Below are 54,698 nucleotides of genomic sequence, written 5' to 3'. Positions count from 1 at the left end.
GCCACCACCCCGAGCGGAGGCGCTGCGCGCCGCAGTCGCTCCCCTCAACGGACACGCTTCGCGTGACTTGATTAGCCTGGGCGCCGTGACCATTCGGGCGGTGATGTTCGATTTCTCCGGCACGTTGTTCCGGCTGGAGCAGCACGAGAGCTGGCTGGCTCACCTGACGGACGCCGGCGGCGAGCCGCTGGACGTCGAGGCCCAGGCCGAGCTGATGCGCCGGATGACGGCGCCGACCGGCAAGGTCGTGGAGCTGTCCGACGAGTACCAGTACGCCTGGGAGAACCGCGACCTGGACCCGGCACTGCACCGGAAGATCTACCTCGAGGTGCTGCGCCGCTCCGGCGTCCCGAAGCTCGAACAGGCCGAAGCCCTTTACGGCCGGCTCATCGATCCCGACGAGTGGACGCCCTACCCGGACACCGAAGCCGTGCTCAAAAGCTGCGCCGGCAAGGGCCTGAAAGTCGGTGTGCTGAGCAATATCGCCTTCGATATCCGGCCGGCGTTCGCCGATCGCGGGCTCGACCAGTATGTGGACGCGTTCCTGCTGTCGTTCGAGGAAGGCGTGATCAAGCCGGACCCGGCCGTTTTCCGGCTCCTGCTCGACCGGCTCGGACATGCTCCGGAAGAGACCCTGATGGTCGGCGACAGCGCGGAAGCCGACGGCGGGGCGGCGGCACTGGGCTGCCCGTTCGCCCTGGTCGACCCGCTGCCCACGACCGACCGGCCGGACGCGCTGCTCGTCGCGCTGCGCACGCACGGGGTGCTCTAACCGCTCGCCCTGGCAGGCCCCGTACCATTTCGGAGTGGCCCTACACCTATTCGACACCGCGACCAGGAGCGTGCGGGAATTCCATCCCGCTCGTAGTGGGACGGCGTCCATCTACGTGTGTGGGGCGACCGTGCAGGGCATTCCGCATATCGGACACGTCCGCGGCGCATTGAACTATGACGTTCTCCGCCGTTGGCTCGTCCACAATGGACTCGATGTGCTGTTCGTGCGGAACGTCACCGACATCGACGACAAGATCCTCACGAAGGCCGCCGATGCCGGGCGACCGTGGTGGGAATGGGCGTTCACGCATGAGCGTGCGTTCGAGGACGCCTACGAAACCCTCGGCTGCCTCCCGCCGTCGATCGCGCCGCGAGCCACCGGGCACATGCCGCAGATGGTCGAGCTCATGCAGCGGCTCATCGACAGCGGCCACGCCTACACGGCCGGCGGTGACGTCTATTTCGCGGTGAGCACCTTTCCCGAGTACGGCGCGCTGTCGCGGCAGAAGCTCGACGAGGTTCAGCAGGGCGAGTCGCTCGGCGAGGGCAAGCGCGATCCGCGTGACTTCACGTTGTGGAAGCGCGCCAAGCCCGGCGAGCCGTCGTGGCCGACGCCGTGGGGTCCGGGCCGTCCCGGCTGGCATCTCGAGTGCTCGGCCATGGCGACGAACTACCTCGGCGCGGAGTTCGACATCCACGGCGGCGGCGTGGATCTGGTGTTCCCGCATCACGAGAACGAGCGGGCCCAGTCGAACGCGGCCGGTGACCCGTTCGCGCGGTTCTGGTTGCACAACGCGTGGGTGACGCTGTCGGGCGAGAAGATGTCGAAATCGCTGGGCAACACGGTGTCCATCGAGGCGATGCTCAAGAACTACCGCGCCGTGGAGCTGCGGTACTACCTGGTCCAGCCGCATTACCGCTCGACCATCGAATACTCCGACGGCGCGCTGTCCGAAGCCGCGGCCGGGTACCGGCGGATCGAACAGTTCCTACGCCGGGCCGGGTCCGTCGCGCCGGGTGAGATCGCGCCCGGGTTCGCCGCGGCGATGGACGACGATCTCGCGACCCCGGCGGCGATCGCGGTGGTGCACAACGCCGTCCGCGAAGGCAACACGGCGCTGGACGCGCATCAGGACGAGGCGGCTCGCACGATCGCCGGTTCGGTTCGCGCCATGATGGGCGTGCTGGGCCTCGACCCGCTGGACCCGCGATGGGCCGAGGTGGCGGGCGCGGAAACGCCGGGGCGGCAGGCGCTTTCGGATCTCGTCGACGATTTGCTTGGTGAGCGCCAGCGGGCCCGCACGGAGCGCGACTTCGCGCGTGCGGACGCGGTGCGGGATCGGTTGCTCAAGGCCGGAATCACGGTCGAAGACACCCCGGATGGTCCACTGTGGACCGTTAAGGACGCTTAGGAAAAATGCCAGGGAACTCGAAGCGCCGGGGTGCGATGCGCAATCCCGGTACCAAGAAGGGTGCCGTCAAGGGCACGGGCGGGCAGCGCCGCAAGTCACTGGAGGGCAAGGGCCCGACGCCGCGCGCGGAGATGCGGCCGGGTCATCCGGCGCAACGGCGCGCGACGGCGGCGGCGAAGGCCGAGCGGGCGCGGGAAAAGAGGGCCGAGGGCCCGGAGATCATCGCCGGGCGCAACCCCGTGGTCGAGGCGCTGCGCGCGGGCGTGCCGGGCACAACCCTGTACGTGGCGTTGAACATCGACGCCGACGACCGGGTCAACGAGGCCGTACAACTGGCCGCGACCAAGGGTATTTCGGTGCTCGAGGTGCCCCGCGACGAGCTGGACCGCAAGACCAACCGGGCGGTGCACCAGGGCTTGGGCCTGCAGGTCCCGCCGTTCGAGTATGTCCACCCCGACGACCTGCTCGCCGCCGCGCGTAACTCCGGTGAGCCACCGCTGCTGGTCGCGCTCGACGGGGTCACCGACCCGCGGAATCTTGGCGCTGTGGTGCGCTCGGCCGCCGCGTTCGGTGCGCACGGCGTGCTGCTGCCAGGGCGGCGCAGCGCGGGCATGACGGCCGTCGCGTGGCGGACGAGCGCGGGAACGGCGGCGCGGATGCCGATCGGGGTGGCCACGAACCTCACCCGGCAGTTGAAGGCCTGGGCGAACGAGGGACTGATGATCGCGGGTCTGGACGCCGACGGCACCGTCGACATCGACGGGCTGGACCTGGCCGCCGACCCGCTGGTCATCGTGCTGGGCTCGGAAGGGCGCGGTATTTCGCGGCTCGTGCGGGAGACGTGCGACGTGACGGTGTCGATCCCGATGGCCGCCGGTGTCGAGTCGCTGAACGCGTCGGTGGCAGCGGGGGTGTTGCTGGCGGAAGTGGCGCGGCGGCGGCGGATCGCGGGCCGCGTGTAGCGGCGCGTCACTTCTCCCGCGGGCCCGGCTGACGGTCGGTTAAGGTCAGCAGGCTGATCCTGATGGGGGGCCCGCGCACCGATGTCGTTCGTCTCGCCGCTGTTCCTGTGGTACTTCATGCCGGCGTTGCTCGTCGCCGTGCTGGTGCTGCCGCGGACGTGGCGGAACGGGATCATCGCGGTGGCGAGCCTGATCTTCTACGCCAGCGGCGCGGGCGCGTTCTTGTTGCTGCTACTGGCATGCATGGTGGTCAACTTCCTGGTCGGCACCGCGCTCGAACCCGACGAGTGGGGGCAGCCGTCCGCGCGGCGAAGACGCTTGCTCGTCGGCGTGATCTGTTTCGACGTCGCGGTACTGGTCATCTGGAAGTACGCCGGGTTCGCGACGCAGCAGTTCGACTACCTGGCGCGGGTTTTCGGCGGGGACTTCCCGATCGTGCATCTGGCGTTGCCGATCGGGATATCGTTCTTCACGTTCCACCACATCTCGTACGTGGTCGATATCTATCGCGGAGAGCGGCGGGCGCTGCGGAACCCGGTTTCGTTCGTGACCTACATCGCGATGTTCCCGCAGCTGGTTGCCGGGCCGATCGTGCGGTACCGGGAGATCGCGGACCAGTTGCCGCAGGTGCGCTCACACCGGCTGGACGACATCGCGGCGGGCTTCCCGCGGTTCGCTTTGGGGCTGTGCAAGAAAACCATCATCGCCGACTCGCTCAGCCCGATGGTCGAGGCATGTTTCCGCACACCGCCGCAGGACATGACGTTCGGTGTCGCGTGGCTCGGTGCGGTCGGGTACACCTTGCAGTTGTTCTTCGATTTCTCGGGTTATTCCGATATGGCGATCGGGTTGGGCCGAATGCTCGGTTTCCGGTTGCCGGAGAACTTCGCGCGGCCGTATTCGTCGGTGACGGTGACGGAGTTCTGGCGGCGCTGGCACATGTCGTTGTCCCGGTGGTTCCGCGACTACCTCTACATTCCCCTCGGCGGCAACCGGCACGGCGCGGCGAAGACGTACCGGAACTTGTGCGTCGTGTTCGTACTGACCGGACTCTGGCACGGGGCGAACTGGACGTTCTTGGTGTGGGGTTGCTACCACGGGGCGCTGCTGATCATCGAGCGCGCCTTCGGCTGGGACACCACACCGGCGGCGCTGTGGCCGCGGATCGGCCGCCGGGTGCTCACACTCGTGCTCGTCGTGTTCGGCTGGGTGCTGTTCCGCTCCGCCGATCTCACCGGCGCGCTGACCATGATCGGGCACATGTTCCTGCCGGACTTCACCGGCCTGACCGACGTGGTGTCCTCGGCGCTGACCAACCAGCGGCTGGTGGTGCTGCTGCTGGCGTTGCTCGTGGTCGTCCTGCCCGCACATCCGGTGACCGGACCGCTGCTGGAGTCGTCCCGCAGCAAACCGGCCACGAGCCTGCGGATCGGCGTGATGACGGCGGGCCTCGCCTACGCGGCGATCCTCGTGGCGAACGGCACGTTCAGCCCGTTCCTGTATTACCAGTTCTAGTTCCAGCGGAACGGTGTTCACTTCGCTGGCGGGATGACGGGATGTATATAAGGTTTGTCCCATGACCGGTGACTGGAGAACCGAGATCGTCGATCGTGTGCGGGCGCTCATTGTGGAGGCCGAGCCTGAGGTGGTCGAGGAGGCGAAGTGGCGCAAGCCGTCCAATCCGGATGGGGTGCCCACTTTCTCGTATTCGGGTCTGATTTGCACGGTGGAGACCTACAAGGACAAGGTGAAGATCACCTTCGCCAAGGGGGCCTCGCTTGCCGACCCGGGCGGGCTGTTCAACGCGAGCCTCGGCGCCGGGACGCGGCGGGCCATCGACATCCACAACGGTGACGAACTCGACGACGGCGGCTTTGTCGAGCTGGTGCGCGAGGCGAGCGCGCTCAATCGGGTCTGAGCGTCCCCGGCGTCCGTCCGAAATGGACGCCGGGGGCAGAGCTCAGGCGAATCCACTCCGGCAGCACCTTGAGGTTCCCGCTCTCGCCGTAGCGGCCCAGCCAGCCGATGATCACCTGCCCGACGAGCCACGGCGGGATCCACAGCACCGCCTTCCAGTCCAGCGGCAGCCGGTCCGCGGGCTTCGTCGTCACGCGGGCGGCCCCGAACACCGAGGGTGGCCATGATGGCGGCGGTCAGCACCCACGAGAGCAACGACGCGGGACCGGCGCGACCTTCGCCGCCTTCAACGCGCCGAGCAGCCGATCCGTCGGATTGGTAACAAACGGCCCGGCAACGCATTCACAGCGCGCCATCATGGCGAAGTTCACACGGCTAGGAAACAGCGGTATTGTTACAGGTAAGTTTCATTCGATAAGAGCAGTCACTTCGTTAATAAGAGACAAAACCCAGCTCGAGGTCACTTTCTGGGCAACGAAAAGCCGCCTTCTCGTCCAGGACGAAAAGGCGGCTGCGGATAGGGAAATTACGCGGGAACCTTGCCGGATTCCTCCGCGGGAATGAGCTGGGTAAGCGCTTCCTGCAGTGCGGAATGCGTCGCGGTGAGCCGTTCGGTGACTTCTTTCTTGAAGGCGAAGGCCTGCGTGCGATTCTCCTCGGCCTCGGCCAGCTGACGCTCGGCGTCGGACACGAGCACGGCTGCCCGCTCCTCGGCCTCCAGCGTCTGCCGGGAAAGCCGGTTCTCCGTCTCGGACACCTTGCGCGCCAGCGAGTCCTCCGTCTCGCGCACCTTGGTGGCCAGCGAGTCCTCGGTCTCCCTGACCTTGGTGGCCAGTGCCCCCTCGGTGGTCGAGACCTTTTCCGCAAGCGCTTTCTCGGTGGTCGAAACCTTGGTGGCCAGCGCTTCCTCGGCTTCGGAGATCTTGACGGCCAGCTCGTCGTCGGCCTTCTTCTCGGCCTCAGCCCGGCGCTGGTTCGACTCCTCGTCGAGGCGGGCGCGCTCGGCCTCGGCCTCGGCGTTGAGCCGCTCGATCTGGCCGCGAGCGGTGTTCATCAGCTCGTCGTGCTCGTCCTTGAGGCGGGCGGTCAGCGCCTGGTACTCGGCCTCGAGCTCGTTGCGCCGCTCGGCGATGTCGGCCTCACGCTCGGAAACCCACTTGTCGGTGGCCTTGCGGGTGTCGAGGTCGTACTTCTCGGCCTCCGCGCGGATCTGGGCGGCCTGCTCGTCGGCTTGCTGCCGCAGCTCCGCGATTTCCTCTTCGGCCAGTTGCATCATCGAGCGCACGCGCTCGGTCATGGTGGCCGCGCTGTTGGGGTCGCTGGCCATCCGCGAAAGGGCGGTCTTGGTCTCGGCGAGCTCCTGCTGCGCGTAGCTCAGCGCCTTCGTCAGCTCCGCGACCGAGGACATCGCCTCGTCACGGGCTTGCGAGAGCTCCTTGAGTTCCGCCGCGACCTGGTTCAGCCGCTCGTCGACGGGCACCCGGTCATAGCCGCGGAAGACCAGCGGGAAATGCGGGGCACCGAGAGATGGTTCAGTTGACTGGATTGGGGACTGCGCTGGGGGCATGCGGCGACCTTAGTAGGTCCGCAGTTCGGATTCCATACCGCCATTGGAACGCTTTACTCTCGGTCCATCGCGGGTTCACATGCCGCCGACCTGCGCCGCAGGACTGTCCAACTTGGTCATGGCTGGTGAGCCGCATGTTCACAGCTCTACTACCCTTCCGGTAACCGAGGGAGGGAGGCCCGGGGGTGGCACAGGATTTCGCCGCACACTGGCCGCTCTACACCGCGATCCCGTTCATCGCCGCGCTGATCGGCTACGTCACCAAACGTGTCGCGATCGAAATGATGTTCCGCCCGCTGGAGTTCCGCGGCATTCCGCCGCTGCTCGGCTGGCAGGGTGTGGTGCCGAAACACGGCGGCCGGATGGCGGCGATCGCCACCGACCTGCTGACCTCGAACCTGTTGGACCTCAAGGAGATCTTCGCCAGGATCGACCCGGCACGGCTGACGGCCACGATGGAGCAGCCGCTGCTGCGCGCGGTCGACGACATCACCAGGGATGTTCTCGCCGAGTACCAGCCACGGCTGTGGGAAGCGCTTCCCTCGATGGCACGGGAACTGATCGTCAAACAGGTCCAGGCCGGCTCACCGCGATTCGTACGGGAGCTGCTGGCCGATCTGCGGGACAACCTCGACGAGGTTCTCGACGTCAAGCACATGACCGTGCAGCTGCTCACGCGGGACAAAGCATTGCTGGTCCGGCTCATCCGCGAGACGGCCCGGCCGGAAATGGCGTTCATCGCCCGCTGTGGGATCTATTTCGGGTTCGCACTCGGTCTCGTGCAGGCGGTCACCTGGGCGCTCACGAAGAATCCGTGGGTGCTGCCGGTCTTCGGCGGGTGCATCGGGCTGTTCACCGACTGGCTCGCCATCAAACTGATTTTCCGTCCCCGCCGGCCGATTCGGCTGCTGCCGGGGCTGATCGTGCAGGGGAAGTTCCACCGGCGCCAGCGCCAGGTCGCGCGCGACTACGGCGAAGTGATCGCACAGGAAGTGCTCACCACCCCGAACCTGCTCAACGCGGTCCTGCGTGGCCCGCGGGCCGACCAGCTGGTCGCGATGGTGCGGCGAACCGTCGCGAAGGCGGTGGACGAACAGGCCGGGCGGTTGGTGTCGGTGACCATCGGCGCGCAGCGGCTCCAGGAACTGAAGGAGGCCGCGGCGGACCGTGCGCTGGCGCGGTTGCCGGAAACCATCCAGCACGCCGAGGGCTATCTCACCGAGGCGATGGACGTGGCGCACATGGTGGAACAGCGGATGCTCGCGCTGACCCCGGTGCAGTACGAAGGCCTGCTGCGCCCGGCCTTTCGCCAGGAGGAATGGAAGCTCATCGTCGTCGGCGGCGTGATCGGTTTCGTCGTCGGCGAGCTGCAGGTCGTGCTGATGCTGCACTAGACGGACGGCACGGCCACCACATCGGGGACGTTGACCCGGCTCGCGCGGCCACGGCGGTACGCGATCGCCCGGCACACCAGGTAGATGAGGAACGAGATCGCCGTGACGAAAGCGCTTACCGGGACACCGGGGGCGAGCGACAGGATGATGCCGCCCAGCGCGGCGGTCTCCGCGAACAGCACCGCCAGCAGCGTCGCACGCCACGGGCTGGCGGTGATCCGGACCGCGGCGGCGGCAGGTGTCACCATCAGCGCCACCACCAGCAGTGAGCCGACGATCTGCACGCCGAGCGCCGTCGCGACACCGACGAGTACCGCGAACACCAGCGAGAGCAGCCGGGCCGGCACCCCACGGGCAGCGGCCACATGCGGGTCCACGCTCGCGAACAGCAACGGCCGGTAGATCGCCGCGAGCACCAGCAGCACCACGGCCGCCGCGATGATGAGCACGACGACGTTCGTCGTGTCGATCGAAACGATCTGTCCGATGAGGATGCCGAACTTGTTCGACGCACGTCCCGGATAGAACGTCAGCAACAGCACGCCGACGCCGAGCCCGAAGGAGAGGATCACGCCGATCACCGAGTCGCGATCGGACTCCCGCGCACCGAGCAGTCCCAGCAACAATGCCGCGAACACCGAGCCGATGAGTGCGCCGTATTCGACGCCGATGCCCAGCAGCAGCGCCCCCGCCGCGCCGGTGAACGCGAGTTCCGCCGTGCCGTGCACCGCGAACGACATCCGCCGCGTCACGATCAGCGGACCGAGCACCCCGGCGACCAGCCCGAGCACCGCCGCGGCCAGCAGCGCCGTCTGCACGAACGGCTGCGCGAGCAACTGCCCGGTCAACCCGAAATCGAACAGCTTGTCCACTCAGGACACCCGCTCTTCCGTGCCGAGGTGGTGTGGTTCTTCCTCACACACCGCGCTCTGGGTGCCGGCCACGTGGATCTGCCCGCCGACGCGGATCACCTCGACCTTCGTCCGGTACAGCTCGGAAAGCGTCTTCGAGTTCATCACCTCGTCCGGCGTGCCGATCCGGAACCGGCCGTCCACCAAGTACAGCACTCTGTCCACATAGGACAAGATCGGGTTGAGCTCGTGGGTCACGAACAACACCGCGGTATTCGCGTCCCGGCGCCGCTTGTCGATCAGCGCACTCACCGCACGCTGGTGCCCGAGATCCAGCGACAGCAACGGCTCGTCGCACAGCAGCACGTCCGGGTCACCGACGAGCGCCTGCGCGACCCGCAGCCGCTGCTGTTCACCCCCGGAAAGCAGGCCGACCGGCGACTTCGCGTAGGACTGTGCCCCGACCGACTCGATCGCGGCCGCGACCCGGCGGCGCCGCGCCGTCATCCCACGCAGGCCAAGACCCCAGCGGTGCCCGTCGAGACCGAACCCGACAAGGTCCACTCCCCGCAACGTCAGCGCCTCGTGCATCGCGCGCTGCTGTGGCACATAGCCGACCGGCCGGTCACCGGCGATCCGCCACGAGCCCGCCGACAACGGCTGCAACCCCAGCAGCACCTTCAGCAGGCTCGTCTTTCCCGACCCGTTCGGGCCGAGGATCGCGAGGAACTCACCGGGCTCGACGTTCAGGTCCAATCCGGACCACAACGTGCGCCCGGCGAACGCCAGGCTCGCGCCGGAGATCTCGACTGCGGGACTCAAGAGTTCAGTGCTCCCGACAAAGCGTTGACTTCGCTGGTCATCCACGAAATGTAGTCCGTGGTTCCGGCGGGCAGCGTCTCGGTCACGTCCACGACCGGCAAGCCGGCCTTCTTGGCGTTGTCCACCACCTGCCGCGTCACGGGCGTCACCGTCTGCGCATTGTTCACGACGGCGGTGACCTGCTTGCCCTCGATCAGGCTGTTCACTTCGGCGAGTGCCGCGGCCGGCACATCGCTCTCCTCCTCGACGGCCTCGGAGAACTCCCGTGGGGTCGCGTCGGTGACCTTCGCGGTCTCCAGCAGATAGTGCGCGACCGGTTCGGTGGCGATGACCTTCGTGCCCGGTTTCGCGGCACCGGCCTGCTCGGTCTTGGTCTGCAGGTCCGCGACCTTGGCTTTGAACGCGGTGGCGTTGGCAGTGAAAGTCTGCGCGTTGGCGGGGCGCAGCCGGCCCAGCTCCGTCGCGACCTGGTCGGCGACCTTCTCGACGGTCGCGAAGCTGTACCAGACGTGCTCGTTCTCGTCACAGCGAGCTGAGGAACCGATGGCTGCAGTATCACAGGCCACCAGCTTCTTCGCGTTCGACGCCTGGTCGGCGAGCTTCGTGAAGAAGTCGTCGTAGCCGCCACCGTTACCCAAGGTCAGCGCGGCTTTCTGCGCGGCGAGCGCGTCCTGCGGGGTGGTCTCGTAGGAGTGCGGGTCCGCGCCGGGGTCGTGGATGATCGAAGTGACCTGGACCTGGTCACCGCCGACCGCGGCGAGCACGCTGCCCCACACGTCGGTCGAGGCGACCACATCGAGCTTCCCGCCGGTGCCACTGCCACCGGCGGTGTTACCCCCGCCACATCCCGCGAGCACGAATGCCAGTGCGGAGGCGGCGGAAACCAGGCCGAGCAGGCGTGGCGAACGGCTGTCACGAAACACGTGTACTCCCGAAAGTGGCAGGTAGGGGCACCGTCAGTAGTTATTGGAAACGGTTTTCGAGTTCACTTTACGCCATCGAGTGATGATCTTGGTTTCGCGGGTTAAGGGCGGCTGAACGTGGCATGGCGCCGACGGGGCCGCCAGGCAGCCGTGCTCCGACTTCTGGAATCCGATCTGAACCGTTACGGTTTCCTTTCATGGGCCGTCCTATGCGCATGAGGCGACAGGCCACGCTGGCGTCGCTCGCGGCGGAACTCGGCGTGTCCAGGACCACGGTGTCCAACGCCTACAACCGGCCCGACCAGCTCTCACCCGAGCTTCGCCGCCGGGTGCTGGAGACCGCGCGCCGCCTCGGCTATCCCGGTCCGGATCCCGTGGCGCGTTCACTGCGCACCCGCAAGGCGGGAGCCGTCGGGCTCCTCCTCACCGAGAACCTTTCGTACGCGTTCCGTGACCCCGCGGCGATCGGCGTCCTCGAGGGGCTCGCGCTCGCCTGCGAGGACGCGGGCGTCGGGCTGCATCTCGTGCCGGCCAGCCCCGGTCGCGAGGACGTGGCCGCCGTGCACCGCGCCGGCGTCGACGGGTTCGTCGTCTACTCGGTGCCGGACGACGATCCGCACCTTGCCGCCGTGCTGGCCCGGCCGGTGCCCACCGTGATCATCGACCAGCCGCGCATCGACGGGATCGACCGGGTCGGCCCGGACGACGCGACCGCGATCGCCCAGCTCGGCGAGCATCTCGTCGGCCTCGGTCACCGCCAGGTCGGCGTTCTGTGCATGCGCCTTGGCCGTGACCGCAACGACGACTTCGTCCCGCTGGAACGCCAGCGCACCGCACATTTCCACGTGCAGAGGACCAGGCTCGAAGCGCTCGCGACGGCGTTCACGAAGGCCGGGGTCGACTGGGCGACCGTGCCCGTCGTCGAGCGGTTCGACCACACCGTCGACGAAGGCGCCTCCGCCGCCCGCCAGCTGCTGAACGCCTACCCGCAGGTCACCGCACTGATCTGCACCTCGGACATACTCGCCCTCGGCGCGCTGGCCGAAGCGGAACGGCGAGGACTGCGGGTGCCGGCGGATCTCACGGTCACCGGGTTCGACGGTATCGCCGAGGCCGAGCGCGCCGGGTTGACGACCGTCCACCAGCCGGTGCTGGAGAAGGGCCGTGCCGCGGGCAAGCTGCTGCTGTCGGCGGCCGACCACGTCAATCCGCAGATCATCACGCTCGACACCGACCTGCGCATCGGGACGACGTCAGCTCCGCCACGAACGATGGAAGAGCACTGGTTCGGCCCTTAAAGTAGGTTGACCGACGCCAGGAGGAGCCAGATGACCGCGATCGACGAGCTGCTCAGTCGCAACGAACAACTCGAAGACCGGCTGCGGGGTGACCGATCGACCCCCGAACCATCCCTGCACATCGCGATCCTGACCTGCATGGACGCCCGGATCCGGGTGTTCGAGTTGTTCGGGCTGATCCAGGGTGAGGCGCATATTCTGCGCAACGCCGGCGGGGTCGTGACCGACGACGTGATCCGTTCGCTCGCGTTGTCGCAGCGCAAGCTCGGGACGCGCGAGGTGATCATCGTTCAGCACACCAGCTGCGGGCTGTCGATGGTGACCGACGACGAGTTCAAGGACGAGCTGGAACACGACACCGGGCTGCGGCCGACGTGGGCCGTCGAGGCATTCCGCGAGGTGAAGGACAGCGTGCGGACGTCGGTCCAGCGCGCGCGGCGCAGCGATTTCCTGCCGTACAAGGACAATGTGCGCGGATTCGTCTACGACGTGCACACCGGTGAGCTGACCGAGGTCCAGTAGCTAGTCTGGCCGTGTGCCCATCCAAGCCGAAACCCTGATCGACTGGTTCGACCGTACGGCGCGGGATCTGCCGTGGCGTAAGCCGGAATGCACCGGCTGGGGTGTGCTGGTCAGCGAGATCATGCTGCAGCAGACGCCGGTCGTACGAGTGCAGCCGATCTGGGAGGAGTGGCTGGCGCGCTGGCCGGTCCCGTCCGCGCTCGCGGCCGAGAGCCAGGGCGAGGTGCTGCGCGCGTGGGGCAAACTCGGCTACCCGCGCCGCGCGCTGCGCCTGCACGAGGCGGCTTCGGTCATCGCGGGCGAGCACGGTGACGTCGTACCGTCCGATGTGGACACTCTGCTGGCGTTGCCGGGTATCGGCGCGTACACGGCGCGGGCGGTCGCGGCTTTCGCCTACGGTAAGCGGGCGCCGGTGGTGGACACCAACGTGCGGCGGGTCGTCGCGCGGGCGGTGCACGGTGCCGGTGACGCGGGCCCGGCGTCGAACACCCGTGACATGGCGGACGTCGAAGCGCTGCTGCCCGCAGCCGACGCGCCAGCGGCCCGGTTTTCCGCCGCACTGATGGAACTCGGCGCCTTGGTGTGCACCGCGCGTTCGCCGAAATGTGCCGACTGCCCGATCTACGACAGGTGCGCCTGGCAGCGCGCCGGCCGGCCCGAATACGCCGGGCCGGCGAAACCGGTGCAGAAGTTCGCGGGTACCGACCGGCAGATCCGCGGGAAACTCCTGGATGTCCTGCGCGCCACGCCCGAGCCGGTGTGGAAGGACCGGCTGGATGTCGTGTGGCCGGAAGACGCCGGGCGGCGGGATCGGTGCCTGGCGTCGCTGCTCACGGATGGCTTGGTGGAACAGATTCCGGACGGCCGCTTCGCGCTACCGGGAGAGCACCGCGGATAAGAACGCCTCCACCGCGCCGCGGTACTCGTCGGGCGCGTCGCCGTGGACGAAATGCCCGGCGCCCTCCACCACGAGGTGCCGGCCGTCCGGTACCCGCGCCGCCAGTTCCGCCAGTTGACCGGGAGGCATCGCCGTGTGCTGCGCCTCGATCGCCAGCAGCGGACACTTCACGCCGGCCACGAACGACCAGTAGTCCCGCCGGCCCCATTCGGCCGCGATCTCGTACATGGTGTCCAGCTCCGCGATCAAGTGGTAGCCGTCCGCGCGCTCCTCGACGCATTCGGTGTAGTAGTTTCCCGTGCTGCCGAAGAATTCCCGCACATGCGCGAGCGACTGGAACGGCACCGGCCAGGAATCCAAGTACGCCCGCCAATCGTCGACTGTCCGCCCGCGCTGGTCCGGCGCCATCTCCTCCACGACCACCGCGCGCACCATCCCCGGATACGTCGCCGCCGTCGCCCACGCGTGCAGGCCGCCCATCGAATGCCCGATCAGCACCGCCGGCTCGTCGAACGTCCGCAAGACCGCGGCCACATCCTCGACGAACTGTTCCGTCGTCCACGGTCCGGTCTTCGGCGCCCGCCCGTGCCCGCGCGCGTCGAGACCGACAACGCGCCCGTAGCGAGTCAGCCACTGCGCGGCCGGCCACCACGTTCGCGCGCGTCCCATCAACCCGTGCAGCAGCACGATCGGCTGCCCTTGGCCGCCGAAGTCCACAACGCTCATCCCGACAGTCTAGGTAGGGTGGATCCCATGGCAGTCGTCAAGATCAACGCAATCGAGGTTCCCGAGGGCGCCGGCCCCGAGCTGGAGAAGCGCTTCGCGAACCGCAAGCACGCGGTGGACAACCAGCCCGGTTTCCTCGGCTTCGAGCTGCTGCGCCCGGTCGCCGGCGAGAACCGCTACTTCGTGTACACGAAGTGGGAGTCCGAGCAGGCGTATAAGGCATGGGCCGAGGGCCCGGCGCGCGAGGCGCACGGCGGCGAGCGCGCCCGGCCGGTGTCCACCGGCGCGAACCTGCTGGAGTTCGAGGTCGTTTCCCTGGATGCCGACTAACGAGGAGCTGGGCCGGGCGGCCCGGCTGATCGCCGGTGCGGACGCACTGCTCGTCTGCGCCGGCGCCGGGATGGGTGTCGATTCCGGGCTGCCCGATTTCCGTGGTGACGAAGGGTTCTGGCGGGCCTACCCGCCCTATGCGCGGCTCGGGCTGCAGTTCGTGGAACTGGCCGATCCACGGCATTTCGCCGAAGATCCGGCGCTGGCTTGGGGTTTCTACGGTCACCGCCTCCAGCTGTACCGGGAAACCGTGCCACATCAGGGTTTCGCGCTCCTTCGCAAATGGAGCGAGGCGAAGCCGGGCGGTGTCGTGGTTTTCACGTCCAATGTGGACGGTCAGTTCCAGCAGGCCGGTTTCCCGCTCGTCGCCGAGATACACGGCTCGATCCATCACCTGCAGTGCAGCCATCCGTGCGGCACCGGCATCTGGCCTGCCACGGATTTCGCACCCCGGATCGACGAGGACTCGATGCGGGCCACCGGGCCACTGCCGCAATGCCCGGCCTGCGGGCGCCTGGCGCGACCGAACATCCTGATGTTCGGCGATTTCGACTGGGTCTCCACGCGCAGCGACGATCAGCGGCGTGCGGTGCACGAGTGGCGCCGCCGGTATCCGAACCTCGTCGTCATAGAGCTCGGTGCCGGTACGGCGGTGCCCACAGTGCGGCGCTACGCCGAGCTCGCCAGCGCCGGCACCGGCGCGCTGATCCGGATCAACCCGCGCGAGCCACAGATCCGGCACAATCGCGGGATTTCCTTGGCGGGCGGCGCCTTGGACACGCTCACCACCCTCGACGCACTGCTCACGGCAGGGTGAGCTCGGCCAGCACCGCCTTGTGGTCGGAACCGGGGACGTCCAGCACCCGATAGTGCTCGACCGCGACCCGCGGGTCCACGAGCACGTGGTCGATCGTGACCGGCGGTGGGAAGAACCGGGATGGCCAGGTGGAGGTGAACGCCTCGCCCCGGCTGAGCGCCGCGTCGGTATACCCGGCGCCGAGCAGATCGCGGAACGTCGCGTGATCGACCGTGGCGTTGAAGTCCCCGGCGAGAATCCGCACCGGGCCATGACTGTCCGGCCCAGGCAGCCCGGCCACCTCCTTCTTCCACTCCGCCGCGTCCGTCGTCGGCGGGATCGGATGCACCGCGACGATCTCGATCGAGGTGCCGCCGAGGTCGACCCGGGCACTCGGCTGTTCCATCCGCGACGGGCCGGCCAGCGACAATTCCGTCAGCGGGTAACGCGACACGATGCCCGAACCCGCACCGCCGTACTGCGGTTTGAGCACCCGGTACGGCAGCGTCTCGAACAGCCCGGCGCGCTCGAACTCGCGCACCTCGCGTGGCGTCAGTTCCAGCAGGTTCAGCACATCGATCTGGTTTTCGCGGACCAGCCGCACGATGGTGTCGACATCCGCGTGGCCGAGGTACTGGTTCGACGACATCACACGCAGGGCAGCGCCGTGCGCCGGCGGCTGGGTGGCCGCGATCGCGCGCGGCACCTGCATCGCGACCAGCGCGAGCGCGACCGCGAGCACGATCCCGCCGATCCACCAGTGTCGCAGCCCCAGTGACACCCCGCCGAGCATCAGCCCGCCCACCGCCCAGTACGGGGTGAGCGCGAGCAGCGCCGCGGTCAGCCGGTTGCCGTCCACGCCGATCACCCGCATCGCGGCGATCTCCAGGAACGCCAAGGCGAGCACGAGAAGCGCGATCATCCCGAGGTTCCGGCGGTAGGACGAACTCGCTCGCGGTGGGGCCGGAGCCTCTGCGGTGTGCACACAGTCTGTTGTACGCGAAACTTGTCAGCCCGCTGTCAGCAGCTGCCAGCGCGCTGTGCGCCGCCTGCCAGCCGGTCCCGGCATCTTGATCCCGTGCGACGACCAAGGAGGATGAGATGTCGCTGGCGATCCAGGCGGAAGGCCTGGTCAAACGTTTCGGGGAAACGGTCGCGCTGAACGGGGTGGATCTGCGGGTGCCGACCGGGAAGGTGGTGGGTGTGCTCGGGCCGAACGGCGCAGGCAAGACAACGGCCGTCCGGATCCTGGCCACGCTGCTGCAACCGGACAGCGGGCACGCGACCGTCGGCGGGTATGACGTGGTGCGTGACCCGGTGCGTGTGCGCTCACTGATCGGGCTGACGGGCCAGTACGCGTCGGTGGACGAAGATCTTTCGGGCACCGAGAACCTCGTGCTGCTCGGGCGGTTGCTCGGGCTGGCCAAGCCGGACGCGAAGGCGCGGGCCGCCGCGTTGCTGGAGCAGTTCGAGCTGACCGAGGCTGCGGGCCGCGCGGCCAAGACTTACTCGGGCGGGATGCGGCGACGGCTGGACCTCGCCGCCAGTCTCGTCGGCCGCCCGCAGGTGCTGTACCTCGACGAGCCGACCACGGGGCTGGACCCCCACGCGCGTAACGAAGTCTGGGCTGTCGTGCGGCGGCTGGTCGCCGACGGGGCGACCGTGCTGCTGACCACGCAGTACCTCGACGAGGCTGATCAGCTGGCCGACTCCATCACCGTCATCGACCACGGCCGCGTAGTCGCCGAGGGCCGCGCGGACGAGCTCAAGCGGCGAGTCGGCGGGCAGACGATGCTGGTGCGGCCGACCGCACTGTCCGATATGGACATCGTCGAGCGCATTCTGGCCGATCTCACCGGGGTCATCCCGGCGCGCGACGACGACACCGGGCTGCTCACCGCACCCGTGTCCGATCCCGTTCTTCTGTCCACAATGGTCCGTAAGCTCGACGAGGCCGGCATCACCGCCGACGAGCTTGCACTGCGGCTCCCGAGCCTGGACGAAGTTTTCCTTGCCCTCACTGGGAAACCCGCCGAGGAGTTGGTGGTATGACCGCCGCGGTGCTCGCACCGCCTCGCCACATCAGCCCGGCGAAGGCGCTGCAACACGGACTTTCCCTTGCCTGGCGGGGGATTCTCAAGATCCGCAAGAACCCCGAACAGCTGATCGACGTCACGATCCAGCCGATCCTGTTCCTCGTCATGTTCGTCTACCTCTTCGGCGGTGCGATCTCCGGCAGCACCGGCGCCTACCTGCAGAACCTGACCCCGGGCCTGCTGGTGCAGAACACGATCATGGCCAGCCTGTCCGCGGGCGTGGCGCTCAACACCGATGTCAGCAAAGGTGTGTTCGACCGGTTCCGCAGCATGCCGATCGCGCGGTCCGCCCCGCTCGTGGGCGCAGTGCTCGCCGATGTCGTGCGTTACCTCGTCGCGATCGCGGTGCTGCTGGTCATGGCGACGATCATGGGCTTCCGCATTCACACCAACCCGCTCGCCGTGCTCGGCGCGGTCGCACTGATGGTGGTGGCGGGCCTGTGTTTGTGCTGGATCGCGGTGTTCGTCGGGATGCTCGTCCAGAATCCGGGTTCGGTGCAGGGCATCATGATCGCGTTCGTCTTCCCGCTCACCTTCGGCAGCAACGTGTTCGTGCCGAGCCAGACGATGCCTGGCTGGCTGCACGCGTGGTCCGATATCAGCCCGGTGAGCCTGCTCGCCGACGCGATGCGTGGCCTGCTGGTCGGCGGCGACGTCACCGGTCCGCTGCTGGGTGGGCTGGCCTGGCTGGCCGGTGTGGTGCTGGTGTTCTTCCCGCTCGCGATGCGCGCTTACCGGCGCCGCGTCGGCTGAGCTATCCCCGGGGGAACGAACAGCCGGCCTTCGCTCAGGAGGCCGGCTGTTCGGGTAACCCGAATTCGGCCCGCAGACCGGCGGTCGCCGCATCCTTGGCGAGTTCCGCGCCAGATCGGTAAGCGCTTTCAAATTCGGCGTCGCCGATTCGTTCTTTGATCTCCGCGATGAGCGTGGCGAGTTCCGGGTCGCCTTCGTCGAAGGCACCGCGGAGCGCCTTGCTGACCCCGAGCAGCCACGCCGCCCGCTCGTGGTCGCCCTCGGCGCCCAGCAGCAGGGCCGCGACCTGTGCGGCACTCGCGACGTCGGGCATGTCCCGCCTGGCGGTCGACGACTGGATCGCCGTCCGCAGGCACTCGCGAGCCACAGCCGGTTCGCCCTCGGAGACCGCGAGCGCCGAACGGAACAGCGCGACCCACTCGTCGGCCATCGTCATCGGGAACGGCAACCGGTCCGCCACCGAGATCAGCCAGTCCAGCTCCCGATGCGCCTGCTCGAAATGTCCGGCACGGCGGGCGAGATCGATCAACGTGAACCGGGCGATGGCGCGGTACTCCAGCCGCCCGCTGCGTTCCGCGACGGCCAGTGCCTCGTCCATGTCCCGCCACGCACCGGTCCAGTCCCCCGCGCGCATCCGCTCCGCCGCGAGGCTCGTCAGCTGCTGCACCGTGTCGTCGGCCGAACGCAACTCACGTGCCAGTTCCAGTCCCTGCAGGTGACCGGCGATGGCCTCGTCGTACCGGCCGCGCAGGGAAACCGCGTTGGCCCGCATCGCGAGGGTCATCGCCATTCCCCACCTGTCGCCGACCTGCCGGAACCCCGCCAGCGCCGCGTCGCGCGCCCTTTCGCTGCCGTCGAGATCGCCCGCACCGTCAAGAATGAAGCCCTGCACCCAGTGCGCGCAGGAACGTATCCACACGTCGTCACCGGCCAGCGCGCGGCGCACCTGGACGTCGGCCAGCTCCGGGTCACCGGCGAGAAAAGCGACCATGGGCAGGGCCAGCGCCAGCGGCGCGTAAAGCTCCGTCGCGTTGGTGCGCACGCAGTCGTCGATCAGTTCACGCAGGTTCGACATCGGTCCGGTGACCGGCGCGGCCTGGAAAAGCGCGTACAGCACGGAAAACGCCGCGTAGAGACCTTCCGGGATCCGGCCCGGGAACCGCAGCACGTCGCGGTAGAACTCCAGCGGCTGGTCCTGGTATCCGCGGATCACCCAGTACCACGTCAGCGCCGTGACGAGCCGGGCGGACAGCAGCGCGTCTTCCGCTTTCACCGCCCGGCGCAGCGCGGTGACCATGTTGTCGTGCTCGGCCTCGAAGATCGCGATCGCCGGTAATTGCTCGCCCGTGCGCAGTAACGGGTCGTTTTCTTCGGCCACCCGCAGGTAATGTTCGGCGAACCGGCCGGTGATCAGCTCACGTTCGCCTGCCTCGTCGAGCCGTTCCTCCCCATAGACCCGGATGGTTTCCAGCATCCGGTAGCGCGTACCGACCATGTCCACAATGGACTTATCGGTGAGCGAACCCAGTACGTACAGCACATCCTCGGCCGGCAGCAGATCGTCCGCGCAGATCTCCTCGATCGAGGAAACCGTTGCCCCACCGGGAAAAACCGACAGGCGCCTCGCCAGCACCCGTTCCGGTTTCTCCAGCAGGTCCCAGCTCCACTCGACGACCGCGCGCAGGGTGCGCTGACGCGGCAGCGCGACCCGGCTGCCGGAGGTGAGCAACCGGAACCGGTCGTCGAGCCGCTGCACGATCTGCTCCGCGCTCATGGACCGCAGGCGAGCCGCGGCAAGCTCCAGAGCGAGCGGCATTCCGTCCAGCCGGCGGCAGATCTCGCGGACCGGTTCGGAGGTGACCTCATCGAGCACGAAGCCGGGACGCACCGCCGCCGCCCGCTCGGCGAACAACCGCATCGCTTCCGGGGCATCGAGCGGGCCGAGCGGGCACAGCAGCTCGCCCGTGATCGCGAGCGCCTCGCGACTGGTGGCGAGGATGCTCAGATTCGGCAACCTGGTGAGCAGTTCGTGGGCGAGCTCGGCGGCGGCCTCCACCAAGTGCTCGCAGTTGTCGAGCACCAGCAGGCCTTCGCTGCTGCCGATGAGTTCGGTGATCCGGTCGAGCGCGTCAGCAGGCTGCGACAGGGCCGGACTGTTGAGGCGCATGTCGAGCGAGCCGAGCGTGGCAAGGACCGCGCCGGTCACGTCGCCGGCATCGCGGACGGAGGCGAGCGCGACGAACCACACGCGCCCCAGCTCGTGGCATGGATGCCGGACGGCGGCTTCGGTCGCCAGCCTGGTCTTGCCGGCGCCGCCGGGTCCGGCGAGGGTGACCAGTCGTGCCACCTCGAGTGAGCGGGCCAGCAGGTCCATTTCCCGCTCGCGGCCGACGAAACTGGTGAGCCGGACCGGCAGGTGATCGGGACGGGGCTTGGCTTGCTCGCCACGCAGGACGGCGAGCTGGGCCTGCTGCAGTTCCGCCGAGGGATCGACGCCGAGCTCGTCGGCGAGCGTGGCGCGGACGTGCTCGTACACGGCGAGTGCGTCGGTCTGGCGCCCGGCGGCGTAGAGCGCGCGGATGCGTAGCGCGGCAAGCCTTTCACGCAACGGGTTTTCCGCCCCCGAGGTTTCGAGATCAGCGAGGACGTCCGTGTGGCGGCCGAGTTCGAGCTCGGCTGTGAAGCGGTCCTCCATCGCCGCGAGCCGTAGCTCGGCGAGACGCGCGGCGGGCGGCTGCGCGAACGGGGCGTCGAGGACATCGGAAAGAGCCTCGCCGCGCCAAAGCGCAAGGGCGTCACCGAGCACCGCCGCGGCTTCGGCATGCCGCCCCGCGGCGAGGGCCTGCCTGCCGCGCGCGGCCAATTCCTCGAACTGGTGCGCGTCGACTTCCTCGACTTTCAACAGGTAGCCGCCACTCGCCGACGCGAGCCGGGCCCCGTCACCCAGCGCGCGACGCAAGCGGGAAACCAGCGACTGCAAGGCGTTCGCGGCGTCCGACGGCGGATCAGTGCCCCAGAGCCCGTCAATCAGGGATTCGGCCGTGACCGCCCGATTCGCGTCGAGCGCGAGCCGAGCGAGAAGCATGCGCAACCGGGCACCGCCGATATCAATCGGCGTGCCATCGTCCGCCCGTGCACCCACGGGACCGAGCACGCATACCCGCACCAAACAAGCTTCCCAGATTTCAGAAACAACGAAGCGCCCCCGCACAAAGCAGGGGCGCTTCGCTTCTGGTGAAACTCAGTCTTCCGTCTCGTGGCGGTCGTTCGCGGCGCCGATGGACACGGGCGGGGCGTCCGGCACCTCGAGCGGCTTGGCCTCGCCGCGGAAGGTGAAGTGCGCCTTGTCGTCCTTGTCCTCGGGGTTCCCGCTCCAGCCCTCGACATCGACGATGACGATCTGGCCCGGCTGCACCTCGCCGAACAGGATCTTCTCGGACAGCTGGTCCTCGATCTCCCGCTGGATGGTCCGGCGCAGCGGACGGGCACCGAGCACCGGGTCGAAGCCGCGCTTGGCGAGCAGCGCCTTCGCCTTGTCGGTGAGCTCGAGAGCCATGTCCTTGGCCTTGAGCTGGGTCTCCACCCGCGTCGCCATCAGGTCCACCATCTCGATGATCTGCTCCTGCGTGAGCTGGTGGAAGACGATGATGTCGTCGATACGGTTGAGGAACTCCGGCCGGAAGTGCTTCTTCATCTCCTCGTTGACCTTTTGCTTCATCTTGTCGTAGCGGTTCGCCTGGTCGCTACCGGAAGAGAAGCCGAGGCTCACGGACTTGGAGATGTCCTGCGTGCCCAGGTTCGAGGTGAAGATCAGCACCGTGTTCTTGAAGTCGACCGTGCGGCCCTGACCGTCGGTGAGGCGACCGTCCTCCAGCACCTGCAGCAAGGTGTTGTAGATCTCCTGGTGCGCCTTCTCGATTTCGTCGAACAGCACCACCGAGAACGGCTTCCGCCGGACCTTTTCGGTGAGCTGGCCACCCTCCTCGTAACCCACGTACCCGGGAGGGGCACCGAAGAGCCGCGAGGCGGTGTAGCGGTCGTGGAACTCGCCCATGTCGATCTGGATGAGCGCGTCGTCCTCGCCGAACAGGAACGCCGCCAGCGCCTTGGACAGCTCGGTCTTACCGACACCGGACGGGCCGGCGAAGATGAACGAACCGGACGGGCGCTTCGGGTCCTTGAGGCCGGCGCGGGTGCGGCGGATGGCCTGCGAGACCGCCTTGACGGCGTCCTCCTGGCCGATGATCCGCTTGTGCAGCTCGTCCTCCATGCGGAGCAGACGCGTGGTCTCCTCCTCGGTGAGCTTGAACACCGGGATACCGGTCCAGTTGGCCAGGACTTCGGCGATCTGCTCGTCGTCGACCTCCGCGACGACGTCCAGGTCACCGTCCTTCCACTGCTTCTCCCGCTCGGACTTCTGACCCAGCAGGGTCTTCTCCTCGTCCCGCAGGCGCGCGGCACGCTCGAAGTCCTGCGCGTCGATCGCGGACTCCTTGTCCCGGCGGACGGCGGCGATCTTCTCGTCAAACTCGCGCAGGTCCGGCGGAGCCGTCATGCGACGGATACGCATGCGGGCACCGGCCTCGTCGATCAGGTCGATCGCCTTGTCCGGCAGGAACCGGTCGTTGATGTAGCGGTCGGCCAGCGTGGCCGCGGCGACCAGCGCGGAGTCGGTGATCGACACCCGGTGGTGCGCCTCGTAGCGGTCCCGCAGGCCCTTGAGGATTTCGATGGTGTGCTCGAGCGAGGGCTCGCCGACCTGGATCGGCTGGAAACGACGCTCCAGCGCGGCGTCCTTCTCGATGTACTTGCGGTACTCCTCGAGCGTGGTGGCGCCGATGGTCTGCAGCTCACCGCGGGCGAGCATCGGCTTGAGGATCGACGCCGCGTCGATCGCACCCTCGGCGGCACCCGCGCCGACGAGCGTGTGCAGCTCGTCGATGAACAGGATGATGTCGCCCCGGGTCTTGATCTCCTTGAGCACCTTCTTGAGCCGCTCTTCGAAGTCACCGCGGTAGCGCGAACCGGCGACCAGCGAACCGAGGTCAAGCGTGTAGAGCTGCTTGTCCTTCAACGTCTCCGGGACCTCGCCCTTGACGATGTTCTGGGCAAGGCCCTCGACGACCGCGGTCTTGCCGACGCCGGGCTCGCCGATCAGCACGGGGTTGTTCTTGGTGCGGCGCGAAAGCACCTGCATGACCCGCTCGATCTCCTTGCTGCGCCCGATGACCGGGTCGAGCTTGCCCTCGCGGGCGGAGACCGTCAGGTTGCGACCGAACTGGTCGAGCACCAGCGACGAGGACGGCGTGCCCTCGCCACGGCCGGCACCGGCCTCGGCCGGCTCCTTGCCCTGGTAGCCGGACAGCAGCTGCAGCACCTGCTGGCGCACGCGGTTGAGATCCGCGCCGAGCTTGACGAGCACCTGCGCGGCCACGCCCTCGCCCTCGCGGATCAGCCCGAGCAGGATGTGCTCCGTGCCGATGTAGTTGTGCCCGAGCTGCAGCGCCTCGCGCAGCGACAGCTCGAGTACCTTCTTGGCCCGCGGGGTGAAGGGGATGTGCCCGCTCGGAGCCTGCTGGCCCTGGCCGATGATCTCCTCGACCTGCTGGCGGACGCCCTCCAGCGCGATGCCCAACGATTCGAGCGCCTTGGCGGCGACACCCTCACCCTCGTGGATCAAACCCAGGAGGATGTGCTCGGTGCCGATGTAGTTGTGGTTGAGCATCCTGGCTTCTTCCTGAGCCAGGACGACCACCCGCCTCGCGCGGTCGGTGAACCTCTCGAACATTCCCACTCCCTCGACTGCTGCGCCGGCGGTGAGTCTCCATCATCGCGATGGATTCAGCACCGTGAGTCCACTGTAGTAGCCAACGTCGCACGCCGGACTACCACTAGGGCGGATTAGGTCACAGAAGCCAGCCCGGCAACCTCTGCCGGCTCGCGTGTTCTTGCTGGTAGCTGACACACGAGTCAACGTGCGCCCTGCCGTGAGGATTCCACGGGGCATGTTTGTCCGCTGACCGCGAACACACCCAGGTGGCGCGCCGGCCGACCATCGATAAGGTTAGGCGTACCTAACACCCGAGTGGAGCAGTGGGAGGTCGTCATCGACACGGTGCGGGGGCACGCGGCCGTCGCCGGACTCGCCGCGTCGGTCACCAAGATCGCGCCACGGCAGCGGCGGGTGGAGTTCCGTGCCGACCTGCCCACCGGCGAAGACTGGCTCCGGTGCGCGGACCTACTGGCCGACCCGGCCCGCTTTGCGCAGTGGCGCGAACGGCTCGCCGGATGGTTGCGCGAGCAGTTCGGCGAAGCACCCGCCCGGACCACCGCCGGTTACGTAATGTCGTGGTACCTGCACGTGCCGGCATACGCCGCGGCATTGCTGTGGCATCACGAGCGACGGGTACCGCTGCTGCGCCCGGACGAACTCGCCTTCCGGCTCGGTGACGGCCGGCCGCACCCGGCGGGAATCGCCGTACTGGGTAGCGATTTCCACTGCCTGCCCGACGATCCGGCGGCGGGCCGCCCGGAAGCGACGGTCGTGGCCGGCGAGCGGGCACTCGCGGCGGCCTTGCGGAGCCGTTATGTCGCGCACGCGGCCAGATTCGTCCGCGCCTATAGCGCCGTCAGCGGACTCGGCCGCCGCATGCTCTGGGCGGCCGCGACCGACGCGCTGGAGAACTCGTTGTGGTGGGCCGGTAGGCAAGGCGGAGACGAAGGCGCCGGAGTCGCCGATGCCGCGCTGGTACTCGACGCCCGCTACGCACCTCTTACTTCCGCTTCCGCGTTGCGGCTGGACGGAGATCAGGGCTGGACCCGGCCACGGGACAGCTGCTGCTTCTCATATCTTCTGCCCGATGAGGCCGAATGCGCCGAATGTCCGCGCATCCGCCGCCTCCGGTGACGTTCGACACCACCACAAGATCCGATTCCGGAGGCCACCCCGTGGATTTCGTATCGCGAAAAGTTCCGGTAGCGGAACAATGGTTTGACCGAATGGATCAGACGTCCGGCCCGATACCCGAAAACCGCTGATCGATACCCCGGTGTGCAACTTGCAATACGCGTTCGGTCCACCGGAATAACAGAACGTAGTTCAACGATCCCCAGATCCGAACAGGGCCGCCGGGAACGAATCCCAGCGGCCCTGTTCGCGCGGTACTTACCCAGACGCGTCAGTTCTTCTTGTGGTAGGCCTCGACGACCTCGGACGGGATACGCCCACGGTCGGAAACCTGGAAGCCGTTCTTCCGCGCCCATGCGCGAATCGCCTGGTTCTGTTCGCGATCAACCGAAGCGGAGCTGGCGGCGGGCTTGGTGGACGGACGGCCACCGGCGCGCTTACGGCCACCGGAGCGGCGCGCGTGCTCGACATACTGCGCGAGTGCGTCCCGCAGTTCTTCGGCATTTTCGCTGGAGAGGTCGATCTGGTAGTTGATCCCATCCAAACCGAACTCGACGGTCTCGTCCGCCTCGGTACCGTCAAGGTCGTCCACGAGAGAGACCAGCACCTTCTGTGCCATCAGTTTCCTCCTGTTTTGAACTAGCCTCAAATGTCTGGGTAGACCGAGAGCCCCGGTCAGAAGCCATTGACTACGACATTAATACAGGTAATCAGGGCACAGCGCAAACTAGACTTTCCATTGCGCGTGTTCGAGCCGGCCGGTCAGTTATTCGGGACGCACCAGCGGGAACAGGATCGTCTCGCGGATACCGAGCCCGGTGAGCGCCATCAGCAACCGGTCGATCCCCATTCCCACACCACCCGAGGGCGGCATTCCGTACTCCAGCGCACGCAGGAAATCTTCGTCCAGACGCATCGCTTCACTATCCCCTGCTGCGGCCAAACGGGACTGTGCCGTCAACCTTTCCCGCTCGATCACCGGATCGACCAGCTCCGAGTAACCCGTCGCGAGCTCGAAACCGCGCACGTAGAGGTCCCACTTCTCGGCCACTCCGGGTTCGCTGCGGTGCTGTCGCGTCAACGGTGAAGTCTCGATCGGGAAATCACGAACGAATGTGGGAGCGTGCAGATGATCCCCGACAAGATGTTCCCACAGTTCTTCGACAAGCTTCCCGTGACCCAGCGCGGGATCCAGCTCAATCCCGCGGGCTTGGGCGAAGGAACGCAACTTTTCGGCCGAAGTGTCCGGCGTGACCTCTTCCCCGAGCGCTTCGGACAACGACCCGTACATCGTGAGCGTCGTCCATTCGCCCGAGAGGTCATAGGGCGTTCCGTCGGCGAGTGTCACTTCCAGACCGCCGAATACCGACTGCGCCGCCTCCTGGATCAGCTCGCGGGTCATCACGGCGTTGGTGTCGTAGGTGGCGTACGCCTCGTAGAACTCCAGCATGGCGAATTCGGGCGAATGCGAAGAGTCGCTGCCCTCGTTGCGGAAGTTGCGGTTGATCTCGAAGACCTTCTCGATCCCGCCGACCACGCAGCGCTTGAGGTACAACTCCGGCGCGATACGCATATACAGGTCGATGTCGAAGGCGTTCGAGTGGGTGGTGAATGGGCGCGCGGCCGCGCCGCCGTGCAGCGTCTGCAGCATCGGCGTTTCCACCTCGACGAACCCGCGACGTTCAAAGGAATTGCGCAGCGAACGGTTGACCGCGGCCCGGGTGCGGACCACATCACGCGCCTTCGAACGCAGGATCAGGTCGACATATCGCTGCCTGATCCGCGTTTCCTCGGCCAGTTCCTTGTGCACGACGGGAAGCGGGCGCAGCGCTTTCGCGGTGATCTGCCAGCCGTCGGCCATGACCGAAAGCTCACCGCGCTTCGACGTGATGACCTCACCATGCACGAAAACGTGGTCGCCGAGATCGACGTCGGATTTCCAGGCGGCCAGGCTGTCCGCCCCGACACCGGCAAGGCTGATCATTGCCTGCAGTTCGGTGCCGTCGCCTTCGCGCAGAGTGGCGAAACAGAGTTTTCCCGTGTTGCGGATGAACAGCACACGCCCGGTCACACCCACAATCTCGCCGGTCTGCGCATCCACCGGCAGATCCGGATACTTCGCGCGGATCCCGGCCAGCGAGTGAGTACGCGGTACTTCCACCGGATACGGCTCGCCGCCCTCGGAAATGATCCGGTCGCGCTTGGCCCGGCGAACCCGCATCTGTTCCGGCAGGTCTTCGTCAGGCAGCGAGCGCGCGGAGGCGGCGGGATCGGTCATGACGCATAGGGTACGAACTCGCGTTCGCGCTAGGCCAACCGGCTTACCAAGCCGACCGAAAGCGGCAGCCTCGACCGCCTTGGCAACTACGGGAAGTCCTATTCGCGAATACTATCGATCACGTGACCGATCCCACGTCAGCAGATCAGGAACTGCTTGCCCGGCGTGCGCGGTCGTTCGGCGCGCGGGCGCACGCGTACGCCGAGCACCGGCCTGACTACCCGTTGCCCGCACTTCGCTGGGGACTGCCCGGTGGGGCCGGCGAAGTACTGGATCTCGCTGCCGGCACCGGAAAACTGACCGAGGGGCTGGTCGCGCTCGGCTTGCGGGTGACCGCGGTCGAGCCCGATCCGGCGATGCGAGCCGAGTTCACGCGCCACCATCCGGCGGTGCCCGTGCTCGACGGGACAGCCGAGCACATCCCCCTCGGCGACGGTGCCGTCGACTCCGTGCTTGCCGGCCAGGCTTTTCACTGGTTCGAGCTGGACAAGGCGCTCACCGAAATCGCCAGGGTCACGCGCCCTGGCGGCACTGTGGTCGCGTTGTGGAACCACGACGACGTGTCGGTACCGTGGGCGGCCGAGCTGGGTGCGCTGACCAGCACAGGCGTGACCCGGAAGTTCCTGTGGCAGCGCGCGGATCTGCCCAGCCATCCCGATTTCGAACCGTTCGAACGCGGCCCGTTCCCGCATACCCAGCGGCGCACCGCGCAGACCCTCGTGGACACGATCGCCACGCATTCGCACCTGCTGACCGCGCCGGCAGGCGAGCGGGAGGCCGCGCTCGCGCGGCTGCGCACGTTCCTCGCGAACACCCCGGAAACCGCCCACGGCGAGTTCGACCTGCCGATCGTCACGACGGTCCTGCGCGCCGTCCGCAAATAGCGCGAGTCGCACGTTGCATGCGCCCGAGTCGCACTTTGGATGCGCGCGAGTTGCGCGTTGCATGCGCGCGAGTTGCGCGTTCCAAGCGCCCGAGTCGCGCGTTGCATGCGCGCGAGTTGCGCGTTCCAAGCGCCCGAGTCGCGCGTTTCGGGCGACCGGAACGCGCAACTCGCGCCACCAGAACGCGCAACTCGCGCCACCAGAACGCGCAACTCGCGCGACCGGAACGTGCGACTCGCGGTCAGCGGTATTGGCGCTCGAAGACCAGGCGCAGGCCCAGCAGGGTCAGATCGGGCACATGGTCGGTGATCGTGTCGGATTCGTTGATGACCAGCGGGGCAAGGCCGCCGGTGGCGAGGACGGCGACCGGACCGTCCCCGGACAGCTCCTTGACGATCCGCCGCACCAGGCCGTCCACCTGCCCGGCGAAGCCGTAGAGGATGCCGGATTGCAGGCATTCCACGGTGTTCTTGCCGATCACCGACCGCGGCGGCACCAGCTCGACCTTGCGCAGCGCCGCGGCCCGCGACGCCAGCGCGTCCACCGAGATCTCGATCCCCGGCGCGAAGGCTCCGCCGAGGAACTCGCCCTTGGCCGAGATCGCATCGACGTTGGTCGAGGTCCCGAAGTCCACGACCACACACGCCGTCTTGTGCAGGTGGTGCGCGGCGAGCGTGTTGACCAGCCGGTCGGCGCCGACCTCCCGCGGGTTGTCGACCAGCAGCGGCACACCGGTCCGAACTCCGGGCTCCACAACGACTTTCGGCACCCGCGCGTAGTACCGGTCGAGCATCACGCGCAATTCCCGCAGTACGGCGGGCACGGTGGACAGCGCGCTGATCCCCGTGACCGCGTCGGCATACGTACCCAGCAATCCCCGCACGGTGAGGGAAAGCTCGTCGGCGGTCATCTGCGCGTCGGTCCGCATCCGCCAGTCACCGATCAGCTCGGCGCCTTCGTACAACCCGAGCACGATGTTCGTGTTACCGACGTCGATCGTCAGCAACACCTAGCTCTCCGTGTGCAGCAGGGCGTCGAGCCTGGCGGCATCGACGGTTTCCGCGGTCGGGTAAGCGCTTTCGCGATCCCGCTGGGCCGTCACGCTCCCGCTGATCAACCCGGAACCTTCGGGCGCAAACGCCGGGTCGGAACCGTTGTGCGTGATGCGGTTCTCCCTGTCCACGAACACGATGCGCGGCTGGAACGACGCGGCTTCGGCCTCGTCCAGCTGCGCGTAGGCCATCAGTATGACCAGGTCGCCGGGGTGCACCAGGTGCGCGGCGGCTCCGTTGATGCCGATCACGCCGCTGCCCGGCTCGCCCGCGATCACGTAGGTCTCCAGCCGGGCCCCGTTCGTGATGTCCACAATGGACACCTGTTCCCCCGGCAGCAGGTCCGCCGCGCGCATCAGGGTTTCGTCGATCGTGACCGACCCGACGTAGTGCAGATCGGCCTGGGTGACGGTCGCCCGGTGAATCTTCGACTTGAGCATCGTGCGGTACATGGCAGTTCCTCTCTTCGCGCTGGGCGCCGTTCAGTCCGCGGCGGCACCCAGCAGGACCGGCACGTTGTCGATCAACCGGGTCCGGCCGATCTTGGCCGCGATCAGCAGCCGTGCTTCTCCATCGACGGGCGCGGGACCGAGGTCGGTTCCGCGTAGTTCGAGATAGTCCACGGCGACCTGCGGCCGGGCAGCCAGCGTCTGCCTCGCCATGGACAGCACCTTCTCGGCCCCCTCCCGGCCGACATGCGCACCCGCGGACAGCGCCGCGGACAGCAGCACCGCGTCGGCCCGCTGTTCTTCGCTCAGATAGACATTGCGCGAGGACAGCGCGAGCCCGTCGTGCTCGCGCACGGTCGGCACGCCGATCACCCTCGTCGGCAGGTTGAGGTCCCGCACCATGCGCTTGATCAGCACCAGCTGCTGGTAGTCCTTCTCGCCGAAGAACGCGTAGTCCGGCGCCACGATGTTCAACAGCTTCGCCACCACGGTCAGCACGCCCGCGAAATGTCCCGGCCGTGCCGCGCCTTCCAGCTCGTCACCGAGCGGCCCCGGATGCACCGTGACCGCATGGCCTTCGGCGTAAAGGTCGTCGGCCTTCGGGACGAAGGCGAGCTCGACCCCGCTCTCCGCGAGCACTTCCAGGTCGCGGTCGAGCGGGCGCGGGTACGCCTCGAAGTCCTCGCCTTCCCCGAACTGCAAGGGGTTCACGAAAATCGACGCGCCCACGACGGTGTTGGGCAGCCGCTTGGCACGCCGCACCAGCTCGCGATGCCCGGCGTGCAGCGCGCCCATCGTCGGCACGAGCGCCACCTTTCGGCCGACCGCGTGCAGCGCGGCGGTGACCCGGTGCATGTCGTCGGGGGTCTGGAATGTGTTGAGCTGGCCACGGGTGAACTTCGGGGTGGTCACGGCTTTTCCGGTCCTTCGAGGAGTTCGGTGATGTCGGCGGCGGCGTCCTGGCTGAGCAGGCCGGCCGCCGTGGCGCGCGCGGCGGTGCGCCGGGCGAGGGTTGTGTAGCAGGGCCGGACTTCCGGTGCTTCGGCGGCCAGCACATCGAGATGCTTCCGGACAGTGCCGGTGTCGCCGCGCGCGACCGGACCGGTCAGCGCGCGGTCGCCGTGGCGCAAGGCGTTGTCAAGCGCGGCGGAAAGCAACGGGCCGAGTACCCGCTCGCCGGCCGCAACACCGGCGCCTGCCAGCAGGTCCACGCAGTCCGCCACCAAGGTGACGAGGTGGTTCGAACCATGGGCCAGCGCGGCGTGGTACAGCGGGCGTGCTTCTTCGGGGACCCGGATGGCCTCGCCGCCCATCTCGACGGTCAGTGCCTCGCCGACGTTCCAGGCGATCTCGTCACCGGTCGCGGCCGTGACGCCGACACTGCACGCCGCCATCCGCTGCAGGTCCTCCTCGCCCCCGGTGAACGTCATCACCGGATGCAGCGCGAGCACCAGCGCACCGGCCTCGGCGGCGGGCCACAGCACGTCGATCCCGTGCGCGCCGGAGGTGTGCATCACGATCTGGCCCGGCCGCCAGCTGCCCGTGGCGGCAAGCCCGGTGACCAGATCCGCCAGCGCGTCGTCAGGAACGGCGAGCAGGACCAGATCGGCGGCGGCCACTACCTCGTCCGGCGGCAGCAACGGAACACCGGGCAGCAGCCGCTCGGCCCGCTCGTGCGAAGCGGCGGAAATCCCCGATGCCGCAACGACCGTGTGCCCCGCCCTGGCGAGTGCGGCACCCAGCACGCTACCCACCCGGCCTGCGGATACGATGCCGACGGCCAGCCTTGCCGGCCGGGTCATGGCGTGCCCCGGTGGACGCTCATGGCAACAAGCTCCTCGTTTCGTTCCAGTCCCGCTCTTCGGTCGCGGGTACCGGACGACGGCGCGAGAGTAGCTCGGTCCTGGGCACCTGTTCCGGTGCTGGTGACCAGCTTCACCCGTACCGGGTCACAGTTCCGCGCGATTTTCCCCCGCCAGCTTGACCGCCTCCGCTCGCGATGTCCGCAGCGTGCGGAGCAGTTCCGCCTCCTTCTCACTGGTGGCGGGACTGCCGTTGTGGCGAGCGAGAAATGCGAGTTCGGTCACGCTGTTCTGGTACACCGCGACGGCCCTTGCGGCCCCTCTGCCGGACTGACGCCGCGCCTGCCGTCGCCATTCGCGGCGCCCGTTGAGGCTCGACAGCAGGTCCACCTCCGAAGCGGCGATCCAGCGTGCCTTGACCATGCCGGGCAACGCCGCTTCGACGATGCGTTGCTCGCGGCGCCGCTGCAGGATCACCAGCAGTACGACCACGATGAACATCGGCACCATGATCAGGAAGTAGACGTTGAGGAACGTCTTCGCACCGCCGAGCGTGGCCGCCCCGTTCCACAACGCGTGCAGGCACACCGCGGCGAGATAACCGCCCAGTGGAGCCAAAATCCGCAGCGCACGGTTGCTCGTCCGCGCCGCGTAGCCGAATCCGACCCCGGTGAGCGCGGTGAACAGCGGGTGGGTGAACGGGGAGAGCACCCCGCGCAACACGAACGCCGCGAGCACGCCGGAACTCGTGCCGGTGCCGAACCCGTAGTCGGCGAACGCGCGGCCGAAGTAGTAGATGTTCTCGGTGAACGCGAAACCGGCGGCGGTGAGCCCCGCGTAGACAATGCCGTCGATGACCCCGTCGAACTCCTCGCGCCGGCGCCACCAGACCAGCAACACGAACGTGCCCTTGGCCGCTTCCTCGACGAGCGGCGCGGAGACCAGCGCACTGACCCTGCTGCCATTTCCCATACCCAGCAACAGATCCCCGACACTCTCCGCGGTGCTGTTGATCAGCAACGCCGTGATCGCCGCGATACAGGCGCCCCACGCGAACGCGGTCATCAGCATCTTCGCCGGTTCCGGTTCCCAGCGGTCGATCCACAGCACTGCCGCGACCACGATGGCGACCGGGATGAGCGCCGCGGCGACACCGATCACGACGCCCAGCGGACCGACCCGCACCGTGGCGAGCCCGAGCAGGGTCAGCCCGCACGCCGCGACCACGATGAGGCCGAGCACGGGCAGCAGAACGGTGATCCTGCGAGGTGCCGTCACAGCCCGGAACTTTACGGTGACTCCGCAGAGCGGCCGAAGCTAGTCCTCGGCGCGACGGCGGCGGCGCGGGATCGCGTCGGTGGTGCCGTGCGCGGCGAGCAGGTCACTGACCGACCGGCCGGCCGAATGAGAGCCGCTCTCGTCGGATTCCGGTGCGGCACGCCGGCCACCGGCATCGGGCCTGGCGTGGCTGCCCGACGGCTGCGCACCCGAAGAAGCTTCCCAAGCCGGCGGCTCACCGTCGGGACGGCGGCGCCGGCCACCCCCGGACTGCTCGGCCGGGGACTCCTCCTCGGCCCGACGACGGCGGCCACCGACGCGCCCTTCCTGGGCGACCCGGCGGGCCGCTTCCGGCAACGTCGGGTTCACCGGCGGCGGCAGTTCTTCCTTGGGTTCCACGAGCTTGGGCTCCACGGGCTCCGGGCGCTGCTGCGGTGGAGCGGGTTCGACGGGCGGCGGCACAGGCTGCAGACGAGGTCGCGATGCCTCGGGCGACACAGGGGCCATCCGCGGGCGGGAAGCCTCCGGCGACACCGGTTCCAGCTTCGGCCGGGATGCCTCGAAGCGCGGTTTCACCGGTTCCATCCGCGGCCGCGAGCCTTCGAACCGTGGCTTCGGCTTTTCCGGCGGCGGCGCGGGAACCATCCGCGGGCGCGACCGCTCGGCCCGCCGGGGCGGACGATCCTTCCCGTTCGGCGCCGGTGTTGCGGGCTCGTCCTTGACCAGCGGCGAGTCCCACGAAGCGGTCCAATCCGCGTCGACGGGCTTCGACAACTGGGTCGGCGGGTCAGCCGGCTCCGGTGGGCGACGGCGCCGGTCCGAAGGGCTGAAACCCGGCCGGGTCGCGTCACCGGTGAACCGCGGCGCCGGTTCCTGCTTCGCCACAGCCGGATGGTTCACCGCCGTCTGCTGGGCACGGGCCTCAGCCGCGGCCTTCGACACGCTGGCCGCCGCGTGGCTGTCGCGGCCCGCCCGCACCGGCTCGGTCTTCGCCACCCGGCGAGGCGGGAGATCAAGGGAACGTTCCGGACGGCGAGGCTCCGGCGCGGCCGGGCGCCCGGCCGGCCGCGCCTGCGGTTTTTCCCGGACGCGATCGACCAGCTCCGTCTGCCCGTCCGGTTGCCGCTCGGCGGCCGCCGTGAGCTGCGGCAGGTTGTGCCCGCCGGTACCGGCCTCGACGACCCGTTGCTCCTCGCGCAGCGCACGCATCCGCGTCGCCTGGGCCGTCAGCGCGAACCGTTCCAGCAACACCTCACCGCCGCCGAACAGCGACTGGAGGTTGTCCCGCAGCGCGGAAACCTCGGCGCGCAACGCGTCCAGCTCGGCGCGCGAGTCGGCGTGCGCCTTCGCGCGGACGTCGTTCTCGACCTCCAGCTCGTACTCACGCCGGGCGGCGATCTCCCGCTCCAGCTCGAGCTCGTAGATCTCCTGCGCCTGCGCGACCGTTTCTTCCGTGCTGGCAGCCTGTTTGCGGTACCGGACCGCAAGATAGCCGCCGACGAGAGCCGCCCACAGCGCGGCGAGAATGCCCAGCCGGAGAAACCGGACGTCGTCCGCGAGCACCAGCGCCAGGGTCGCCGCCACGGCGAGGGCCAATCCGACAACGAACCACGGCCTGCCCAGGAGGCGGCCGCGCGAGTCGTCACCCACGCCAGTCATGCCGAACACCGTACCCTCAAGTTATCTGTCTGAGATCTAGCCGGTACTTCGAACGGTAGGTTCTCCGCGTTAACCGGTCGAGCGATGTTCGGGATCCTGATCACGTTGTTCGGGTGTGCGACAACAGTGCTCCAGCCACAGCGCGGCCGCGATCAACACGGCCGCGCTGATCGCACCGATGATCGCGCTCCGCACATCGCTCGCTGCGGCGGTGACCTCATCAGCGTTGGGGTACAACGCGATCAGCGCGCCCAGCCAAGCCCCGAGCATCAACGCGCCCAGCAAGGAGGATGCCTTCGCGAGCGCGACCGCCCTGGCGACGCCGATCGCGCCGACCAGCCGCCCGCTGCGAATTCGCGCGCGGATCGAAAACGCCAGCACGGTTTCGACGACGGCGAGTACAACGAGCGTGATGCCGGCATATCGCGGCAGCCGCGGTAGGGAACCGTAGGCGAACTTGAACGCGAGGTAGGCCAGCACGACGCCGACCAGCCCGGCCACCAGGAGCTCGCGGGGCCGCGTGAAGTGCATGTCGCCAACGGTACCGTGCGAAGCTTGACTCTCCAGCCACTGGAGACCTCAGCATGAAGCGTGTGGGCAGGACGTTCACCATCGGGGAGCTGGCACGCCGGACAGGCCTGCCGGTGAAGACCATCCGGTTCTACTCCGATGAGGGGCTGCTCCCTCCCACCGATCGGACGCACGCCGGGTACCGGCTCTACGACACCCGGTCGCTGGCCCGGCTCGAGTTGATCAGGACGCTGCGCGAGCTCGGGCTCGGCCTGGACGACGTGGCCGAGGTGCTCGCGTCGCGGGTCACCGTGCCGCAGCTGGCGAACCGGCATCTCGAGGCGCTCGACGAGCAGATCCGGCGGCTGCACCTGCGCCGGGCGGTGCTGCGTGCGGTCGTGAAAAGGAAATCCGAGCTGGAGGAAGTGAAACTGATGAACAAACTGGCTTCGATGTCCGACGACGAGCGGATGCGGCTGGTGGAGGAATTCTGGACGGAGGTCTTCGACGGGCTGACCATGGACGCCCAATTCACGGCCCGGATGCGCTCGGCGAAACCGACGCTGCCGGACGATCCGACGCCGGAGCAACTTGAGGCGTGGGTCGAGTTCGCGGAGCTGATTCAGGACCCGTCGTTCCGGGCGGCGATCCGGTCGATGAGCGAAAAGCAGGCGGCGGCGATCGAGGCGGGTGAGGAGATGAGCCCGATGGCCACGCACTGGTCGTCTTGGAGCTCACGGGCACAGGGGTATCTGGAGGCCGGGCTCGCTCCGGATTCCGCGGAAGGGCGTGCCCTGGCCGGGGAAATCGCCCACCTCTCCGGCGACGCCGAGCCCGGCGAACTGGCCGCCCGTATCGAATCCGGCAACGACCCGAGGGCCGAGCGGTACTGGCAGCTACTCGCCACTATGAACGGCTGGCCCCCGGTGCCGGCCCAGCAGGCGGCGGTGACGTGGCTGGTGGCCGCACTCCGCTGTCTGTCCACTTAGGACCAGCGGCCAAGGACGCCAGCACTTGCAGCTTCTCGGCGCTGTCGCTGTCCAGATCGGGGTAGTACACCACGAGGATCAGGCCCCCGACGGGAAGCTTGTCGCGGTGCAGGTGGAGCGTGCCGACGACAGGGTGATTCACGACGGTCGTGCCACCCTCCAGCCGGCGGACGTCGTGGCGTGCCCAGAGCGCACGGAACCGGGCGCTGGCCAAGGAAAGTTCCCCGACGAGCTCGACGATGCGCGCATCGTCGGTGTCCTCTCCGATGGACTTGCGGAACGATCCCACGAATTCCGCGGTGGCCGCGTCCCAGTCGGCGTGGAACTCACGTTCCTCGGGATCGAGCAGGAGGGACCGCAACCGGTTCTCGCCCGGTCGCAGCCGGGGAGACAGCGCTACCGCGAGCGAGTTCGACGCGAGCACGTCGAACGCCCGGCCCTCGATGAACGCCGGCACCGCAAGGGCCGCGAGCAGGTGATGCAACCGGGCGGGCACACGCTCGGGCCGCTTGCGAGGACGCGCGCGCGGCGACGGCTTGGCGAGGTCGAGCAGGTACTGATGTTCGACCTCGTCGAGCTGGAGCACCCGCGCCAGCGCCGCAAGCACCTGTGCGGACGGGTTCTTGTCGCGCCCGCGTTCCAGCCGCAGGTAGTAGTCGGCACTGATGCCGGCCAGCGTGGCGACCTCTTCACGCCGCAACCCGGCGACGCGACGATGGGGCCCGGCCGGAATACCGGCCTGCTCCGGGGTGACCAGATCACGCCGGGCGCGCAGGTATGCGCCCAGCCGATTCGTCTCCTCGTCGCGGTTCATCGACTCCACGCTAACCCAGCGTGTTGCCGGGACAGGGGGTCCTGCCACTCCCCGGATCGGCAGGGGACTTCCCGCCGCCGCACGCCCGGCGGAGCCTTCTCACCGACGACCCGATCGTTACCCAGCAGGAGGCACATCGTGGAGCTCACCCACCGCACCATCCTCATCGTCGGCGGTACCTCGGGAATCGGCCGCGGACTCGCGCAACGATTCCTGGCTGCCGGCAACACTGTCATCATCGGAGGCCGGAAGCCGCAACCACAGGAGGGACTGGAGACCGTCCGGATCGACGTCACCGATCCGGATTCGATCCTTCGCGCCCGCGACGAGGTACTCGCTGCACACCCCGCACTCGACGTCGTCGTCACGATGTCCGGCGTCATGCTCATCGAAGACCTGCGCGACCCCGCGCACCTCGCCGCGGCCGAGACGACGATCGCCACGAACCTTCTCGGCACCATCCGGGTCATCGACGCCTTCACTCCGCACCTCATCGCCCATGGCTCCGGCACGATCCTCACGGTGAGCTCGGGAATCGCGTTTCTCCCGTTCCCGCTCATGCCCACCTATGGCGCCTCGAAAGCCGGCGTGCACGCCTACACGGAATCGCTGCGGGCGCAGCTCGCCGGGACGGGCGTCGAGGTGGCCGAGCTCGTGCCGCCGGCCGTCGCCACCGCGGGACAGGAGAAGGTCAACCCAGCCGCTCTGCCGCTCGACGCGTATCTCGACGAGGTCATGGAGCTGCTGGCGGCGGAGCCGACGCCCCACGAAATCCTCGTCAAGGGCGTGCTCATGCACCGGTGGGCCGAACGCGACGGTACCTACGCGGACCTCGTGGCGCGGCGGTCACAGTCGCTCAACACCCTGCCCAACCGCGGCTGATCACTTGGTCTGGACCAAGTGCAGATCCGGCCGGGGACGCACGCCCGCCTCGTCCGCATCGGGCAGGGCTGCGAGCAGCTCACGGATCGGACCGTGGCCGGGCAAGATCGCGTCCGGGTCGATCTCCAGCCACGGGATGAGCACGCTGGCCCGGTCCGGCGTGCCCGGGTGTGGCAGCAGCAGCTCCGGGTCGTCGGAGCGCACCCCGTCCACGGTCACCACGTCCACGTCGAGGGTGCGCGGGCCCCAGCGGAGCTCGCGCACCCGGCCGGCCGCCTGCTCCAGCGCCTGCCCCGTGCGCAGCCACGCCCAATGATCGCGAGCCGGATCGTCCACAATGCACACCGCGTTCAGGAAATCCGGCTGGTCCTCGACGCCCCACGGTTTCGTTTCGTACACAGTGGACACTGCAACGAGGGCGTCGCTCAGCGCGGTCACCACCGATTCCAGATGGCCCAGCCGGTCACCGAGATTCGAGCCGAGCGACAGCACAGCCCGGCTCACCGCTGCCTCCGGATGGTCACGGCGACATCGTCGAAAGTCAGCGGGATCGGCGCGGCGGGCTTGTGCACGGTGACCTCGACCGCCGCGAGCCGCTCATCACGCAATACCTCGTCGGCGATCTTCCCCGCCACGCTCTCGATCAGGTCGTACGGCTCGCCGCCGACGATGCCGGCCGCGAGTTCGGCGAGCTCGCCGTAATGCAGTGTCTGGGTGAGATCGTCCGACTTCGCGGCCGCGGACAGGTCCAGCCACACGGTGATGTCCACGACGAACTCCTGCCCGTCGCGCCTCTCGTGCTCGAACACGCCGTGCCGGCCGAAAACCCGCAACCCGGTCAGCGTGATGCGATCACTCATGCCCGCGCCGCCAGGCGGCCACGACCGTGACCGCGTCCAGGGAAGCACCGACGGCGTGCACGCGAACCCCCCAGGCACCGGCCGCCGCCGCGAGGGTCGAGATGGCCGCGGTGGCGTCCTCACGTCCGTCCGGCGGCCTCGGCTTACCCTCGGCGTCCGCGAGCAGACGCCCGAGAAAGCGCTTTCGCGAAGCGCCGACCAGCACCGGATAGCCCATGTCCACAAAGGACTCAAGATGGTGCAGCAGTGCCCAGTCGTGCGGGGCCTGCTTGGCGAACCCGAGCCCGGGGTCGATGATGATCCGTTCGCCCGCGACGCCGGCGGCCAGCGCCGCGTCCACCTGTGCGCTCAACTCGGCGCGCACATCGGCGACCACGTCGTCGTACTGGGCAAGGCTGTTCATGTCCCTGCTGTGGCCACGCCAGTGCATCAGGATCCACGGCGCCTCGGTGCTCGCCGCGACCTTCGCCATGTTCGGGTCGGCGAGGCCACCGGAGACATCGTTGATGATGCTCGCGCCCGCATTCAGCGTCGCCTCCGCTACCGCGGCCCTCGTCGTGTCGACCGAAATGCGCAAACCATCGGCGGCAAGGGTCCTGACCACCGGCAACACCCGGTCGATCTCGGTCTGCGCATCGACCCGGGACGCGCCGGGCCGCGTGGACTCGCCGCCGACATCGATGATGTCCGCGCCCCGCGCCCACATTTCGTGCGCGTGCGCGAGCGCGGCGTCCACGTCGAGATACCGGCCACCGTCGGAGAAGGAGTCCGGCGTGACGTTCAAGACCCCCATCACCACGCACCGCCCTGGCGACGGGAGGCCCGAACTCATCGGCGACCCTTGATCAACTCCAGGGCCTCGGCGCGCGAGGTGGACGATGACTTCAGCAGCCCCCGTACCGCCGAAGTCATCGTGCGGGCGCCGGCCTTGCGGATGCCGCGCATCGACATGCACAGATGCTCGGCCTCGATCACGACGATCACCCCACGCGGCTTGAGCTTGCGGTCCAGCGCGTCGGCCACCTGAGAGGTGAGCCGTTCCTGCACCTGCGGCCGCTTGGCGTAGAGATCGACCAGCCGGGCGAGCTTCGACAGGCCGGTGACCTTGCCCTCGGCGTTCGGGATGTACCCGACATGGGCCACACCATGGAACGGCACGAGGTGATGCTCGCACGTCGAATACAGTGGGATATCGGTGACCAGGACCATCTCTTCGTGCGACTCGTCGAAGGTGCGGTCCAGAACCGTGTCCGGCTTCGTGTACAGCCCCGCGAACATCTCCTGGTAAGCCCGCGCGACCCGGGCCGGGGTGTCCTGCAGGCCCTCCCGATCCGGGTCCTCGCCCACTGCGAGCAGCAGTTCACGGATGGCTTTTTCCGCACGCGCCTGGTCGAAGACCGGCTCGTCGGTCAGCTCACTGTCGATGTTGACCATCCTGATCATCAGGGTCGCGGCGTGGCTGATCCTCTCCCGCACCGCCGAACCAGTTACCGCGTTGCTGTTCCTCATTCGGCTGGTGGCGCCACTCCTCCGACGGCGGACGCCACTGGCGGCCACCACCCGGCTGAGTCGCCGGCGTCCAGCCGGGAGGGGCACCGTAGTTCGGCGGACCGCCCTGACCGCCGGAAGGCTGCGGCCACTGGTTACTGCCGTTCGACGGGTTGTACCGGCCGCCGCCGTTGGGCGCCCCGGGCGGAGCATACGGGTTGGCCGGCGGTTCCGGCTGGCTGTACGGCGGGCCACCTGGCAGGTCCCCACCACCCGAGACGCTGCCCACGGGCGCCGGCGCGGGGCGCGGAACCTGCTTCTCCTCCTGCGGAGGCGGCCACGGCTCACCGCGCTCCATCGCCAGCTCGCCAGGGGTCTTGATCGGCGGCTTGTCGGACGGCGTACGTTCACCGAACTCGTTGAACACGGTGATGTGCGGCCGCTTCTCCACGCTCGCGAAGATCCGCTCCAGATCCTTGCGCTGCAGGGTTTCCTTCTCCAGCAGCTCGAGCACCAGGTCGTCGAGCACGTCGCGGTAGGTGTTGAGCACCTCGTACGCCTCGGTGTGCGCGGTCTCGATGAGCTTGCGGACCTCTTCGTCGATCTCGTGCGCGACCTCGAGCGAGTAGTCCGGCTGCCGGCCCGCGGACCGGCCGAGGAACGGGTCACCCTGCTCCTGGCCGTACTTCACCGCACCGAGGCGGGCGCTCATGCCGTACTCGGTGACCATCGCCTTCGCGATCTTGGTGGCCTGCTCGATATCCGACGACGCACCGGTGGTCGGCTCGTGGAAGACCAGCTCCTCGGCGGTGCGCCCACCCAGGGCGAACACCAGCCGCGCGATCATCTCCGAGCGGGTCATCAGCTGCTTGTCGTCCTCGGGCACGACCAGCGCGTGCCCACCGGTACGGCCGCGCGGCAGGATCGTCAGCTTGTACACCGGCTCCAGGTCCGGCATCGCCCACGCGGCGAGCGCGTGCCCACCCTCGTGGTAGGCGGTGATCTTCTTCTCCTTCTCGGAGATGATCCGGCTCTTGCGCGCCGGCCCGCCGATCACGCGGTCCACCGACTCCTCGAGTGCGGCGTCGGTGATCACGCGCCCGTTCTCACGGGCCGTCAGCAGCGCCGCCTCGTTGATCACGTTCGCCAGGTCCGCACCAGACATGCCCACGGTGCGCTTGGCCAGCGCCTGCAGGTCCACGTTCTGCGCGAACGGCTTGCCCTTGGAGTGCACCTCCAGGATCGCGCGACGGCCCGAGAGGTCCGGCGCGGACACCGGGATCTGCCGATCGAACCGGCCGGGACGCAGCAGCGCCGGGTCCAGGATGTCGGGCCGGTTCGTCGCGGCGATCAGGATGATGCCGCCCCTGGCGTCGAACCCATCCATCTCGACCAGCAGCTGGTTCAGCGTCTGCTCGCGCTCGTCATGCCCACCGCCAAGGCCGGCGCCACGCTGACGGCCGACCGCGTCGATCTCGTCGACGAAGATGATGCACGGGGAGTTCTGCTTGGCCTGCTCGAACAGGTCACGCACGCGGGAGGCACCGACACCGACGAACATCTCGACGAAGTCCGAACCGGAGATCGTGTAGAACGGCACCCCGGCCTCGCCCGCGACAGCACGCGCGAGCAGCGTCTTACCGGTACCGGGCGGACCGTAGAGCAGGACGCCCTTCGGGATCTTCGCGCCGAGCGCCTGGTAGCGGGCGGGGTTCTGCAGGAAGTCCTTGATCTCGTAGAGCTCTTCGACCGCCTCGTCGGCACCCGCGACGTCCCCGAACGTGGTCTTCGGCATGTCCTTGTTCAGCTGCTTCGCCTTGGACTTGCCGAAGTTGAGCACCCGGTTGCCGCCGCCCTGCGCGTTGTTCATCATCCACATCAGCAGCAGGAGCAAGATGCCCAGCGGGATCATGTAGATCAGCAGCTGCGAGATCCAGGACTGCTGGGTGACCGTCGTGGTGAACTTGATGTTCGGCTTGCCGATCAGCTGGTCGTAGATCGTGCCGGTCGCCTGGGACGGGTACGACGTGATGAGCTGATCGGTCTGCTGGCCGTCGACGTCGATCTTGCTGTTGAGCGACAGCTTGAGCTGCTGCTCCTTGTCCTGGAGGTTCACTTCCTTCACGTTGCCCGCGTTGACCTGCGCGATGGCTTGTGAGGTGGGAACCTGGGTGTAGCCGCGATTGCTGTCGAAGATGGTGCTGAACGCGAAGTACAGCAGCAGAACCGCGACGATCCACAGAAGTGGGTTCCTGAGCAGGCGCTTCCGGTCCATATGCCTCGGCCGTGCTGGCCTTGACCCTCCCTGGTAAGGCGGTAGATGCTGACATCCGCCGTCACGGTGTACACAACGACTTACGGTGCGCGGGGGACACCCGTCCAACCAGGGTACAGTCCGGTCGAGCTGGACACCCGCGTGAGCCTCCTGCTGCTCAACGGTTGATCAGGTCCGGGGGTTCCCGTCGCTCAGGACGTGACGCCCGCGACCATCTCGGCCAGCCTCGATCGCAACGTCTTCGCATCGGCTGGCGCGACCGTCACCCATTCGCGGCCATCAGTGCCGGGGCGGGAAAGACTGAGGTAACGGCCGGTCGCGGTGTCGAACCAGGCCAGCACCGGCGAGCGGCGACGACCGCTGAGTTCACTGCGACTGTTCGCCGCGAGCTGACCACCCCGCAGTCGCGGCTGCCCGGCGAGCCGAGCATAGGACTCGCGCGGGTCGGCCACCTGATCACTCAACGAAGTCCGGCGGCGGGGCCTGCTGGGCGCGGCCTCCCCGCCCGGCGTCACCGGGACCCGCTTCGGCGGGATGCCAAGCGCCTCGTCGACGGGCAGCGTGATGGATGCTTCGGTGCCGCGCCTGCCCTGCGGCAGCATTTCGACGACTGCGGAGGGCAGTCCTTCGGCGAACGTGGAGCGCAGCCAGATGCCGTCCGCGGTCTGCGTGGCGATGACGCCGGTGGTGCCGTCGGACGCGGCGAGGATGCCGACCGGCGGCGCCTGGAAATCGGGAATGTGCAGCGCGTCGATGCTCAACGTGGGCCGGGCCAGCACGGTGAACCATTCCTCGACCCACGGTTCGAGCCTGCCGAAATGATCACGCAGCTGACGAGCCTTGAGTTCGTTGTCGGCGCGCCGGCGCAGCGCCGCGCGCTCGTCCATGGTGACACCGTGCGAGCGCACCTTGAGCGGGTAGGGCAGTTCGCCAAGACCAGCGGCTTCCCACAGGAAATCGAAGGTCAACGGCGTGAAGAACTCTGCTCCGCCCGTCGTCACCATGCTCCTCCCGGCGCCATCGTCGTGCTGGCAGCACCGGAGAGCATCTCATTGAGCCGTTGGCGCAGCGAAGCGGCGTCCGCGGGCGCGATCGTGATCCAGTCGCGGCCGTCATGCCCGCGGCTGGCCTGCGTGAAGTACCGGCCCGACTCGGTGTCGAACCAGCTCAGCACCGGCGCCCGGACTTTGCCGGACAGCCGGCCGCGGGCGTTCGCACCGATCTGCCCGCCACGGAGCCGCGGCTGTGCCTGCAGTCGCGCGAGCGCCTTGCGGTCACCGTCGGCACTGCCCCTCCCGGTCGCGTCGGGCACCCGCCGCTGCAGGAAATCGGCGCCGGTCCCGGTGAGCAGTTGTTCCAGCGGCACCGTGATCGACTTTTCCGCGCCGCGTCTCTCGGCGGGCAGGAGCGAGACGATCGCGCTGGCCAGGCCGTCGGCCGGGGCGGGATGAAGGTGATAACCCCGCTCGTCCCGCACGACGAGCACACCCTGGTCGTTCACCGCGGCGGCGACGGCGAGCAGCGGTTGCGCGTTCGGCGCGGCCAGGTGCACCGAGTCGAGGCTGACCTGGGCAGCGGAGAGTATTTCGAAGTAGGTCTCGACATGCGGTTCGGGGCGACCACGGCCGTCCGCGACCCCCCGGCGGGCCAGCTCGGCCATCGCCTGCCGGCGCAGGTACTCGCGTTCGTCCATGGTCGCCCCGTGCGACCGCGGTTCCAGGGGATACGGCAGCTCACCGCCACCGAACGACTCCCACAGAAAATCCAGCTCCAGCGGAGTCAGCAGCTCCGCAGGTGTCACTCTTCGTCCTCGTCGACCCAGGCACCGATGACCGGCGGCGCGGTCGCCACGTTGGCGCCGAACGCCTCGTCCGGGTCCGCCTCGACGAGGTACGAGGCGCGGTTGTGCTCCTCGTCCTCCTGCGGCTGTGCGCCACCGGCGCCCATCCCGCCCATCCCGGCAGGGGGCGGGGTGTTGGTGCCGCCGATCGTGCCGTTCGACGACATGATCGGCTGCTGCGGTATGGCGCCCGCCGCGCTGTGCCCCTGTTGCGACTGGTCCGTGCTCGCCGCGGCCGTCTCGTCCGGGTTCTGCCTCGCTCCGCTCTTGTTGCCACGGCCCAGCGCCGCCTTGCCCGCAGCCGCACCGAGCCCGGCACCGGCAAGGCCGAGCCCCACCCCGAGCGCCGCGCCGCCGTTCCCGGCCGACGCGACCGGCGTCGCCTGCGCGGCCGGGGCCACGCCCGCGTCGGACAGCACGCCGGGAGCCGGCGACGGAACCGCGCCAGGACCGCCGGGAGCGCCGACGCCGGCGGCCTGCCCGAGGTCACCGAGGTGACCGCTGAACGCCGCACCCCGGCCGGCCACGTCCGCGCCGCCGACCTGCATACCCGTGGCCGGGCCGAGCGCGCCGCCGCCGTAGGCACCGGGCAGCGAAGCCGGAGCGCCGACCGAAGACGCGTGGGTGGCGCCACCGAGCGCGCCGTTCGGCGGCAGGCCGAGGGACTCCGGGCCGAAGCTCGGGGTGGCGTCGTCCACCTCGGACATCGCCTGGGTGTAGGCGTTGAAGTACTGGACCTGCTGCTCGTGCACCGCCTTGGCGGCGTCGGCCTGCTGCTTCATGTCGGCGACCATCGCGGCCGGGCCACCGGCCAGCATCGCCGCGGTCTGCTTCGCCGGGTCGAACTCCTTGGGGGCCGGCATCTTCTTGACCTCGGCGGCGGCCGCGGCCTGCTGCGTCATCCGGTTCGCCATCGTGTGCGCGGCATCGCCGGCCTGCTGGCTCGAGTTCGCGATGCCGACCAGCGCGCCCTGCGCGGCACCGGCGCCCTGGCCGATCCACACGTTGCCGAGCTCGACGATCGCGTTGTACAGATCGTTGGCCGCCTGGTGCAGCTCGTCGCCGTGGGTTTTCCAGGTCTGGCCGGTGGCCTCCGCCGTGGACGGTTCGTTGTTCACCGTCGCGCCGCGGTAAAGCTGGGTGCTTTCCTGTGAAGCCCAGTTCGGCGGGCTGGCGATCGCCCTGTCCTCGCCGTAGTCGAAGCCCCCCGCGCTGCTGCGTGCCTGCTGCACGATGGCCACGCTCGAGCTGTTGTCCCCCATGGGCACCGAGGTGCCGGGCGCCTGCTCACTTCCGCTCATGCCAGCCCCCTGCCTCACGCCTGCCCGGACAGCGCGTCCGAAGCGGCTTGGTCGATCTGGTGGTAGTGACGCATCGCCTCGACGACGGCTTGCTCGGCCTGCTCGTACTGGCTGTAGAGATTCTGCAATGCCGTGGTGTAGGAGTCACCGCCGCCGTCCGCACGCTCGGCGAACTTCGCGGCGATGGCGTTACCGACCGGGTTCGCGCCGAGCTTGGGGGCCTCGGCGAGGGCACCGGCCGAGCGCAACAGGCTCTCGACCGAATCCTTGCCGGCGCGGATCTTTTTCAGCACGTTCTGCGCGGCGTCCGGGTCCACTCCCAGCAAACCGCTCGCCGCCGCGTTCCGGAACGCCGCGGCACCCGCGTAGCTGCTGTTCCCCATGGGTTCTCTCCTACCCCAAGTCAATGCCGGGCGTGGCCGTCCGGCTACCCCTGTTCACCTAGGCTAACGCACTTGGGCTGCGAGTATGACGGCTTTCCCCGACCTCCCGCTGTGGATTTCGCGGGACTTTCACCGTCCGTTACTCAGGAGCTGTAGACCCTGGGATCAAGGGTCCCGATGTAGGGAAGATCGCGGTAACGCTCCGCATAGTCGAGGCCGTAACCGACGACGAATTCGTTCGGGATGTCGAACCCGACGTACTTCACCGGCACATCGACCTTGACGGCTTCCGGTTTGCGCAGCAGCGAGCACACCTCGAGCGAAGCCGGGTTGCGGCTCGCGAGGTTCTTCAGCAGCCACGACAGCGTCAGCCCGGAGTCGACGATGTCCTCGACGATCAGCACATGCTTGCCCGCGATGTCCCGGTCGAGATCCTTCAGGATCCGCACGACGCCGGACGACGACGTCGAGGAGCCGTAGGAGGACACGGCCATGAACTCCAGCTGCGCGGGAATCGGCAGTGCGCGGGCGAAGTCGGTCATGAACATGACCGCGCCCTTGAGCACGCCGACAAGCAGGAGGTCGCCGGTGACGCCGTCCCGTTCGTAGTCCGCCGCGATCTGTTTGGCGAGTTCGGTGATCTTGTCCTGGATCTGCTGCTCGGTGACGAGCACGGAGGCGATCTCGCCTTCGTACACAGGTCATTCCCCTCTGCTGGGCCGTTCGTTGCCAATCGGACCGCAGTCACGGCTATCCGGCTTGCCTGGCAACGGTTACGTGCTGCTCGGGGTGTGCCTACTCCTGGCCGGATTGGCAACTGCGACGATTCATGCTCAGCGTGCCATGTGTCCGCGCCACCACCAAGCCGCCCGGCAGCCACACTCCGCCCTGACCACGCCATTCTCCGACCAATGCGTCGACGGAACGCAGCTGCGCGTCGGAAAGATCACACCCGCCGTGCTCCAGCAGCCAGCGGCGCAGCACCCGCCGTCGGAGCGCGGGCGGGTGGTTCTCCAGCGCCTTCACCTCGCCGTCGAAGGGGATCTGCGCGGCGAGTGCATCGAGCGTTTCCAGGTCTTCACGCAGTTGCCTCGCGGTGCGGGCGAGCGCCGCCGCGACTCCGCCGGACAGGACTTTTTCCAGGAGTGGCAACACTTCTGTGCGCAGCCGGACCCGGGTGAACCGCGGTTCGGTGTTGAACGGGTCCTCCCACGGCCGCACCCCCAGCGCCGCGCACGCGGCCCGCGTCGCCGAGCGGGGCACGTCGAGCAGCGGTCGGCCCCACGGCGGATCGAACGGCTTCATCCCGGCGATCGAGCGTGGCCCCGAACCGCGGCCGAGCCCGAGCAGTACGGTCTCCGCCTGGTCGTCGCGAGTGTGCCCGAGCAGGACGAGCCCGCTGCCCTTACCGGCCAGCGCGGCATACCGGGCACGCCGGGCCGCCCCCTCGATTCCGCCGCCACCGGTGACCTCGACGGTCAGCACTTCCGCCTCGTCGACACCCAGCCCACGCGCCGCCGCGGCGGCCTCCTCGGCGATCCGGCCGGAGCCTTCCTGCAAGCCGTGATCGACGATCAGCGCGCGCACCCGCAGGCCTCGCTTGTGCCCCTCATGCGCGGCGGCCTCGGCGAGCGCGAGGGAATCCGCGCCACCGGACACCGCGACGTCGAAGTCCGAATCCGCGTGGGCGGCCAGGAATCGCCGCACCGCGAGGCGGACGGGGATCAGGTCCTCAGCCGTGCACACGCCGCACCCATGCCTGCGGGTCGGCGATCTCGGACCGGGTGGGCAGCGTGTTCGGCGACGTCCACACCGCGTTGAAACCAGGCATGCCGACCCGGTCCACGACATGCCGGGTGAACGCGGCGCCCTGCGCGTACTGGCGGATCTTCGCGTCGATCCCGAGCACGGCGCGCAGCAACCGGTCGAGCAGGCTACCGCCGCTGCGCCGCGCGGTGAAGCGGGCACGGATCTGTTCGACAGCCGGGACCACACCGGGGCCGACCGCGTCCATCACGTAGTCTGCGTGGCCCTCCAACAAGGTCGACAACGCCAGCAGTTTGTCGAACACTTCGCGTTGCTGTGGGGAACGCAGCAGCTGTGCCAGCGCGGCCACACCGCCGTCCGCCTTGGCGCGCCTGGCTTCCCGGAACGCCTCGGGCAACCTGGAGACGAGATCGGTGACCCCGTCGTCCTGCGAGGCGAGCCCGCTGACGAGTCGCTCCACCTCGTCGGCGAAGTAGTCGCGCAGCCACGGGACCGCGGTGAACTGCAGCCGGTGCGTGCATTCGTGCAGACACACCCACAGCCGGAAGTCGCGTCCGGGCACCTGCATCGCGTACTGCGCGGTGACGACGTTCGGCGCGACCAGCAGCAGACGGCCCCCGGCGCCGCCGAACGGGTCGTACTGCCCGAGCACCCGGGAAGCGAGGAACGCCAGCACCACCCCGGTCTGCACCCCGGCACCACCGGCCAGCACGGGCGCCAGCCGGTTCGCGGGCAGCGCGCGCAAAGCGTTACCGGTCAACGAATCCAGGCCCTCGGCCGCGGCACGCACCCAGCCAGGCCGGTCGACGACCTCACCCGGCAACAGCGGCAGGCCGGCGCCCAGCCCGGTCAGCTCCCGGACATGCGCCTCCGCGTCCACGGTGAGCTCACGCAGCTCGCTGACCGCCAGCTGCGCTTCGGCGCGCGACACCGCCGGCCCGCCACGTACCAGGAACACACCCGTCGCCGCGGCGAGCGACCAGTCCACCACCGGACGTGCGTTTTCGCTCACCGTGTTCATTCTCCCGACGCTACCCGCCACTATCGGCATCCGCAGCCACGTAACGTCGCGGCGACGGCGTCGAGTGCGGGACGGGCTTCGAGCACGTTGGAGCCATTGGACATCATGGCGAACACGAGTGCCCTGCCGTCCTTGTCGAGCACGACGCCGGCGAGCGTGTTGACTCCGGAAAGGGTGCCCGTCTTCGCGCGCACCCAGCCCTTGCCCGTCGAGGAGTTCGGGGTGTTGTAACGATCGGCGAGCGTGCCACTGCCGCCCGCCACCGGAAGTCCTTCCAGTATCGGGCGAAGTTTCACCGTTCGCGGATCCCGCGCATCCGGCGCGGCGGCGACGGTGAGCAGCTGCGCCAGCAGCTTCGGCGACACCTTGTTCAAAGTGGACAGTCCACTGCCGTCGTTGAGCACCGCGCCGGAGACGTCGAAACCGTTCTGCGCCAAGATGTTCAGCGTGGTCTGGGCGACGCCGGCGAAGGTCGCCGGGGCGCCACTGGCGATCGCGGTCTGGCGGCCGACCGCTTCGGCAAGGTTGTTGTCGGAGATCTGCAGCAGGTTGTCCACCAGCTCCGTCAACGGAGCCGAACGCACCTCGCCGAGCACCTTCGCACCCTTCGGCGCGGTCACGTTTCCGGCCGCGGTGGCGCCGAGCCGCTGCGCGAACGTCTGCAGCAACGCATTTCCCGGATCGCCGGTGCGCGCGATCTCGTCGACCGTCGGGTTCGAACGGCCGCCGTCGAGCATCCCGGGTACCACCGGCACGGCGTAGGTGGACGGCGCGTCCTCCGGCGCCCAGCCCGGCGCGGTCGGCTGTCCGATGTAGAGCGACGGGTCCAGCTGCACCTTCTTGATGGCACCCCCGGAGGCCTTCTTGACCTGCGCCACCAGCTCGTCGAGATGCGCGGCACCCGGGTAGACGGATTCCTTGCCCACCGGCAGAGACGACAGCGTCGGATCACCCCCCGCCACGATGATCGCGGTGTCCGGCGAAGCACCCTGCACGACCTTGGTCGAGATCTGGAACCCGTGATCGAGCTTGAGCAGCGCGGCCGTGCTGGTGAGCAGCTTCGTCGCCGACGCGGGGGTGAGCAGCTGACCCGAGTTGTGGTTCCACAACGTCGCACCGTTCGCCGGGTCGACGACGACGCCGGCGAGCGTGCCCAGGGCACTGTTGGCCGCCGGACCCCCGAGTGCCGAGGAAATCCCGGACGCCGTGGGGGTGGGTGCCGAGGCGCTGGGCGGCTGCAAAGCCAAGGTGACTGCGGCGGGTTCGGGGGTGTCGCCCTTGGGAAGGTTCGGCGCCCAGGGCAGGCCGAGCCGGTTCGACACGTACGGCACCGCGGACGCGACCCCGGCGGCGACCACCAGTACCAGCACCAGAGCACCGCCGATCAGCAGCCCGCGCCGGCGCTTGCGTGGCTCGGCAGGCGGTGCGGGCGGTTCACCGGGAGGCTGCGGCGGGACAGCGGTCTCGGCCGGGCGCACCTGCCCCGACGGTTCGATCCGCATCGGCTGGGCGTGCACCAGACCAGCGGGTGGCACGGGCCGCTGCGGCGGCGGAACGGGGCGCGGCTGCTGAACCGGCGCCGTCACCTGCTGCGGAATCGGCTTCACCACGGGGAGGAACGCTGTGCGCTCCTCGGAGCTCGCCTCCGCCGTGGGTTCGGGCTTCGGCTTTTCCTCGTCGCCCTTGGGTTTTTCGGCTACCGGAACGAACAACGTCGGCTGCTCGGGCAGCGAAACCTTCGGCAACGGCAGATGAGCGGTCGCCCCGCCGTCCGCGGTTTCCTTCGCGGATTCCCCGGCCGGCTTTTCCGGTTTTTCGGCGGGCTTTTCCGCCGGCTGCTCACCGGGCGTGCCGGCGCCGGACACGTCCGAGTCGTCGGACGGCCAGGCCGGTTCGTCGTCGTGCGGCGGCACGCACCCCTCCTCATCGCGTCGGCGCACCACGGGCCACACTCGGTGTAGTCAAGATGACATAGGTGCGACTTCTCAACGGCGCGTGGTCCACACTAGTGAAGACAAAGTCAGCGGAATCGTGAGCCGCCAGGGGCGGCCCGAAAAGAAGAGTGCAGCGAGGTCGCCGTGGAGTTCGACGCCACCATCGAAATCCCCAAAGGGGAACGCAACAAGTACGAAGTGGACCACAAGACCGGGCGTATCCGGCTGGACCGCACCCTCTTCACGGCCACTCAGTACCCGGCCGACTACGGATTCATCGACGACACCCTCGGGCAGGACGGCGATCCGCTCGACGTGCTGGTCCTGGTGCAGGAACCGACGTTCCCCGGTTGCCTGATCCGCTGCCGCGCGATCGGCATGTTCCGGATGACCGACGAGAAGGGCCCGGACGACAAGGTCCTCGCCGTGCCGTCGGACGACCCACGGCTGGAGCACCTGCGCGACATCCACCACCTCAACGAGTTCCACAAGCTCGAGATCGAGCACTTCTTCCAGGTGTACAAGGACCTGGAGCCGGCCAAGAGCGTCGAGGGCTCGAACTGGGTCGGCCGGGTCGAGGCGGAGGCCGAGATCCAGCGTTCCTACCAGCGTGAGAACGACCGGCTGGCCAAGGAAAGCGCTGACGCCGGCGAGCACTGACTCGAAAAAATGGCCGGCCCCACCGGGTGGGGCCGGCCATTTTTTGTGTCTCAGGCCTGGTAACCCGGGATCGGGTAGGCACTCAGCAGGTCACGCACCTCGCCCGCGATCTTGTCGATCTCCGTCTCGTCCTCGGCCGACGCGGCGGCGACCGTGCGGTCGATCCACTCCGCGATCTGCGGCTGGTGCTCCGGGGTGAGGCCGCGAGTGGTGATCGCCGCAGTGCCCAGCCGGATGCCCGACGGGTCGAACGGCTTGCGCGGGTCGAACGGCACGGTGTTGAAGTTGAGCTCGATACCGGCCCGGTCCAGCGCCTTCGCCGCGGGCTTGCCCGCGATGTCCTTGCTGGTCAGGTCGACGAGCAGCAGGTGGTTGTCGGTGCCGCCGGAGACGAGGTCGAACCCACGCTCGGTGAGCGCACCGGCGAGCGCCTTCGCGTTGGCGACGATTGCGTGCGCGTAGTCGCGGAACTCCGGCTTGGCCGCCTCGCCCAGCGCGACGGCGATGGCCGCGGTGGTGTGGTTGTGCGGGCCACCCTGCAGACCGGGGAACACCGCCTTGTCGATCGCCTTCGCGTGCTCGGCGTCGGAGAGGATCATCGCGCCACGCGGTCCCCTCAGTGTCTTGTGCGTCGTGGTGGTGATGACCTGCGCGTGCCCGACCGGAGAGGGGTGCGCACCACCGGCGATGAGCCCGGCGATGTGCGAGATGTCGGCGACCAGCACGGCCCCGGCCTCACGCGCGATCTCCGCGAACGCCGGGAAGTCAATGGTGCGCGGGATCGCCGTGCCGCCGGCGATGATCAACTTCGGCCGGTGCTCGAGCGCGAGGTCACGCACCTGGTCGAAGTCGATGCGCCCGGTCTCCTTGCGCACGCCGTAATGAACGGCGTTGAACCACTTGCCGGTGGCCGACACGGACGCGCCGTGCGTGAGGTGACCGCCGTCGGGCAGTGACATGCCGAGCACCGTGTCGCCCGGCTTCGCGAGCGCGAGGTACACGGCGAGGTTCGCCGGGGAGCCCGAATAGGGCTGCACGTTCGCGTGCTCGGCGCCGAACAGCGACTTCGCCCGCTCGATCGCGACCGCCTCGAGCCGGTCGATGACCTGCTGGCCCTCGTAGTAGCGCTTGCCGGCGTAGCCCTCGGAGTACTTGTTCGTCAGCACGGTGCCGGTGGCTTCCAGCACGGCGCGGGAAACGTAGTTCTCCGAAGCGATCAGGCGGATCTTTTCGGCCTGGCGACGGGCCTCGTCCTCGACGAAACCGGCGATCTCGGGGTCGGCTGCGGTGAGGGTCGGAATCGGTGGCTGGTGCGTCATTCCCCTACTCCTGACACTGGCCACACCCAGGCGCGCGGTGCCGGCCTCGTCGGTCGCTTCCCGGTGGTGCTCCACCTCTTACGGCGCCAGTCGCTCTACGCTCTCACCTTAGTCGACGGGGGCAATGCCTTTGGCGTGCCGTCGCGCGAGCTGCTGGTAGATGGCGGCGTTGGTGTCGACCCAGGCACGCGCGGAATCGGTCAGCGGCACGAACTTCTTCGCCGGGCTGCCCATCGCGATGTGCTCGGCGGGGACCTCGGTGTTCGGTGTCACGGTCGCGCCCGCGGCGACGAGCGCGCGTTCGCCGATGACCGCCTTGTCCAGCACGGTGGACCCGTTGCCGATGAGCGCCTGCTCGCCGACGGTGCAGTCGTGCACGAGGCACATGTGCCCCACCGTGACGTTGCGGCCGATCTCGCACACACCGTCGTTGACGTGCAGCACCGAGTTGTCCTGGATGTTGGCACCCTCGCGGATGATGATCTTGCCGAGGTCGGCGCGGATGACCACGCCGTACCAGATCGACACGCCCTTTTCGATGACGACGTTGCCGATGAGCGTGGCGGTGGGGGCGATCCAGGCGTCAGGATGCACGGTCGGGCTGACGCCCTCGAAGGAGAAGAGAGGCATACCCGCACCCTAAGGGAGGCAAAGCAGCTCGATCTCTTCGCGGAGGGTCGCGAACGGACGGCGCCGGACGCTCTGCTGCACGATCGCGCCGAGCAGGTACGACTGAAGTGCGCGGGCGCGGGCGCGCGGGTCGTCGATGTTCAGGTCGCTGAGCAGGTCCGTGAGGAGCTCGATCGACGAGCGGAGCATGACTTCGGCGGCCGGGGCGTGCTCGGCGCGGCCGACCGCCACCCAGTACTCGAACCAGGCGAAGGCCGCGTTGGGGTTGTTGCCGAAGGTTTCAAGATAGGCCTCGAGCACGGCCCATAACCGTTCTTGCGGATCGTCGTGTTTGGTCGCGACCGTGCGCAGTTCGGCGAGGAAGTCGGTGACGAGCGCGGCCATCGCGCGGTCGATGAGCAGGTCGATGTCCGAGAAGTAGTAATGGACGGCGCTTTTGGTGAGTGGGCTGGCATCGGCGACGGCGCGGACGGTGCAGCCGGCAAGCCCGTCCCGCACGAGCACGCGCCGGGCGGCGTCCACGATCTGTTCCTGTTTGGCCAGCTGGTTGGGCGAAAGCCGGGCGCTACGGCCAGGCGTCGCGGTCATCGGTCCCCCTCAGGTCAGGACGGCCAGCCTACCTTCCGGGACATGTGTCCTACCGGCGACTGGCCATAATGGACGGTACGGTTCGGCCATGATCGCTCGCGTGTGGTTCGCGCTCACCGCGCTGGTCGTACTGGTGGGCCTGGTGGTACAGCTTGTTGTCGCGGCGCGAACCCCGGGGATCTTCGGCACCCCGGCGGCGCGAATGGCGAACGTGTTCTGCTACTTCACGATCCTGTCGAACTTGATCGTCGGTGGCACGAGCCTGTTGCTGGCGCTGCGCCCGGAGCGTCCGTCCACTGTGTTCCGCACGCTGCGACTCGACGGGGTCTTGGCGATCGCGGTGACCGGCGTCGTCTACCACGTCGCGCTCACCGGGCTGGTGGAGCTGAGTCCGGCCGGCGAGGTGGCGAACCAGCTGCTGCACACGGCCTCACCGATCCTCGGCGTACTCGGCTGGCTGTTGTTCGGACCACACGGCACGCTCAGCCCGCGGATCGTGTGGTGGAGCCTCGCGTACCCCTTGCTGTGGCTGGCTTTCACCCTGACCCGCGGCGGGCCCACCGGCTTCTATCCGTACCCATTCCTGCAAGCGGATTCGCTCGGCTATCCCCGCGTGGCGCTCAACTGCGTGCTGGTCGCCGTCAAGTTCCTCGCACTGGCAGCCGCTACCCTGCTCCTGGACCGTCAACTGGGCCGACGTCAAGCGCGTTTGGCCCCACGTATAGGGCCATGAACACAACCAGGGCCTCCTCGGTTTCCCGGAAAGGCCCTGGTCATCGCCGGAGCCGCCTAGGGGAATCGAACCCCTGACCTGCTCATTACGAGTGAGCCGCTCTGGCCGACTGAGCTAAGGCGGCGATGCGCAGACCAGTGTAGCCGCATGGCGCACGTCACTTTTCACCCCCGTCCTCGTTAGTCTCTCCGACACCGGCCGCAGCCGCCCGGCGCGTCTTACTGGAGGACATTCCGCAATGCGTCTGCCTCGCACGCTGGCTCTGCCCATGACCGCCGCGCTTGTCGTGCTTTCGGCGGGCCCGGCGATAGCGGACAGCACCATCCCGACGACACCGATCCCCCAGCCCACCAA

53 protein-coding genes, 1 tRNA gene and 1 pseudogene are annotated in these 54,698 nt (G+C 68.4%); 19 read left to right on the top strand and 36 right to left on the bottom strand.

Going from position 1 to position 54,698, the window contains the following annotated elements; translation table 11 throughout:
- Positions 1 to 85: 85 nt before the first annotated feature.
- The 5 genes from GKO32_RS28775 to GKO32_RS28755 all read left to right on the top strand — a co-directional run bounded on the left by GKO32_RS28775 (position 86) and on the right by GKO32_RS28755 (position 5,066).
- Entirely contained in the window at positions 86 to 772 is a 687-nt protein-coding gene (locus GKO32_RS28775; RefSeq protein WP_312868698.1) for an HAD family hydrolase, read from the top strand.
- Positions 773 to 806: 34 nt separating this feature from the next.
- Positions 807 to 2,186 (top strand): cysteine--tRNA ligase, encoded by a 1,380-nt coding sequence (gene cysS / locus GKO32_RS28770; RefSeq protein WP_312868697.1) that lies wholly within the window; start codon positions 807 to 809, stop codon positions 2,184 to 2,186.
- A gap of 5 nt (positions 2,187 to 2,191) precedes the next feature.
- Positions 2,192 to 3,148 carry a 23S rRNA (guanosine(2251)-2'-O)-methyltransferase RlmB gene (rlmB, locus tag GKO32_RS28765; protein ID WP_154760040.1) on the top strand — a complete coding sequence of 319 codons (957 nt, stop codon included), beginning with the start codon at positions 2,192 to 2,194 and terminating at the stop codon, positions 3,146 to 3,148.
- A gap of 81 nt (positions 3,149 to 3,229) precedes the next feature.
- Positions 3,230 to 4,663 carry an MBOAT family O-acyltransferase gene (locus GKO32_RS28760; protein WP_154760039.1) on the top strand — a complete coding sequence of 478 codons (1,434 nt, stop codon included), beginning with the start codon at positions 3,230 to 3,232 and terminating at the stop codon, positions 4,661 to 4,663.
- Positions 4,664 to 4,724: 61 nt separating this feature from the next.
- On the top strand, positions 4,725 to 5,066 hold the full coding sequence (locus tag GKO32_RS28755) for a DUF1801 domain-containing protein (RefSeq protein ID WP_154760038.1): 342 nt from the start codon (positions 4,725 to 4,727) through the stop codon (positions 5,064 to 5,066).
- On the opposite strand, the gene GKO32_RS28750 is transcribed toward GKO32_RS28755, so the two are convergent.
- The gene (locus GKO32_RS28750; protein ID WP_154760037.1) at positions 5,053 to 5,259 is read right to left on the bottom strand and encodes a hypothetical protein; all 207 of its coding nucleotides are present in this window, start codon (positions 5,257 to 5,259) and stop codon (positions 5,053 to 5,055) included. The genes GKO32_RS28755 and GKO32_RS28750 overlap by 14 nt on opposite strands.
- Before the next feature lie 332 nt (positions 5,260 to 5,591).
- Positions 5,592 to 6,632, bottom strand: coding sequence for a coiled-coil domain-containing protein (locus tag GKO32_RS28745; protein ID WP_154760036.1), 1,041 nt, complete (start codon positions 6,630 to 6,632; stop codon positions 5,592 to 5,594).
- Positions 6,633 to 6,817: 185 nt separating this feature from the next.
- Here GKO32_RS28745 and GKO32_RS28740 point away from each other — a divergent pair, with 185 nt between their 5' ends.
- Complete coding sequence (locus tag GKO32_RS28740; protein WP_312868696.1) at positions 6,818 to 8,026, top strand: DUF445 family protein; 1,209 nt, start codon at positions 6,818 to 6,820, stop codon at positions 8,024 to 8,026.
- On the opposite strand, the gene GKO32_RS28735 is transcribed toward GKO32_RS28740, so the two are convergent.
- From GKO32_RS28735 to GKO32_RS28725, 3 genes are read right to left on the bottom strand one after another with little or no spacing between them, the layout of a single operon-like run.
- Positions 8,023 to 8,898 carry a metal ABC transporter permease gene (locus GKO32_RS28735; protein WP_312868695.1) on the bottom strand — a complete coding sequence of 292 codons (876 nt, stop codon included), beginning with the start codon at positions 8,896 to 8,898 and terminating at the stop codon, positions 8,023 to 8,025. The genes GKO32_RS28740 and GKO32_RS28735 overlap by 4 nt on opposite strands.
- Positions 8,899 to 9,699, bottom strand: coding sequence for a metal ABC transporter ATP-binding protein (locus GKO32_RS28730; protein WP_154760035.1), 801 nt, complete (start codon positions 9,697 to 9,699; stop codon positions 8,899 to 8,901).
- Positions 9,696 to 10,622 carry a metal ABC transporter solute-binding protein, Zn/Mn family gene (locus tag GKO32_RS28725; RefSeq protein WP_376766005.1) on the bottom strand — a complete coding sequence of 309 codons (927 nt, stop codon included), beginning with the start codon at positions 10,620 to 10,622 and terminating at the stop codon, positions 9,696 to 9,698. The genes GKO32_RS28730 and GKO32_RS28725 overlap by 4 nt, the downstream gene beginning before the upstream one ends.
- A 197-nt stretch (positions 10,623 to 10,819) precedes the next feature.
- Here GKO32_RS28725 and GKO32_RS28720 point away from each other — a divergent pair, with 197 nt between their 5' ends.
- The 3 genes from GKO32_RS28720 to GKO32_RS28710 are packed head-to-tail and all read left to right on the top strand — an operon-like array spanning position 10,820 to position 13,340.
- Positions 10,820 to 11,920, top strand: a complete 1,101-nt coding sequence (locus tag GKO32_RS28720; RefSeq protein WP_154760034.1) for a LacI family DNA-binding transcriptional regulator — start codon at positions 10,820 to 10,822, stop codon at positions 11,918 to 11,920.
- A gap of 30 nt (positions 11,921 to 11,950) precedes the next feature.
- A complete protein-coding gene (locus tag GKO32_RS28715) occupies positions 11,951 to 12,442 on the top strand; it encodes a beta-class carbonic anhydrase (protein ID WP_154760033.1) in 492 nt (163 codons plus the stop codon).
- 13 nt (positions 12,443 to 12,455) lie between these two features.
- A complete protein-coding gene (locus GKO32_RS28710; protein WP_312868694.1) occupies positions 12,456 to 13,340 on the top strand; it encodes an iron-sulfur binding domain-containing protein in 885 nt (294 codons plus the stop codon).
- Here GKO32_RS28710 and GKO32_RS28705 read toward each other — a convergent pair.
- Positions 13,317 to 14,066 carry an alpha/beta fold hydrolase gene (locus GKO32_RS28705; RefSeq protein WP_154760032.1) on the bottom strand — a complete coding sequence of 250 codons (750 nt, stop codon included), beginning with the start codon at positions 14,064 to 14,066 and terminating at the stop codon, positions 13,317 to 13,319. The two genes, GKO32_RS28710 and GKO32_RS28705, sit on opposite strands and share 24 nt — an antisense overlap.
- A gap of 27 nt (positions 14,067 to 14,093) precedes the next feature.
- Here GKO32_RS28705 and GKO32_RS28700 point away from each other — a divergent pair, with 27 nt between their 5' ends.
- Both GKO32_RS28700 and GKO32_RS28695 read left to right on the top strand, forming a co-directional pair.
- A complete protein-coding gene (locus GKO32_RS28700; protein WP_154760031.1) occupies positions 14,094 to 14,396 on the top strand; it encodes an antibiotic biosynthesis monooxygenase family protein in 303 nt (100 codons plus the stop codon).
- Positions 14,386 to 15,213 (top strand): SIR2 family NAD-dependent protein deacylase, encoded by an 828-nt coding sequence (locus GKO32_RS28695; protein ID WP_154760030.1) that lies wholly within the window; start codon positions 14,386 to 14,388, stop codon positions 15,211 to 15,213. The genes GKO32_RS28700 and GKO32_RS28695 overlap by 11 nt, the downstream gene beginning before the upstream one ends.
- On the opposite strand, the gene GKO32_RS28690 is transcribed toward GKO32_RS28695, so the two are convergent.
- Positions 15,200 to 16,177, bottom strand: coding sequence for an endonuclease/exonuclease/phosphatase family protein (locus GKO32_RS28690; protein WP_312868692.1), 978 nt, complete (start codon positions 16,175 to 16,177; stop codon positions 15,200 to 15,202). The two genes, GKO32_RS28695 and GKO32_RS28690, sit on opposite strands and share 14 nt — an antisense overlap.
- A gap of 116 nt (positions 16,178 to 16,293) precedes the next feature.
- Between GKO32_RS28690 and GKO32_RS28685 the strand changes: the two genes are divergently transcribed.
- Positions 16,294 to 17,244 (top strand): ATP-binding cassette domain-containing protein, encoded by a 951-nt coding sequence (locus GKO32_RS28685; protein ID WP_154760029.1) that lies wholly within the window; start codon positions 16,294 to 16,296, stop codon positions 17,242 to 17,244.
- Positions 17,241 to 18,041 carry an ABC transporter permease gene (locus GKO32_RS28680; protein ID WP_154760028.1) on the top strand — a complete coding sequence of 267 codons (801 nt, stop codon included), beginning with the start codon at positions 17,241 to 17,243 and terminating at the stop codon, positions 18,039 to 18,041. Before GKO32_RS28685 ends, GKO32_RS28680 begins: the two co-directional genes overlap by 4 nt.
- Before the next feature lie 34 nt (positions 18,042 to 18,075).
- On the opposite strand, the gene GKO32_RS28675 is transcribed toward GKO32_RS28680, so the two are convergent.
- Both GKO32_RS28675 and GKO32_RS28670 read right to left on the bottom strand, forming a co-directional pair.
- The gene (locus tag GKO32_RS28675; RefSeq protein ID WP_312868691.1) at positions 18,076 to 21,207 is read right to left on the bottom strand and encodes an AfsR/SARP family transcriptional regulator; all 3,132 of its coding nucleotides are present in this window, start codon (positions 21,205 to 21,207) and stop codon (positions 18,076 to 18,078) included.
- Positions 21,208 to 21,282: 75 nt separating this feature from the next.
- Entirely contained in the window at positions 21,283 to 23,829 is a 2,547-nt protein-coding gene (locus tag GKO32_RS28670; protein ID WP_154760027.1) for an ATP-dependent Clp protease ATP-binding subunit, read from the bottom strand.
- Positions 23,830 to 24,204: 375 nt separating this feature from the next.
- Here GKO32_RS28670 and GKO32_RS28665 point away from each other — a divergent pair, with 375 nt between their 5' ends.
- On the top strand, positions 24,205 to 24,948 hold the full coding sequence (locus GKO32_RS28665) for a (2Fe-2S)-binding protein (protein WP_312868700.1): 744 nt from the start codon (positions 24,205 to 24,207) through the stop codon (positions 24,946 to 24,948).
- A 271-nt stretch (positions 24,949 to 25,219) separates the two neighbouring features.
- Here the strand turns inward: GKO32_RS28665 and GKO32_RS28660 are convergent, their stop codons facing one another.
- Together GKO32_RS28660 and lysS are read right to left on the bottom strand one after the other, a co-directional pair.
- Entirely contained in the window at positions 25,220 to 25,567 is a 348-nt protein-coding gene (locus tag GKO32_RS28660) for a histone-like nucleoid-structuring protein Lsr2 (protein WP_154760025.1), read from the bottom strand.
- Between the two features lie 147 nt (positions 25,568 to 25,714).
- A complete protein-coding gene (gene lysS / locus GKO32_RS28655; RefSeq protein ID WP_154760024.1) occupies positions 25,715 to 27,226 on the bottom strand; it encodes a lysine--tRNA ligase in 1,512 nt (503 codons plus the stop codon).
- Between the two features lie 122 nt (positions 27,227 to 27,348).
- Here lysS and GKO32_RS28650 point away from each other — a divergent pair, with 122 nt between their 5' ends.
- Positions 27,349 to 28,110 (top strand): class I SAM-dependent methyltransferase, encoded by a 762-nt coding sequence (locus tag GKO32_RS28650; RefSeq protein WP_312868690.1) that lies wholly within the window; start codon positions 27,349 to 27,351, stop codon positions 28,108 to 28,110.
- Positions 28,111 to 28,351: 241 nt separating this feature from the next.
- Here GKO32_RS28650 and GKO32_RS28645 read toward each other — a convergent pair whose 3' ends face one another.
- From GKO32_RS28645 to GKO32_RS28615, 7 genes and pseudogenes are all read right to left on the bottom strand, one after another.
- Positions 28,352 to 29,119 (bottom strand): type III pantothenate kinase, encoded by a 768-nt coding sequence (locus GKO32_RS28645; protein ID WP_312868689.1) that lies wholly within the window; start codon positions 29,117 to 29,119, stop codon positions 28,352 to 28,354.
- Entirely contained in the window at positions 29,120 to 29,614 is a 495-nt protein-coding gene (panD, locus tag GKO32_RS28640) for an aspartate 1-decarboxylase (protein ID WP_154760023.1), read from the bottom strand.
- Positions 29,615 to 29,644: 30 nt separating this feature from the next.
- Positions 29,645 to 30,523, bottom strand: a complete 879-nt coding sequence (gene panC, locus GKO32_RS28635) for a pantoate--beta-alanine ligase (protein WP_312868688.1) — start codon at positions 30,521 to 30,523, stop codon at positions 29,645 to 29,647.
- Positions 30,520 to 31,422 (bottom strand): annotated as a pseudogene (locus GKO32_RS28630) (Rossmann-like and DUF2520 domain-containing protein); the annotation flags it as partial. The pseudogene GKO32_RS28630 and the gene panC, both read right to left, overlap by 4 nt.
- A 138-nt stretch (positions 31,423 to 31,560) precedes the next feature.
- Positions 31,561 to 32,691 (bottom strand): PrsW family intramembrane metalloprotease, encoded by a 1,131-nt coding sequence (locus GKO32_RS28625; RefSeq protein WP_312868686.1) that lies wholly within the window; start codon positions 32,689 to 32,691, stop codon positions 31,561 to 31,563.
- A gap of 39 nt (positions 32,692 to 32,730) precedes the next feature.
- Positions 32,731 to 34,350: a DUF6779 domain-containing protein gene (locus tag GKO32_RS28620; protein WP_154760021.1), complete on the bottom strand. Its 1,620-nt coding sequence runs from the start codon at positions 34,348 to 34,350 to the stop codon at positions 32,731 to 32,733.
- Between the two features lie 69 nt (positions 34,351 to 34,419).
- A complete protein-coding gene (locus tag GKO32_RS28615; RefSeq protein WP_154760020.1) occupies positions 34,420 to 34,881 on the bottom strand; it encodes a DUF3180 domain-containing protein in 462 nt (153 codons plus the stop codon).
- A gap of 53 nt (positions 34,882 to 34,934) precedes the next feature.
- Here GKO32_RS28615 and GKO32_RS28610 point away from each other — a divergent pair, with 53 nt between their 5' ends.
- Complete coding sequence (locus GKO32_RS28610) at positions 34,935 to 35,849, top strand: helix-turn-helix domain-containing protein (protein ID WP_154760019.1); 915 nt, start codon at positions 34,935 to 34,937, stop codon at positions 35,847 to 35,849.
- Here GKO32_RS28610 and GKO32_RS28605 read toward each other — a convergent pair.
- Positions 35,767 to 36,663 (bottom strand): helix-turn-helix domain-containing protein, encoded by an 897-nt coding sequence (locus GKO32_RS28605; protein ID WP_154760018.1) that lies wholly within the window; start codon positions 36,661 to 36,663, stop codon positions 35,767 to 35,769. The two genes, GKO32_RS28610 and GKO32_RS28605, sit on opposite strands and share 83 nt — an antisense overlap.
- 138 nt (positions 36,664 to 36,801) lie before the next feature.
- Here GKO32_RS28605 and GKO32_RS28600 point away from each other — a divergent pair, with 138 nt between their 5' ends.
- Entirely contained in the window at positions 36,802 to 37,545 is a 744-nt protein-coding gene (locus GKO32_RS28600; protein ID WP_312868685.1) for an SDR family oxidoreductase, read from the top strand.
- Here GKO32_RS28600 and folK read toward each other — a convergent pair whose 3' ends face one another.
- The 13 genes from folK to dacB form a co-directional block, all read right to left on the bottom strand.
- Entirely contained in the window at positions 37,546 to 38,049 is a 504-nt protein-coding gene (folK, locus tag GKO32_RS28595; RefSeq protein ID WP_312868684.1) for a 2-amino-4-hydroxy-6-hydroxymethyldihydropteridine diphosphokinase, read from the bottom strand. It lies immediately after the preceding gene.
- Positions 38,046 to 38,405: a dihydroneopterin aldolase gene (gene folB / locus GKO32_RS28590; RefSeq protein WP_154760016.1), complete on the bottom strand. Its 360-nt coding sequence runs from the start codon at positions 38,403 to 38,405 to the stop codon at positions 38,046 to 38,048. The genes folK and folB overlap by 4 nt, the downstream gene beginning before the upstream one ends.
- The gene (folP, locus tag GKO32_RS28585; RefSeq protein WP_154760015.1) at positions 38,398 to 39,237 is read right to left on the bottom strand and encodes a dihydropteroate synthase; all 840 of its coding nucleotides are present in this window, start codon (positions 39,235 to 39,237) and stop codon (positions 38,398 to 38,400) included. Before folP ends, folB begins: the two co-directional genes overlap by 8 nt.
- Positions 39,234 to 39,839 (bottom strand): GTP cyclohydrolase I FolE, encoded by a 606-nt coding sequence (gene folE / locus GKO32_RS28580; protein WP_166459765.1) that lies wholly within the window; start codon positions 39,837 to 39,839, stop codon positions 39,234 to 39,236. Before folE ends, folP begins: the two co-directional genes overlap by 4 nt.
- Positions 39,820 to 42,168 (bottom strand): ATP-dependent zinc metalloprotease FtsH, encoded by a 2,349-nt coding sequence (gene ftsH, locus GKO32_RS28575; RefSeq protein ID WP_154760014.1) that lies wholly within the window; start codon positions 42,166 to 42,168, stop codon positions 39,820 to 39,822. Before ftsH ends, folE begins: the two co-directional genes overlap by 20 nt.
- 191 nt (positions 42,169 to 42,359) lie before the next feature.
- Positions 42,360 to 43,172, bottom strand: coding sequence for an ESX secretion-associated protein EspG (locus GKO32_RS28570; protein ID WP_154760013.1), 813 nt, complete (start codon positions 43,170 to 43,172; stop codon positions 42,360 to 42,362).
- On the bottom strand, positions 43,166 to 43,969 hold the full coding sequence (locus GKO32_RS28565; protein ID WP_312868683.1) for an ESX secretion-associated protein EspG: 804 nt from the start codon (positions 43,967 to 43,969) through the stop codon (positions 43,166 to 43,168). Before GKO32_RS28565 ends, GKO32_RS28570 begins: the two co-directional genes overlap by 7 nt.
- A complete protein-coding gene (locus tag GKO32_RS28560; RefSeq protein ID WP_154760011.1) occupies positions 43,966 to 45,309 on the bottom strand; it encodes a hypothetical protein in 1,344 nt (447 codons plus the stop codon). The genes GKO32_RS28565 and GKO32_RS28560 overlap by 4 nt, the downstream gene beginning before the upstream one ends.
- Before the next feature lie 14 nt (positions 45,310 to 45,323).
- The gene (locus tag GKO32_RS28555; RefSeq protein WP_154760010.1) at positions 45,324 to 45,692 is read right to left on the bottom strand and encodes a hypothetical protein; all 369 of its coding nucleotides are present in this window, start codon (positions 45,690 to 45,692) and stop codon (positions 45,324 to 45,326) included.
- A gap of 143 nt (positions 45,693 to 45,835) precedes the next feature.
- Positions 45,836 to 46,390, bottom strand: a complete 555-nt coding sequence (gene hpt, locus GKO32_RS28550) for a hypoxanthine phosphoribosyltransferase (protein WP_312868682.1) — start codon at positions 46,388 to 46,390, stop codon at positions 45,836 to 45,838.
- Positions 46,391 to 46,487: 97 nt separating this feature from the next.
- A complete protein-coding gene (gene tilS / locus GKO32_RS28545; RefSeq protein ID WP_376766003.1) occupies positions 46,488 to 47,438 on the bottom strand; it encodes a tRNA lysidine(34) synthetase TilS in 951 nt (316 codons plus the stop codon).
- Positions 47,425 to 48,480 (bottom strand): Rv3626c family coenzyme F420 biosynthesis-associated protein, encoded by a 1,056-nt coding sequence (locus GKO32_RS28540; protein ID WP_154760008.1) that lies wholly within the window; start codon positions 48,478 to 48,480, stop codon positions 47,425 to 47,427. The genes tilS and GKO32_RS28540 overlap by 14 nt, the downstream gene beginning before the upstream one ends.
- Before the next feature lie 20 nt (positions 48,481 to 48,500).
- Positions 48,501 to 50,393 carry a D-alanyl-D-alanine carboxypeptidase/D-alanyl-D-alanine endopeptidase gene (dacB, locus tag GKO32_RS28535; RefSeq protein ID WP_312868681.1) on the bottom strand — a complete coding sequence of 631 codons (1,893 nt, stop codon included), beginning with the start codon at positions 50,391 to 50,393 and terminating at the stop codon, positions 48,501 to 48,503.
- A gap of 165 nt (positions 50,394 to 50,558) precedes the next feature.
- Between dacB and GKO32_RS28530 the strand changes: the two genes are divergently transcribed.
- Positions 50,559 to 51,074: an inorganic diphosphatase gene (locus GKO32_RS28530; protein ID WP_312868679.1), complete on the top strand. Its 516-nt coding sequence runs from the start codon at positions 50,559 to 50,561 to the stop codon at positions 51,072 to 51,074.
- 50 nt (positions 51,075 to 51,124) lie between these two features.
- On the opposite strand, the gene glyA is transcribed toward GKO32_RS28530, so the two are convergent.
- The 3 genes from glyA to GKO32_RS28515 all read right to left on the bottom strand — a co-directional run bounded on the left by glyA (position 51,125) and on the right by GKO32_RS28515 (position 53,611).
- Entirely contained in the window at positions 51,125 to 52,393 is a 1,269-nt protein-coding gene (gene glyA, locus GKO32_RS28525) for a serine hydroxymethyltransferase (RefSeq protein WP_154760007.1), read from the bottom strand.
- Between the two features lie 108 nt (positions 52,394 to 52,501).
- A complete protein-coding gene (locus GKO32_RS28520) occupies positions 52,502 to 53,023 on the bottom strand; it encodes a gamma carbonic anhydrase family protein (protein ID WP_154760006.1) in 522 nt (173 codons plus the stop codon).
- A 9-nt stretch (positions 53,024 to 53,032) separates the two neighbouring features.
- Complete coding sequence (locus GKO32_RS28515; RefSeq protein WP_154760005.1) at positions 53,033 to 53,611, bottom strand: TetR/AcrR family transcriptional regulator; 579 nt, start codon at positions 53,609 to 53,611, stop codon at positions 53,033 to 53,035.
- Positions 53,612 to 53,699: 88 nt separating this feature from the next.
- Between GKO32_RS28515 and GKO32_RS28510 the strand changes: the two genes are divergently transcribed.
- Complete coding sequence (locus tag GKO32_RS28510) at positions 53,700 to 54,344, top strand: Pr6Pr family membrane protein (RefSeq protein WP_154760004.1); 645 nt, start codon at positions 53,700 to 53,702, stop codon at positions 54,342 to 54,344.
- Positions 54,345 to 54,394: 50 nt separating this feature from the next.
- On the opposite strand, the gene GKO32_RS28505 is transcribed toward GKO32_RS28510, so the two are convergent.
- Positions 54,395 to 54,468, bottom strand: a tRNA-Thr gene (locus GKO32_RS28505).
- Between the last annotated feature and the right edge of the window lie 230 nt (positions 54,469 to 54,698).

Origin of the sequence: Amycolatopsis pithecellobii (assembly GCF_009707865.1) — a bacterium.
GTDB lineage: Bacteria > Actinomycetota > Actinomycetes > Mycobacteriales > Pseudonocardiaceae > Amycolatopsis_E > Amycolatopsis_E pithecellobii.
The sequence above is the reverse complement of the archived record's forward strand: the minus strand, read 5'-3'. Positions and strand labels throughout refer to the sequence as shown.

Excerpts from the sequence above, each read along its gene's own strand:
- GKO32_RS28515 (WP_154760005.1), bottom strand. The coding sequence starts at position 53,611 with ATGACCGCGACGCCTGGCCGTAGCGCCCGGCTTTCGCCCAACCAGCTG.
- GKO32_RS28700 (WP_154760031.1), top strand. The coding sequence starts at position 14,094 with ATGGCAGTCGTCAAGATCAACGCAATCGAGGTTCCCGAGGGCGCCGGC.
- GKO32_RS28620 (WP_154760021.1), bottom strand. The coding sequence starts at position 34,350 with ATGACTGGCGTGGGTGACGACTCGCGCGGCCGCCTCCTGGGCAGGCCG.
- GKO32_RS28705 (WP_154760032.1), bottom strand. The coding sequence starts at position 14,066 with ATGAGCGTTGTGGACTTCGGCGGCCAAGGGCAGCCGATCGTGCTGCTG.
- lysS (WP_154760024.1), bottom strand. The coding sequence starts at position 27,226 with ATGACCGATCCCGCCGCCTCCGCGCGCTCGCTGCCTGACGAAGACCTG.
- GKO32_RS28720 (WP_154760034.1), top strand. The coding sequence starts at position 10,820 with ATGGGCCGTCCTATGCGCATGAGGCGACAGGCCACGCTGGCGTCGCTC.
- GKO32_RS28685 (WP_154760029.1), top strand. The coding sequence starts at position 16,294 with ATGTCGCTGGCGATCCAGGCGGAAGGCCTGGTCAAACGTTTCGGGGAA.
- GKO32_RS28610 (WP_154760019.1), top strand. The coding sequence starts at position 34,935 with ATGAAGCGTGTGGGCAGGACGTTCACCATCGGGGAGCTGGCACGCCGG.
- GKO32_RS28605 (WP_154760018.1), bottom strand. The coding sequence starts at position 36,663 with ATGAACCGCGACGAGGAGACGAATCGGCTGGGCGCATACCTGCGCGCC.
- GKO32_RS28510 (WP_154760004.1), top strand. The coding sequence starts at position 53,700 with ATGATCGCTCGCGTGTGGTTCGCGCTCACCGCGCTGGTCGTACTGGTG.
- GKO32_RS28695 (WP_154760030.1), top strand. The coding sequence starts at position 14,386 with ATGCCGACTAACGAGGAGCTGGGCCGGGCGGCCCGGCTGATCGCCGGT.
- rlmB (WP_154760040.1), top strand. The coding sequence starts at position 2,192 with ATGCCAGGGAACTCGAAGCGCCGGGGTGCGATGCGCAATCCCGGTACC.
- GKO32_RS28540 (WP_154760008.1), bottom strand. The coding sequence starts at position 48,480 with ATGAACACGGTGAGCGAAAACGCACGTCCGGTGGTGGACTGGTCGCTC.
- GKO32_RS28520 (WP_154760006.1), bottom strand. The coding sequence starts at position 53,023 with ATGCCTCTCTTCTCCTTCGAGGGCGTCAGCCCGACCGTGCATCCTGAC.
- GKO32_RS28680 (WP_154760028.1), top strand. The coding sequence starts at position 17,241 with ATGACCGCCGCGGTGCTCGCACCGCCTCGCCACATCAGCCCGGCGAAG.
- folE (WP_166459765.1), bottom strand. The coding sequence starts at position 39,839 with ATGGTCAACATCGACAGTGAGCTGACCGACGAGCCGGTCTTCGACCAG.
- GKO32_RS28715 (WP_154760033.1), top strand. The coding sequence starts at position 11,951 with ATGACCGCGATCGACGAGCTGCTCAGTCGCAACGAACAACTCGAAGAC.
- GKO32_RS28570 (WP_154760013.1), bottom strand. The coding sequence starts at position 43,172 with ATGGTGACGACGGGCGGAGCAGAGTTCTTCACGCCGTTGACCTTCGAT.
- glyA (WP_154760007.1), bottom strand. The coding sequence starts at position 52,393 with ATGACGCACCAGCCACCGATTCCGACCCTCACCGCAGCCGACCCCGAG.
- panD (WP_154760023.1), bottom strand. The coding sequence starts at position 29,614 with ATGTACCGCACGATGCTCAAGTCGAAGATTCACCGGGCGACCGTCACC.
- GKO32_RS28745 (WP_154760036.1), bottom strand. The coding sequence starts at position 6,632 with ATGCCCCCAGCGCAGTCCCCAATCCAGTCAACTGAACCATCTCTCGGT.
- ftsH (WP_154760014.1), bottom strand. The coding sequence starts at position 42,168 with ATGGACCGGAAGCGCCTGCTCAGGAACCCACTTCTGTGGATCGTCGCG.
- GKO32_RS28560 (WP_154760011.1), bottom strand. The coding sequence starts at position 45,309 with ATGAGCGGAAGTGAGCAGGCGCCCGGCACCTCGGTGCCCATGGGGGAC.
- GKO32_RS28660 (WP_154760025.1), bottom strand. The coding sequence starts at position 25,567 with ATGGCACAGAAGGTGCTGGTCTCTCTCGTGGACGACCTTGACGGTACC.
- folP (WP_154760015.1), bottom strand. The coding sequence starts at position 39,237 with ATGAGTTCGGGCCTCCCGTCGCCAGGGCGGTGCGTGGTGATGGGGGTC.
- GKO32_RS28755 (WP_154760038.1), top strand. The coding sequence starts at position 4,725 with ATGACCGGTGACTGGAGAACCGAGATCGTCGATCGTGTGCGGGCGCTC.
- GKO32_RS28670 (WP_154760027.1), bottom strand. The coding sequence starts at position 23,829 with ATGTTCGAGAGGTTCACCGACCGCGCGAGGCGGGTGGTCGTCCTGGCT.
- GKO32_RS28760 (WP_154760039.1), top strand. The coding sequence starts at position 3,230 with ATGTCGTTCGTCTCGCCGCTGTTCCTGTGGTACTTCATGCCGGCGTTG.
- folB (WP_154760016.1), bottom strand. The coding sequence starts at position 38,405 with ATGAGTGATCGCATCACGCTGACCGGGTTGCGGGTTTTCGGCCGGCAC.
- GKO32_RS28615 (WP_154760020.1), bottom strand. The coding sequence starts at position 34,881 with ATGCACTTCACGCGGCCCCGCGAGCTCCTGGTGGCCGGGCTGGTCGGC.
- GKO32_RS28555 (WP_154760010.1), bottom strand. The coding sequence starts at position 45,692 with ATGGGGAACAGCAGCTACGCGGGTGCCGCGGCGTTCCGGAACGCGGCG.